This is a genomic window from Hyphomonas pacifica, from assembly GCF_000682675.1.
Classification (GTDB): domain Bacteria; phylum Pseudomonadota; class Alphaproteobacteria; order Caulobacterales; family Hyphomonadaceae; genus Hyphomonas; species Hyphomonas pacifica.
The window spans coordinates 57,169-100,310 of record NZ_AWFA01000002.1 but is presented as its reverse complement, the minus strand read 5'-3'; the positions used below and the strand labels follow the sequence as shown (position 1 = coordinate 100,310).

At 59.9% G+C, this 43,142-nt stretch carries 41 protein-coding genes; 19 read left to right on the top strand and 22 right to left on the bottom strand.

From position 1 onward, the window contains the following. Positions 1-110: 110 nt before the first annotated feature. The 4 genes from HY2_RS01490 to HY2_RS01475 all read right to left on the bottom strand — a co-directional run bounded on the left by HY2_RS01490 (position 111) and on the right by HY2_RS01475 (position 4,111). A complete protein-coding gene (locus HY2_RS01490; protein WP_034823975.1) occupies positions 111-548 on the bottom strand; it encodes an FKBP-type peptidyl-prolyl cis-trans isomerase in 438 nt (145 codons plus the stop codon). A gap of 199 nt (positions 549-747) precedes the next feature. After that, positions 748-2,124 carry an NAD-dependent succinate-semialdehyde dehydrogenase gene (locus tag HY2_RS01485; RefSeq protein ID WP_034823973.1) on the bottom strand — a complete coding sequence of 459 codons (1,377 nt, stop codon included), beginning with the start codon at positions 2,122-2,124 and terminating at the stop codon, positions 748-750. 119 nt (positions 2,125-2,243) lie between these two features. Continuing rightward, positions 2,244-3,224: a TIGR00341 family protein gene (locus HY2_RS01480; RefSeq protein ID WP_233346060.1), complete on the bottom strand. Its 981-nt coding sequence runs from the start codon at positions 3,222-3,224 to the stop codon at positions 2,244-2,246. Between the two features lie 26 nt (positions 3,225-3,250). Further along, on the bottom strand, positions 3,251-4,111 hold the full coding sequence (locus HY2_RS01475; protein WP_034823969.1) for an NAD(P)-dependent oxidoreductase: 861 nt from the start codon (positions 4,109-4,111) through the stop codon (positions 3,251-3,253). Positions 4,112-4,303: 192 nt separating this feature from the next. On the opposite strand from HY2_RS01475, the gene HY2_RS01470 reads away from it, so the two are divergent. The 8 genes from HY2_RS01470 (at position 4,304) to HY2_RS01435 (ending at position 12,868) form a co-directional block, all read left to right on the top strand. Then, positions 4,304-4,825 (top strand): hypothetical protein, encoded by a 522-nt coding sequence (locus HY2_RS01470; RefSeq protein WP_146617145.1) that lies wholly within the window; start codon positions 4,304-4,306, stop codon positions 4,823-4,825. Between the two features lie 189 nt (positions 4,826-5,014). Further along, positions 5,015-5,635 carry an OmpA family protein gene (locus HY2_RS01465; protein WP_162173272.1) on the top strand — a complete coding sequence of 207 codons (621 nt, stop codon included), beginning with the start codon at positions 5,015-5,017 and terminating at the stop codon, positions 5,633-5,635. 42 nt (positions 5,636-5,677) lie between these two features. Continuing rightward, positions 5,678-7,522, top strand: coding sequence for an SLC13 family permease (locus tag HY2_RS01460; protein ID WP_034823963.1), 1,845 nt, complete (start codon positions 5,678-5,680; stop codon positions 7,520-7,522). A 16-nt stretch (positions 7,523-7,538) separates the two neighbouring features. After that, complete coding sequence (locus tag HY2_RS01455; protein WP_051594598.1) at positions 7,539-8,300, top strand: arginyltransferase; 762 nt, start codon at positions 7,539-7,541, stop codon at positions 8,298-8,300. Between the two features lie 55 nt (positions 8,301-8,355). Further along, positions 8,356-9,465, top strand: a complete 1,110-nt coding sequence (locus HY2_RS01450) for a TRAP transporter substrate-binding protein (RefSeq protein ID WP_034823958.1) — start codon at positions 8,356-8,358, stop codon at positions 9,463-9,465. Between the two features lie 17 nt (positions 9,466-9,482). Continuing rightward, on the top strand, positions 9,483-10,148 hold the full coding sequence (locus tag HY2_RS01445; RefSeq protein WP_034823956.1) for a TRAP transporter small permease subunit: 666 nt from the start codon (positions 9,483-9,485) through the stop codon (positions 10,146-10,148). After that, the gene (locus tag HY2_RS01440; RefSeq protein WP_233346062.1) at positions 10,126-11,724 is read left to right on the top strand and encodes a TRAP transporter large permease; all 1,599 of its coding nucleotides are present in this window, start codon (positions 10,126-10,128) and stop codon (positions 11,722-11,724) included. The genes HY2_RS01445 and HY2_RS01440 overlap by 23 nt, the downstream gene beginning before the upstream one ends. Position 11,725: 1 nt before the next feature. Continuing rightward, positions 11,726-12,868, top strand: coding sequence for a pyridoxal phosphate-dependent aminotransferase (locus tag HY2_RS01435; RefSeq protein WP_034823954.1), 1,143 nt, complete (start codon positions 11,726-11,728; stop codon positions 12,866-12,868). Here the strand turns inward: HY2_RS01435 and HY2_RS01430 are convergent. Together HY2_RS01430 and HY2_RS01425 are read right to left on the bottom strand one after the other, a co-directional pair. Beyond that, positions 12,853-13,176, bottom strand: coding sequence for a hypothetical protein (locus tag HY2_RS01430; protein ID WP_034823952.1), 324 nt, complete (start codon positions 13,174-13,176; stop codon positions 12,853-12,855). The two genes, HY2_RS01435 and HY2_RS01430, sit on opposite strands and share 16 nt — an antisense overlap. Positions 13,177-13,212: 36 nt before the next feature. After that, positions 13,213-13,776, bottom strand: a complete 564-nt coding sequence (locus tag HY2_RS01425; RefSeq protein WP_034823950.1) for a LemA family protein — start codon at positions 13,774-13,776, stop codon at positions 13,213-13,215. 150 nt (positions 13,777-13,926) lie between these two features. On the opposite strand from HY2_RS01425, the gene HY2_RS01420 reads away from it, so the two are divergent. The 3 genes from HY2_RS01420 (at position 13,927) to HY2_RS01410 (ending at position 16,714) form a co-directional block, all read left to right on the top strand. Then, positions 13,927-14,628 carry a VIT1/CCC1 transporter family protein gene (locus tag HY2_RS01420; protein ID WP_034823948.1) on the top strand — a complete coding sequence of 234 codons (702 nt, stop codon included), beginning with the start codon at positions 13,927-13,929 and terminating at the stop codon, positions 14,626-14,628. Positions 14,629-14,731: 103 nt separating this feature from the next. Continuing rightward, complete coding sequence (locus HY2_RS01415) at positions 14,732-15,481, top strand: SIR2 family NAD-dependent protein deacylase (RefSeq protein WP_034823946.1); 750 nt, start codon at positions 14,732-14,734, stop codon at positions 15,479-15,481. A gap of 3 nt (positions 15,482-15,484) precedes the next feature. Continuing rightward, entirely contained in the window at positions 15,485-16,714 is a 1,230-nt protein-coding gene (locus tag HY2_RS01410; RefSeq protein WP_206740970.1) for an APC family permease, read from the top strand. Here HY2_RS01410 and HY2_RS01405 read toward each other — a convergent pair. Together HY2_RS01405 and parC are read right to left on the bottom strand one after the other, a co-directional pair. Beyond that, positions 16,711-17,571 (bottom strand): pirin family protein, encoded by an 861-nt coding sequence (locus HY2_RS01405; RefSeq protein ID WP_034823945.1) that lies wholly within the window; start codon positions 17,569-17,571, stop codon positions 16,711-16,713. The genes HY2_RS01410 and HY2_RS01405 overlap by 4 nt on opposite strands. Positions 17,572-17,656: 85 nt before the next feature. After that, complete coding sequence (parC, locus tag HY2_RS01400; protein ID WP_034823944.1) at positions 17,657-19,891, bottom strand: DNA topoisomerase IV subunit A; 2,235 nt, start codon at positions 19,889-19,891, stop codon at positions 17,657-17,659. 131 nt (positions 19,892-20,022) lie between these two features. Here parC and HY2_RS01395 point away from each other — a divergent pair, with 131 nt between their 5' ends. Further along, a complete protein-coding gene (locus HY2_RS01395) occupies positions 20,023-20,706 on the top strand; it encodes an extensin-like domain-containing protein (RefSeq protein WP_034823943.1) in 684 nt (227 codons plus the stop codon). A 4-nt stretch (positions 20,707-20,710) separates the two neighbouring features. Here the strand turns inward: HY2_RS01395 and HY2_RS01390 are convergent, their stop codons facing one another. Beyond that, positions 20,711-20,899, bottom strand: a complete 189-nt coding sequence (locus HY2_RS01390; RefSeq protein WP_034823942.1) for a hypothetical protein — start codon at positions 20,897-20,899, stop codon at positions 20,711-20,713. A gap of 148 nt (positions 20,900-21,047) precedes the next feature. Here HY2_RS01390 and HY2_RS01385 point away from each other — a divergent pair, with 148 nt between their 5' ends. Continuing rightward, positions 21,048-21,662: a glutathione S-transferase family protein gene (locus HY2_RS01385; RefSeq protein ID WP_034824005.1), complete on the top strand. Its 615-nt coding sequence runs from the start codon at positions 21,048-21,050 to the stop codon at positions 21,660-21,662. On the opposite strand, the gene recO is transcribed toward HY2_RS01385, so the two are convergent. Genes recO through rpoZ form a run of 8 tightly spaced genes read right to left on the bottom strand, consistent with a single transcriptional unit; the run spans position 21,659 to position 28,439 of the window. Next, complete coding sequence (gene recO / locus HY2_RS01380; RefSeq protein WP_034823941.1) at positions 21,659-22,390, bottom strand: DNA repair protein RecO; 732 nt, start codon at positions 22,388-22,390, stop codon at positions 21,659-21,661. The genes HY2_RS01385 and recO overlap by 4 nt on opposite strands. Beyond that, the gene (gene era, locus HY2_RS01375) at positions 22,387-23,334 is read right to left on the bottom strand and encodes a GTPase Era (protein ID WP_034823940.1); all 948 of its coding nucleotides are present in this window, start codon (positions 23,332-23,334) and stop codon (positions 22,387-22,389) included. Before era ends, recO begins: the two co-directional genes overlap by 4 nt. Beyond that, positions 23,331-24,086, bottom strand: coding sequence for a ribonuclease III (rnc, locus tag HY2_RS01370; protein ID WP_051594597.1), 756 nt, complete (start codon positions 24,084-24,086; stop codon positions 23,331-23,333). The genes era and rnc overlap by 4 nt, the downstream gene beginning before the upstream one ends. Continuing rightward, on the bottom strand, positions 24,083-24,493 hold the full coding sequence (gene acpS / locus HY2_RS01365) for a holo-ACP synthase (RefSeq protein ID WP_034823939.1): 411 nt from the start codon (positions 24,491-24,493) through the stop codon (positions 24,083-24,085). Before acpS ends, rnc begins: the two co-directional genes overlap by 4 nt. Continuing rightward, a complete protein-coding gene (locus HY2_RS01360; protein WP_034823938.1) occupies positions 24,490-25,245 on the bottom strand; it encodes a pyridoxine 5'-phosphate synthase in 756 nt (251 codons plus the stop codon). The genes acpS and HY2_RS01360 overlap by 4 nt, the downstream gene beginning before the upstream one ends. Then, a complete protein-coding gene (gene pyrE, locus HY2_RS01355; RefSeq protein WP_034823935.1) occupies positions 25,245-25,826 on the bottom strand; it encodes an orotate phosphoribosyltransferase in 582 nt (193 codons plus the stop codon). Before pyrE ends, HY2_RS01360 begins: the two co-directional genes overlap by 1 nt. Then, a complete protein-coding gene (locus HY2_RS01350) occupies positions 25,816-28,080 on the bottom strand; it encodes a RelA/SpoT family protein (RefSeq protein WP_034823932.1) in 2,265 nt (754 codons plus the stop codon). The genes pyrE and HY2_RS01350 overlap by 11 nt, the downstream gene beginning before the upstream one ends. 8 nt (positions 28,081-28,088) lie before the next feature. After that, entirely contained in the window at positions 28,089-28,439 is a 351-nt protein-coding gene (rpoZ, locus tag HY2_RS01345; RefSeq protein WP_034794718.1) for a DNA-directed RNA polymerase subunit omega, read from the bottom strand. A gap of 155 nt (positions 28,440-28,594) precedes the next feature. On the opposite strand from rpoZ, the gene HY2_RS01340 reads away from it, so the two are divergent. The 6 genes from HY2_RS01340 to HY2_RS01315 all read left to right on the top strand — a co-directional run bounded on the left by HY2_RS01340 (position 28,595) and on the right by HY2_RS01315 (position 35,143). After that, a complete protein-coding gene (locus HY2_RS01340; RefSeq protein WP_081814859.1) occupies positions 28,595-30,001 on the top strand; it encodes an amidohydrolase in 1,407 nt (468 codons plus the stop codon). A 206-nt stretch (positions 30,002-30,207) separates the two neighbouring features. Then, positions 30,208-31,350 (top strand): quinolinate synthase NadA, encoded by a 1,143-nt coding sequence (nadA, locus tag HY2_RS01335; protein WP_034823930.1) that lies wholly within the window; start codon positions 30,208-30,210, stop codon positions 31,348-31,350. 66 nt (positions 31,351-31,416) lie between these two features. Beyond that, a complete protein-coding gene (locus HY2_RS01330; RefSeq protein ID WP_034823928.1) occupies positions 31,417-31,884 on the top strand; it encodes a hypothetical protein in 468 nt (155 codons plus the stop codon). A gap of 3 nt (positions 31,885-31,887) precedes the next feature. Further along, positions 31,888-33,432 (top strand): L-aspartate oxidase, encoded by a 1,545-nt coding sequence (locus HY2_RS01325; protein ID WP_233346064.1) that lies wholly within the window; start codon positions 31,888-31,890, stop codon positions 33,430-33,432. Beyond that, positions 33,429-34,286: a carboxylating nicotinate-nucleotide diphosphorylase gene (gene nadC, locus HY2_RS01320; RefSeq protein WP_034823926.1), complete on the top strand. Its 858-nt coding sequence runs from the start codon at positions 33,429-33,431 to the stop codon at positions 34,284-34,286. Before HY2_RS01325 ends, nadC begins: the two co-directional genes overlap by 4 nt. Before the next feature lie 47 nt (positions 34,287-34,333). Continuing rightward, the gene (locus HY2_RS01315) at positions 34,334-35,143 is read left to right on the top strand and encodes an SDR family oxidoreductase (protein WP_034823924.1); all 810 of its coding nucleotides are present in this window, start codon (positions 34,334-34,336) and stop codon (positions 35,141-35,143) included. A gap of 84 nt (positions 35,144-35,227) precedes the next feature. Here HY2_RS01315 and HY2_RS01310 read toward each other — a convergent pair whose 3' ends face one another. From HY2_RS01310 to HY2_RS17250, 5 genes are all read right to left on the bottom strand, one after another. After that, positions 35,228-36,343, bottom strand: a complete 1,116-nt coding sequence (locus tag HY2_RS01310) for a cell wall hydrolase (RefSeq protein ID WP_233346065.1) — start codon at positions 36,341-36,343, stop codon at positions 35,228-35,230. 428 nt (positions 36,344-36,771) lie between these two features. Beyond that, entirely contained in the window at positions 36,772-39,486 is a 2,715-nt protein-coding gene (gene ppdK / locus HY2_RS01305) for a pyruvate, phosphate dikinase (RefSeq protein ID WP_233346683.1), read from the bottom strand. Positions 39,487-39,667: 181 nt separating this feature from the next. Next, complete coding sequence (gene glyS / locus HY2_RS01300) at positions 39,668-41,917, bottom strand: glycine--tRNA ligase subunit beta (protein ID WP_034823922.1); 2,250 nt, start codon at positions 41,915-41,917, stop codon at positions 39,668-39,670. A gap of 54 nt (positions 41,918-41,971) precedes the next feature. Further along, positions 41,972-42,874 (bottom strand): glycine--tRNA ligase subunit alpha, encoded by a 903-nt coding sequence (locus HY2_RS01295; protein WP_034823920.1) that lies wholly within the window; start codon positions 42,872-42,874, stop codon positions 41,972-41,974. Positions 42,875-42,947: 73 nt separating this feature from the next. Then, a complete protein-coding gene (locus HY2_RS17250; RefSeq protein WP_155836533.1) occupies positions 42,948-43,085 on the bottom strand; it encodes a hypothetical protein in 138 nt (45 codons plus the stop codon). Between the last annotated feature and the right edge of the window lie 57 nt (positions 43,086-43,142).

Below are 43,142 nucleotides of genomic sequence, written 5' to 3'. Positions count from 1 at the left end.
TCAATTTCGCTCAGGATGAGTGGGGTTCTTGGGGTCTTGTCATCTCCCAAAACAAAAACGGCGACTGCCCGGATGAGCCGTCGCCGTTCTGTCTGGTCCGATGCGCCTGATCAGGCGGCGGCGTCGATTTTCACCAGTTCGATGTCGAAGGTGAGATCCTTGCCGGCCAGCGGATGGTTCGCGTCCAGCGTGATCGCGTTGTCATCGACAGCCACCACGGTGACCGGAACAACCTGGCCTGTCTGGGTCTGCATTTGCAGGCGCGTGCCAATTTCGGTCGGGATGTCCGCAGGGATCTGGCCGCGCGGCACTTCCTGGCGCATGTCGGGATTGACCGGGCCATAGGCTTCGTCTGCCGGGACGTTCACGGTTTTCTTGTCGCCAATCGCCATGCCCGGAATGGCAGAGTCGAGGCCTGGAATGATCTGCCCGGACCCAACCTGAAAGGTCAAAGGCTCACGCCCTTCGGAGCTGTCAAACGTCGTGCCGTCATTCAGCGTGCCTTTGTAATGAATATGTACCGTATCGCCGGATTTCACTTGCGTCATAAATAATCCAATCTGTCTGGAGGTGAATTTCAAAGGCCGCGTCACGCTCGCGGGTGCTTTGTTGGGGTTCACCGCTCAAAGTAGGAAATCTGACGCAGATGTAAACCCGCCCACAGTCAACTTCCCCTTTGCGGCAGAGCTATGCTTCGCCGCAAGGATTTCAGGACTGTGGCGGGTTCACCTGTGACGGAAAGACCGATCAGTAGACGAACACGGCTTTCGTGTTGACGAATTCCTTCATTCCGTAGCCGCCATGTTCGCGACCGTAGCCGGAATCCTTCACGCCGCCAAAAGGCATGTTGGGCGTCGCAATGCCGTAGCCATTGATCATGACCATACCCGTGTCGAACTGCTTCTGGGCAAGCTCTATAGCGCGATCTTCATTCTTGGAGAAGATGCCGCCGCCGAGGCCATAGCGGCTGTCATTGGCGATGCGCATGGCGTCTTCATCGTCTTTGGCACGGATAACAGAGGCGACAGGGCCGAACAATTCGTCATCATAGGCAGGCTGCCCCGGCTTTACATCGGTAAGAACCGTAGACGGATAATAATATCCCTCGCGATCCGGCACCTCGCCGCCGCAGCTGATCGTGGCACCTTTCTCGACACTTTTCTTGACCTGGTCGGCCAGCGTGTCACGCAAATCTTCGCGCGCAATAGGGCCGAGCTGTGTGTCTTCGTCAAAGGGGTCGCCGAGCTTAATGTCGCTCATCGCCTTGATAAAATTCTCGGTAAAGGCGTCATACACCTTGTCCGTGACGATGAAGCGCTTGGCGTTCACACAGGTCTCGCCATTATTGAACAGGCGCCCCTGGACGCAGGTCTTCACGGCGAGTTCCACGTCCGCATCTTCGAGCACGAGATACGCATCATTGGAGCCGAGTTCGAGCACGGTTTTCTTCAGCGCCTTGCCGGCCTTTTCGGCGACGATACGGCCTGCGCCATCACTGCCGGTCAATGTAACGCCGCGCACCAGTTCGTGCTCAATCACAGCGTCAGACTGGTCATGCGAGATCAGCAAGACAGTGAAGAGATGTTTCGGCAGGCCAGCAGCCTCATAGATGTCGCGCAGTTTCAGGCCGCTACCGGTGCAGCTTTCGGCGTGCTTCAGAAGGATTCCATTGCCGGCCATCAAGTTTGATATGGAATAGCGGATCGCTTGATAAAGCGGGAAGTTCCAGGGCTGAATACCGTAGACGATGCCGATGGGGGAGTAGCTGACAATGCCTTTGCGACCGGTCTGGATTTCACGCTCTTCATCGGCGAGCTCCTTGGGGCCATACTCTGCGGTGTAGTCGCAGATCTGGGCGCAGAGTTCGACTTCCTGCTTGCCATCCTTGTAGAGCTTGCCGACCTCCTTCGTCATTAGTTCGGCATAGTCATCGACATGCTTGCGAAGCTCAACGCCGATGGCCTTGATGACTTTGGCCCGCTCTTCCAGGCTGCGCATGCGCCATTCGAGATAAGCCTCATGACATTTGGCTATGGCGGCGTTCATGTCTGCATCGCTCATCACCGGATAGGTGTTCAGCGTTTCGCCGGTGGCGGGGTTGATTGTGGTGAGATGGTCGCTCATTCAGGAATCTCCAATTTTGTATTCCCAGAAGCAACGGGTGCGCGCCGGCGGGGTTCCGATAACAAAACCGTTACCGAGGCGGGTTATTCCGACTACGTCATGATTTGCGGCAGGTCAGCCTATCCCACAGACACTTTCGCGCCGAGATCCAGCCAGAGGATCAGGGCCGTTGCCGCCGCCAGCATTAGAGCAGAGAGGACCGCATTGATCCAGACAGCGCGGCTGGCATTCTTCTGGTCGATCCACGAACGAGGCCGTATTTTGCGAAGGCGGAAAACGATCAAGGCGGCCAGAACCAAGGCCACAACGTTCAGCGTCAGCAAAAGGGCCGCTCGCAGGGCAAGGGTCCAGTGGCCCGCCCCGGCAAACAACCCAACCGCTGCACCGGGTGGCAGCAAGGCTGCGGCAACCATGACTCCTACCAGGGCCGAGGCCTGCCCGCGCGTCAGTGACAACGCCGCCGCACCGCCCGCCGCCATGGCAAGGGCCAGGCCATCAAGGCGCACTTCTGCGCGGGACATGAGCTGCTGACTTTCAAGGTCAATTACCAGGAAGAAAGACAAAATCCAGGAGCAGGTGAGCGCGATGCCAATGCCTGCTGCCAGCGTCATGGAGGCCCGCTTCAGCAGGACGAAATCCCCGAGTGCAGCGCCCATGGAGAAGCCAAGCACAGGGCCCAGCAAGGGCGCGATCACCATGGCGCCGATCACGGCGGCTACACCATCCGAATTCAGGCCGATAGCCGCCACCACAGTGGACAGCACGACCATGATGATGAAATCCCGGTCCAGCCGCGCGCCGGTGGAGACATCGGAATAAATCTCCTCCCGCGTTGCCTGGATCTTGCGTTCGGCCTTCTGGTCTGTCGCTTCCTTCAATTTAGGCGCGGTCGCCTCAACCGGCAGGATGGTAATGCGATAATCATTGCAGTCTTCCAGCACAGTCTGGATATTATCCATCAGGGCCTGACCCGTGCCTTCCCGCAAGAAGACAGAGATCAGGCGACGGTCAACCTGTTCAGTATTCTGAACATAGTAGTCGATCGGCTCTGCATTCTTGACGGCCCGCATGACGGTGTCGAACCGGTCATCGGCAGGCATATGAAGTTCCAGAAGGCGCATCGCCCCTAATTCCGCCTCAGGCGGGCGATGAGGCTGGACGTATCCCAGCGCTGGCCACCCATGGCCTGCACGTCAGCATAATACTGGTCGACTGTGGCGGTCAGCGGCAGGCTGGCACCATTTTCACGCGCGGCCTCCAACGTGATACGAAGATCCTTGCGCATCCAGTCGACGGCAAAGCCGTGCTCGAATTCCCCTGCGACCATGGTTTTCCAGCGGTTCTCCATCTGCCAGCTCTGCGCGGCGCCGCCGCTGATCGCCTCGATCACCTTGGCGGCGTCCAGCCCGGCCTGTTCGGCAAAGTGCAGGCCTTCCGACAAGCCCTGGACAATACCGGCAATGCAGATCTGGTTGACGGATTTGGCGAGCTGACCCGCGCCACTCTCGCCAATCAGCGTCATCTTCTTGCCAAAAGCTGCCATGACGGGCTCGGCCGTGGCGAAGGCTTTTTCGTCACCGCCGCACATGATGGTCAGCTGGCCATTGATGGCGCCGGCCTCACCGCCGCTGATCGGCGCATCCAGAAAGCGCGCGCCTTTTACCCGACAGCGCTCATCCAGCTCTCGCGCAAGGCCCGCTGAGGCGGTCGTGTGGTCCACCACGATCATACCCGCGCCGAGGCTCGGTTCCAGCTGGGCAAAGACGTCGCGCACATCTGGATCATCGCCGAGGCAGAGAAACACGAATTCCGCGCCAAAGGCCGCGTCGCCGGGGGTCTTGGCAATTTCGCCCTTGTGCTGGGCCGCCCAGTCTTTGCTCTTTGCTTCCGTACGGTTCCAAACGGCCACCTCATGGCCCTTGGCCGCCAGATGCCCCGCCATGTGAAAGCCCATCACTCCCAGGCCAAGAAAAGCCGTCCGCGCCATAAGGTATCTCTCCTAAATTGAATTCGTTTCCCATCACGCCGCTGGACGTCTGGTGTTCCTGACTTCATTACTAGAAGGGTGAGGGGGGAAAACAAGGATGCTGGAATTTATTACGCAGGGGCCGGGCGGTTTTTGCAGCTGGCTGTCAGGCCAGGGCGTGCAGTGCTCAACGCCAATATTCGCCCTGAGTATATGGAATCTTCTGTCCGGCTTCGTGCTGTTTCTGATGGGTTGGATGATGTGAACATCATCAAGATGCACCCCTATCGCATGCGGGATCTGCTGGAAGAAAAACGGCTGGCCAAGCTGGGGCCAAAAGAGCTGACCGCGAAACTGAACGAGAAGTACGAGAACCGCTACTTTGTGGTCATATTCCGCGAAAATAGCAAAACCGTCCTCAAGCGCGAACTCAAAATCCTGCCGGTCTGGGTGAAAACCAAGGAAAATGAGGTCCGAGCCGATGGGGAGACTGCGCGCCTTCTCAAAAAGGGTAGCGCCAGCCTGAGAGATGACGATACCGACGCCGCCCATGGTGTGGATGGGGTATTTGACCTGTTTGTCCGTCCCATTCGGTGGTGGGATGTTCGCCACTGGCTGTTCCATCCGAACCGTAAAGTCAAAGTGGGGGTTCGCGTCGCATTTTTCATTACTGCGCTGGAATACTCCTCAGATATCTGGAGGGTTATGAGGGCCGTTCTGACAGCGCCTTTCTGACCCCGCCCACCTGATACAGTTTCAGTTGAATTTCATCGAAATCAGCACGTTTGTTTCCAGCGAGGATTCACCAAGGCCTGCTACATCATCGGTTCCACTCAGAACGATTTGGAACGGATTATGGCGCATGCCACCACCACTACGCAGCACCATCGGGCAGGCAGAAGGCCTGCCTTGCCTGCGCGGCGCTTGGGCACGTGGAAGCTGGCCTATGCCGACTTCCTGACGGCCCTGATGGCGTTCTTCCTTCTGCTCTGGCTGGTCAGTGGCGTGTCGCCTGACGCGCGCGGTGACATCGCGGATTTCTTCAATAATGGACAGACTGCCAGCGCCAGCACGCTGGTCGACATTCGCCCGAATGAGACCCAGCGCCTCTACAATCTTCTGTCTTCAGATGCCGCCCTGCAAAGCACCGAAGACAATATAGTGCTGAGCCGTCAGACCAATGGCGTGCGAATCGATCTGATCGACTCAGAGGCCCGCCCGCTATTTGCGATGAATGAGTCCGGTTTTACCCCGGCGGGTGAACAACTGATGCAAAATGTCGGGCACAGCCTGTCGCCCCTGACCGTTCCGCTGACCATTGAAGGCCATACTGACGCCTTTCCGAGCCAGGATTCCGAGCGCAGCAACTGGGATATCTCTTCAGAGCGTGCAAATGCCGCCCGCCGCGCCCTGACTGCTGCAGGTATTACAGATAGCCGCATCCGTGCCGTCACGGGTCTGGCCGCAACACGCCCCCTTGATGCGGGCCAGCCCCACTTGCCAGCAAACCGTCGTATAAGCATACTGTTGCAAGTTGACGGCTAACCTGACTGGTAGGCCGGGGCGCGCTGATGAACCGGAGCCACAATGTTGAGTGAACTGGCCGCAACCTGGCCCCTGTGGGCGAGTCTCGCCGTCGTGTGCGCGGCGATTGCCTTTTACATGCTCGACAGATGGTCAATGGAGCTGGTCTCTGTCTGCGTGATGGCTGCGCTGCTGGTGCTTTTCACAATTCCGGGTGCTCATGGCGCGGATGGCGCTCCGATCAGCGCGGCGGACCTGCTATCCGGGTTTGGCAATCCGGCGCTGATCACGATCATGGCGCTGCTGGTGGTCGGTCAGGGCTTGTTCCAGACTGGCGCTCTGGAGGGGCCAACCAAGGCCCTGCTGGCAGGCTATGACAAGCGACCAACCACGACGCTGGTACTGGCCTTCCTGGCAGTCTTCGTGACCAGCGCGTTTGTGAACAATACGCCCATCGTGATCATGTTTTTGCCCGTGATGACGGCCATCGCGATGCGCATGAACACGCCGCAATCAAAGCTGATGATGCCACTCAGCTATGCCTCCATCTTTGCCGGAATGACGACACTGATCGGCACATCGACGAACCTGCTGGCGGCGGAATCCTATCTGCGGATTACCGGTCAGCAGCTTGGCTTCTTTGATCAGACACCGCTGGGCCTGATCCTGGCGGGGGCCGGATTTCTCTATCTCGTGATCTTCTCGCGCTTCCTGCTGCCGAACCGGCGCGGCCTGTCCGATGATATTGTGCAGCCTTCCGGCAAACAGTTCGTGGCGCAGATTGAAGTCACCAATGGCCATTTCCTGCAGGGCAAGAAACCCATTGCCGGCATGTTCACAGACTTGCCGGACATGACGGTGCGGATGATCCAGCGCGGAGAACGCGCCATCCTGCCACCCTATGAAGACATTTCGCTACAGGCCGGTGACCTTGTGATCATCGCCGCCACGCGCTCGGCGCTTCAGAACGTGCTGGCGCGCCAGCCGGACTTCCTGCAGCAGGTATGGCAGGCCTCCGGCGCAGATCTGGAAGAGAATGGCAAACCGAGCACGCTGGCGCTGACCGAAGCCGTGATCGCGCCGGGCTCTCGCATGGTGGGCCGAACGGTGGAGATGCTGGGCTTTCGCCGCCTGACGCGCGCGGTGACGCTGGGCATTCAGCGCCGGAGCCGGATGATTCGAACCAAGCTGGGCGAGATCCGGCTGGAATCCGGTGACACGCTGCTGCTGTGCGGGCCGGTCGAAGCATTCCGCGAGCTGCGCTCCAGCCGCGACCTGATCATGCTGGAATGGTCCCAGACCGAAATTCCGCTGACGACCAAGGCGCTGGCAGCGCGGGTGATCTCGGTCTGCCTGGTGGTTGCGGCGGCGACGGGCTTTGTCTCCATTCTGCACGCCTCCGTCCTGGCGGCCGTGGCGATGCTGATCGCGGGCTGCCTCAATACGCGGCAGGCGGCGCGCTCTCTGGATCTGCGCATCTTTCTGGTGATCGGCGCAGCGCTGGCCATGGGCATGGCGCTTGAGAAAACAGGCGCGGCCGCGATGATTGCGCATGCCGTGGTGAATTTAGCCTCTCCCTTCGGAACGCTGGCAGTTCTCTCTGCCATCTTCCTGGCCGTGGCCATCCTGACGAATTTGCTGTCGAATGCGGCAACGGCCATTCTGTTCTCGCCGATTGCCCTGTCGGCGGCGGCGGAACTGAACATCGAAAACCCGCTACCATTCCTGCTGGCGGTGATTTATGGCGCAAACTGCAGTTTTGCGACGCCAATCGCGTATCAGACGAACATGCTGGTGATGGGCCCCGGACACTATAAATTCAGGGACTTCATGACATTTGGCGCCCCTCTGGTATTCATATTATGGTTCGTCTTTACGCTATTCGCCCCTTGGCGGTTTGATCTGTAAGTGTATCGTCGCAATTATGAGGTTTACGGACTCCCAGATATTGCCCCCGGGGCTTGAACGGTCACTCCGCTTTTACGTGACCAGCCCGAGCCCGTGCCCGTATTTGCCGGGGCTGAAGGAACGCAAGGCCTTCACCAATCTGGCCATTGGCAGCGAAGCCGACAACATTCACAACTCACTGAGCCATGCTGGCTTTCGCCGCAGCCAGACGATTGCCTATCGCCCGGCCTGCCCGCGTTGCAATGCCTGCCGCAGCGTGCGTGTAAATTCGCGCGAGTTCGAACTCTCCCGTAATGACCGCCGCGCCCTGAAGCGTAACCAGTCTCTGGTACGCCGCCCCGTGGAGTCCACACCTACGCGCGAGCAATACCGCCTGCTGAAAGCCTATGTGAAACATCGCCACGACAAGGGCGGCATGTCTGACATGAGCTATCGGGACTATAGCGCCATGGTGGGCGGCAGTCCGGTGAAAAGCCTAATCTTCGAATATCGCGAGGGCCCGGAAGACGACGCGCCGCTGGTAGCTGCCTCGATTACGGATATCCTGCGTGACGGCTTTTCCATGGTCTACACCTTCTTTGACCCTGCCCATGAAGACCGGGGCCTCGGCCATTACATGATCCTGGACCATATCCTGCACGCCCACGATCTGGGCCTGCCACATGTGTATCTGGGCTATTGGGTCAAAGGCAGCCCGAAGATGGACTACAAGCGGCGCTACAAGCCGCTGGAAGTGCTGGACGGCGATACATGGCGGTTGCTGAAAGACGATGAGTAAGACGTTGCGCTCGCGACACGGCTAAACGCCGGCGCAGACGCAGGGGGGAGGAGTAATGATCCACAGACGTAACCTGCTGGGCGCAGGGGCGCTTGGCCTTGCTGGCGCGGCAGCCGCCTTTGCCAATCCGGAAAAGGCCGCCGATCTGGCCGCCCCGGCCATTGCGCGCAACCGGCGCCGGTTCAACATGGTCACCACCTGGCCGAAGGGCCTGCCGGGCCTCGGCGAAGCGGCTGAGCGCGTGGCGCAGCGCATTCAGACAATGTCCGACGGGCTGATGGAAGTGAAGGTTTACGCGGCGGGCGAACTGGTGCCGCCCTTTGAATGTTTCGATGCGGTCTCGAATGGCTCTGCCGACATGTATCATGGCGCAGAATATTACTGGACGGCGAAATCCACCGGCTTCCCATTCTTCACCGCCGTGCCGTTCGGAATGACAGCGCAGGAGATCATGGGCTGGATCGACTTTGGCGGCGGCCAGACATTGTGGGATGAATTGTCGGGACAGTTCGGTATCAAGGCCTTTCAGGCGGCCAATACCGGCCACCAAATGGGTGGTTGGTTCCGCAAGGAGATCAACGGCCTGGATGATCTGGTCGGCCTGAAGATGCGCATTCCTGGGCAGGGCGGCGATGTGCTGCGAGCGCTCGGCGGGTCTGCCATCGCGCTGCCGGGCGGCGAGATTTATCAATCCCTGCAGACCGGCGCGATCGACGCGACCGAATGGGTCGGCCCGTGGAATGACTACTATCTCGGCTTCTATCGGGAGGCGCCCTATTATTACGGACCCGGCTTCCATGAACCGGGCGCGAGCCTGGCCGTCGGCATGAACCGCCGCGTCTGGGATGATCTGACACAAGGCGAGCAGGCGATCATTCAGGCCGCCTGTGAAAGCGTGAACCACACATCGCTGGGCGAATTCACCTATCAGAACTCGGTTCATCTGGACCTGCTGGTCAATGAGCATGGCGTGCAGATGCGAAGCTTCCCCGATGATGTTGTCTCGCGCATGGCAGAGGCCGCTTGGGACATTCGCGCCGCCTCTGGCCGCGATGGCATCGAGAAGCGCATCTATGACAGCTTTGAAACATCCCTGAAGCTGATGCGGGGCTGGGGCGATGTGTCCGAAGGACCGTATTACGCCGCCCGCGCGGTCAACAAGTAGACGGGCGCGGGGTGGGCATGTCTGCGGATCTATTCCTGACACTGGGCGGATGGCTGAACTGGCTCGGCCTATTGCTCTCGCCGCTGCTTCTGCTGCCGCTGATCGTGGCAATCTGGCCGGAGCCGGTGGAAGGCCTCGCCAAATGGCTGAGCCGCAGGATTGATGCCGTCTCCGGCTGGGCGCTGGGCGGGGCGATTACCAGCGCGATCATACTGGTGATGGCGCAATTGCTGGTCGTAATGCTGCGCTATGCGTTCGGCATGTCATTCACCTGGCTGAACGAGATCGTGATCTATGCCTTTGCGGCGATGTTCATGCTGGGCGCAGCCTCAGCCCTACGGGATGATGCGCATGTCCGGGTGGACATTCTGCGCCCGCGCTTCGGGCCAAACGGACGCAACTGGATTGAACTTGCGGGCATCTATCTGTTCCTGTTTCCGATCTGCATCCGTCTGCTGGCGATGACGGAACAGGGCCTCGCGCGCAGCTGGGCGCTGTTTGAGGGCTCCCGCGAATCCGATGGCCTGCCGCTGCTGTTCCTGTTCAAGACACTGTTGCCGGTGTTTGCCGTGCTGATGCTGGTGCAGGGTCTGTCGGAAGCGCTGAAGGCCGCACTGCGCCTGACCGGCAAGCTGGAGGAAGCACCGGAAGAAGCGCCCCATGGAGGCATCCATGGAGCTTGAGGTGATCCTGGCGATTTCCATGTTTGCCTGCGCCGTGCTGGCCCTACTGGCAGGCTATCAGGTGGCGCTGACTTTGGGCGGTGTGGCGCTGCTGTTCGCGCTGGCCGGGATTGGCCTTGGCGTCTTCGATGAAGCCTTTCTGCGCAATTTGCCGAGCCGCATTCTTGGCGGATCAATCATGCAGAACACGACGCTGATCGCCGTGCCGTTGTTCGTGTTGATGGGCGTGATCCTGGAACGGTCTCGCGTGGCGGAAGACCTGTTGCACATTGCCAGCCGCCTGCTGGGCAAGGTGCGTGGCGGGCTTGGCTATGCCGTGGTGCTGGTGGGCGCGCTGCTGGCGGCTTCGACCGGGATTGTCGGCGCGACGGTGATCACCATGACGCTGATCGCCCTGCCGACCATGATGCGCCAGGGCTATGATCCGCGCCTTGCGACGGGGACGATCGCGGCCTCCGGTACGCTTGGGCAAATCATTCCGCCTTCCATTGTGCTCATCTTGCTGGCGGATGCGATTTCCAATGCGGCGAGCCAGGCCAGCCAGGCGACCGGCTCGGCGGGGTCTTTCGTGGTGTCGGTCGGTGACCTGTTCGCTGGCGCACTGATCCCCGGCCTGCTTCTGGTCGGGCTGTACCTCGGCTGGATCGCCACCACCGCCATCTGGAAGCCCGAACGCTGCCCGCCAGTTCAGCAGGATGACAGCCCGCCGCTGGCAACCAAGGAGATTGCCTTTGGGCTGGGCGCACCTCTGCTGCTGATCTTTGCCGTGCTTGGCGCGATCCTGGGCGGCATTGCCCCGCCGACAGAAGCCGCCGCGATTGGCGTCGCTGGCGCGATCCTCCTGGCTGGGCTGCGACTGGCGGATGATGATCATGAGCGGCGCGTAAGCTGGCTATTGATGGCCGGGCTGGCCAGTGTTGTGGCCATCCTGTTCCTGCGCAATCTGTTCGACCTGCGCACGGGCGTCGCCTCGATTGGCCGCGCCAATGAGATTGGCATCGTGCTGACCGGCCTCGCTTGTCTTGTTTTCTTCGCCAGCGTAGCGGCGGGCCTTGTTGTGCTGCGCCGGATGCGGCAGCTGCTGCCTGCGCTGAAGAGTGCGACGCAGATTACCAGCATGGTGTTCCTGATCCTGATTGGCGCGTCTCTGTTCAGCCTGGTCTTCCGCGGCTATGGCGGCGACGACATCATCGCAGATGTGCTGCACTCCATGCCGGGTGGCAAATGGGGCGCGCTGATCATGACGATGATTGTGATGTTCGTGCTGGGCTTCTTCCTGGACTTTATCGAAATCGTATTCGTCGTGGTGCCGCTGGTGGCGCCGCCGTTGATCATTCTTGGGTTCGACCCGGTCTGGCTGGCCATTTTGATGGCGCTGAACCTGCAGACCAGTTTCCTGACGCCCCCATTTGGCTTTGCCTTGTTCTATCTGCGCGGCGCAGCCCCGGCGAGCGTCAAGACGATGGATATCTGGCGCGGTGCCATGCCGTTCATTATGTTGCAGGTATTGCTGATTGCTCTGGTTGCGGCAATTCCGGCCTTGGCAACTTGGCTGCCGGGCGTTACGGCCCGGTAGTATGGGACAAGACATCGATCCATTCCGCGCGATCTCCGTCAGCAAACGGGCGCATGACCTGAAAGCCGAAGGCCGGCGTATCCTGCATATGGAATTTGGCCAGCCTTCCACACCCGCGCCGAAAGCCGCCATTGCCAAGGCGCATGACGTGCTGGACACAGACCCGATGGGCTATTGGGAAAGCCGCCCCCTGAAGGCGCGGATCGCCCAATACTACAAGGACCATTATGGCGTGGATTTGCGCCCGGGCCGCATCACACTGACCTGCGGAGCGTCTCCTGCCCTTGTGCTGGCGCTGTCGACGACGTTCAATCCGGGAGACCGCGTGGCGCTGGCCCGGCCTGGCTATGTCGCCTATCGCAACACGCTGCGCGCGCTGAACCTTGAGCCGGTCGAAATCGCCTGTGGAGAAGAGACGCGCTATCAGCTGTCCGCCGCAGCGTTGGACGCGATCGACCCTGCCCCAGCTGGCGTGATCATTGCGAGCCCCGCCAACCCGACCGGTACGATTATCCCTGCAGACGATCTGGCCGCGCTGGCCGAGGTGGCCAAGCGAAAGAGCATCCGCGTCATCTCTGACGAGATCTATCACGGGCTCAGCTATGGCCCCGAGATCCACTCCATGCTGGAGTTTGATCCGGATGCGTACATTGTGAACAGCTTTTCAAAATATTTCTCAATGCCGGCCTGGCGGCTCGGCTGGCTGGTCTCTCCGGAAGATGGTGCAGAGCGCACGAGCGCCTATGTCGGGAATTTATTCCTGACGCCGCCTTCCCTGTCACAGCATGCCGGACTTGCTGCGATGGATTCCACTGCGGAACTGGACCGGCATGTCGACGTGTATCGGCGCAATCGCGAGCTAATGCTGGAGGCCATGCCCCGTCTGGGCCTCGAAAAGATCGCCCCGCCTGATGGCGCGTTCTATATATATGCCGATATTTCAAAATATACGGACGATAGCCTGGCCTTCTGCCTGAAGCTGCTGGAAGAGACTGGTATTGCCACCGCTCCGGGCGTGGATTTTGACCCTGCCCTGGGCCATAAATTCATGCGCTTCTCCTTCGCGCTTTCAACGCCGCAGATCGAAGAAGCCATCAGCCTGCTGGAACCGTGGTTCGCTAGGCAGCCTCAATCACAATCATAATCTGCGACTGCACCGCCATCGGGGGTGCGTTCAAACGCCAGAAGGCTGCAGCCTTCTGGCGCGGCGGCCCTGGCGGCTTCCAGCAGCGCGTCTTCGTTCGGCGCGCTGGCGACGCCGAAGCTGCCATCGGTCTTGACCGAGAATTTCAACTTGAAGCCCTGCCCTTCGACCGGCGCGGCGAAGAAGCTGTAGCCGCCGCCCGCAACAGTTCGGTCCGGCAGACCGTTCCATGTGGATGCACTCCACCTGGGTGAAGAGGCGGCGCAAGCCGAAAGAGCAAGCGCCGCGCTGAGAACAAAATATTTCATGGGTCCCACCTCCTGATCGTCAGAAGGCAGTTTACCCTAGAATTTCACTTCCGGCACCTGTGAGAGCGCCTCACGGCCCTCGACTCCGACATCGAAGAATTCCCGTTCTTCGAAATTGAACATGCCGGCAATGATGGAGCCGGGGAACTGTTCGCGGGAGGTGTTGTAGTCCTGAACCGCAGAGTTGTAGAAGCGCCGCGCGGCGGCGAGCTTGTCTTCAATCGTGGACAGCTCTGACTGCAGCTGCAGGAAGTTTGTATTGGCTTTCAGGTCCGGATACGCCTCTGCCAGCGCAAACAGCTTGCCGAGGGAGGCCGTCAGCATGCCTTCGGCCTGGGACATTTCTGCCGGTGTGCTGGCGCTTTGCGCCGCGCTGCGGGCGGCGATCACGGCGTTCAGGGTTTCCTTCTCGTGAGACGCATAGCCTTTTACCGTCTCGACCAGGTTAGGGATCAGGTTCTGGCGCTGTTTCAGCTGGACATCGACATCGGCAAAGGCCTGATTGACCCGCTGCCGCTTCATGACAAGGCCGTTATAGATCAGGATTACAAAGCCGATGATCGCAACGATGGCGGCCAGGATGATGAGAATGGAGCTCATAAGGCGTCCCTCCAAAAGAACAGGAATGTCAAAGGGGTATCCGGGCGCGCCGTGCAACGCAAGAGCGGGGCGCGATAATCTGCGGCAACGGAAAGACTTGACCAGACGCGATGAATGCCGCCTCCTTTCCTGTCAGACAGGAGGTCACCAATGTCGTCTACCTATCCCTTGGGCGAGCATCATTATATCCACCGGATTGGCTGGTTACGCGCCACTGTGCTTGGCGCGAATGATGGCATTCTCTCCACAGCCAGTCTGATGATCGGGGTCGCCTCTGCCGATGCAGGCACCGGCGCAATCTTGACGGCAGGCCTGGCGGGCCTTGTGGCCGGTGCAATGTCCATGGCGGCGGGGGAGTATGTCTCCGTCTCATCTCAGGCCGACACGGAAAAGGCCGATATCGAGATCGAAAAGGCCGCCCTGAGAGACAATCCCGAGGCAGAACTGGTGGAGCTGGCGCACATATATATGAACCGGGGCGTGCACAAGGACACTGCCTATGAGGTCGCCCGCCAACTGATGGACAAGGACGCGCTGGACGCCCACGCTCGCGATGAGCTGGGCATGTCAGAATTTGGCGCGGCGCGGCCTGTGCAGGCCGCGGTCAGCTCGGCGGTTAGTTTCTCTGCGGGTGCGCTGCTGCCACTGCTGGCGGCGGTATTTTCCCCGGATGCCTTCGTGACACCCGTCGTGGGAGGCGTCTCCATGTTGGCCCTCGTGATCCTGGGGTTCCTTTCCGCCAAGGCTGGCGGGGCAAAACGGTTTAGGGCAGTTGCGCGGATCGTGTTCTGGGGCGCGGCCGCCATGATCGTCACCGGGGTGATTGGTGCCGCCTTCGGCACAGTTGTCTGAGAATTTTCCGCTGCTTCAGACCAAGGCATCGCTTTACAAATCCTCTCAATTCTTTAGCTCCTTGGATGAGAACGAAGCACACAGGATTTTGTAGACAACGCTCATGACGGATGCAGGCCGCCTTGCGAGATATATCTCAGATGCCCGCCGGGTGATGGTATTCACCGGCGCAGGCATCTCAACAGAGAGTGGCATCCCGGACTTCCGGAGCCCCGGCGGCGTGTGGAGCAAGATGTCTCCCATCTACTTCCAGGACTTTGTCGCCTCCCGCGATGCGCGCCGGGAATCCTGGCGACGCGTGTTCAACCGCACCGAAGGCTGGACCGGCGCAGAGCCGAATGTCGGCCATTATGCGGTGGCCGATCTGGTCAAGCGCGGAAAGATATCATCCGTAGTCACACAAAATGTGGATAATCTTCATCAGACCTCCGGCGTGCCGGATGACAAGGTGATCGAGATCCATGGCAATGCCAGCTATGCCAAATGTCTGCAGTGCGGAAAGCGCTATGAGTTTGAACCCCTACGCAAGCGCTGGGAAAATGACGAAGACCTGACCTGCATCTTCTGCACCGGCTTGCTGAAGAATGCGACCGTATCCTTTGGACAGGCGATGCCGGAGCAGGAAATGCTGCGCGCCAGCGAAGAGGCCCTCCTGTGCGATCTGTGTATCGTGCTCGGCTCATCACTTGTCGTGTATCCGGCGGCAGCCATACCAATTGAGGCGAAACGGAATGGCGCGCGCCTGATTATCGTTAACCGAGAGCCGACCGATCAGGACCCGTTTGCTGATCTTGTCCTGCACAAGGAAATCGGTTCACTGATGACCGATACGATGGCCATTCTGGACAAGTAACGGGTGAATATCAGCCTGACTGATCCCTCAACACTTCTGGTGCTGCTCGCGACAGTCGGTGGGTTGGGCGTGCTGTTCCTGCCACAGCTCAGAAAGTGGAGAGCCTGGCAGGCAACAGTGACACCGCTTGCCTCCATCATTGGGAGCGGCTTTCTCGTACTAGGCCCGATCCTGGACGATTCCTATGGCAAGTATGCACCCCTGGTAATGGCCGGGCTCTGCCTGCTGGCCTTTGCCTTTGGTTACGCCATCCGGTTCAACATTGCGCGCATGGCCATGGTGGACGAGCGTAGCCGGGCCGAGGACTGGCTGGAACAGGCCTCCTCTTGGGCATTGGCCTTCGCCTATTGCATCTCTGTCGCCTATTATCTGAACCTGTTCGGGGCATTCGGATTGTCGCTGTTTCATCTGGACAATCCCGCCTATCCGAAACTGCTGACCAGCGCAGTGCTGTTCTTCGTTGTCGCGGCGGGCCTGGTAGGCGGCTTTTCGACGATGGAGAAGATGGAGCAGTTCGCCGTCAGCCTGAAGCTGGCGATCATTGCGGGCCTGCTGGTGGGGTTGGCGCTTTATTTCAGCGGCAAGGCGAGCCATCACGAATTGGTCTTCAACGATCTGCAGCTGAGTGGTTGGCCCGCCATTACGCTGGCCTTCGGCCTGATCGTGACGGTGCAGGGCTTTGAGACCTCGCGTTACCTGTCTGACGAATACACGGCGCAAATGCGCATCCGCTCCATGCGGTGGGCACAGATCATCTCGGCGGCCATCTACATGGTCTATGTCAGCCTGTTATCCTATCTGTTCAAACCCAGTGATCTGGTGCTGGAGGAGACGGCCATTGTGGACATGATGCAGATCGTGGCACCGGTTCTGCCGCCGCTTCTCGTGGCCGCAGCCCTCAGCGCGCAGTTCAGCGCAGCCGTGGCAGATGCGAGCGGGGCCGGCGGGCTGGCCGAGGAAGTCTCGCGCGGAAAGATCACGCCGAAGCGCGCTTATCTGATCCTCGGCATCTTTGGGGCGCTTTTGACCTGGGGCGCGGATGTGTTCGACATCATCGCCTATGCGTCGAAGGCTTTCGCCCTCTACTATGCCATCCAGTCTGCCATTGCGATGGTGGGAGATTGGAAGACAGCAGGCGGCTTTAATTGGCGCACACCAGTCTATGCCGGTCTAAGTATGATCGGCATACTGATCGTTGTGTTTGGGGTAGCAGCAGAGGGCTCAGCGGCCTAGCCCACACTCACCGGCGTGATGAACTTGCCCGCGCGATAGTCTGCATAGGCGTCATAGATTTCCTGCTCGGTATTCATCACGAACGGACCATGGGAAACAATTGGCTCATTGATCGGTTCGGCATGACCGTAGAGGATCACGGCGTCCGTGCTGGCGGCAATCTCGATACCGTCGCCTGGCCCGAGTTCAGCCAAGTTGAAACCGGACACTTTGGCACCATTGATCGTGACCTCACCCTTGACGACATAGAGAAACACATCGCGCCCAGTCAGGCCGTCAAATGCGATGCGGCTGCCGGAGGTCATGTCCAGCCAACTCATGAACACGCCGGTCAGGGAGTCGAAGGCGCCCGCCTGCCCGTCATGCTCACCGGCCACGAGGTGAAGCGTCACGCCGTCTTTCTGGATGGCGGGGATCTTGTCAGCCTGAAGGCCGGTATAGCGTGGCTGGGTCATCTTCAGGCGCGAAGGCAGATTGACCCACAATTGCAGCAGCTCCATCGGGCCGCCTTCCTTCTTGAAGGCTTCCGGGGAGACTTCCTCATGGACGAGGCCGCTGCCGGCCGTCATCCACTGGACGCCGCCTTCGCGGATGATGCTTTCATGGCCCGCGCTGTCACGGTGGGCGAGCTCGCCTTCCAGAATGAAGGTGACCGTCTCAAAGCCGCGATGCGGGTGCGGGCCGAAGGGCAGGCCGCGATTGTGCGGCGGATAGATCTGCGGCCCGTGATGGTTCAGGAAGAGGAACGCGCCGATGTGGCTAACCCCGCGCCCCGGGACAGGGCGGCGGGTGACGAGATCGCCAATATCGTCCCGCATGGCGGGGTGGATGGCGATGACGGGTTTGAGCTGTGGCATGCCGCGCTCCTCATGATCTGTTCTATACTCATGTAGGAACGCGGCAGGCCCAGAAAAGTGTCAGCTGCAGTGCAGGCTTGCTGTGCTAGCCGTTAAATGTGCCGCTGCGGGGGAAGCCCTTCGGCACGGCCTTGCCGGCCTGGGCGCGTTTGCCGATCCATTCTTCCCATTCCGGGAAGGCGCGGTGACGGCCACCCGTCATGACGATCAGGCCGTCTTCGGCATCGAATGTCATCAGGTCCGCCAGCATGTGCTTGCCGCTATAGGATTGCAGCTTGTTGCCCTTGCCGCGCGCCATTTCGGGCAGTTCTTCCAGCGGGAAGATCAGCAGCTTGCGGTTTGTTCCGACCACGGCCAGCATATCGCCTTCGACTTCCGGACAGACGAGCAAAGTACCCTTGCCGGTATTGACGGCCTGCTTGCCAGCCTTGCGGTTGGACTCCAGTTCCTTTTCCTCGACCACGAAGCCATAGCCTTCGCTGGAGGCGACGACGCGTTTGCGGTCCGGCTCAAACCGGAACATGGCAATGATGTCCACGCTGTCTTCCAGGTCGATGGACAGGCGGATCGGCTCACCATGGCCGCGCCCGCCGGGCAGCTTGTCCGCCAGCAGCGTAAAGGCGCGCCCGTCCGACGCCATGAGGATAACCTTGTCCGTACTCATCACTTCTTCGGTGAGGTACAGCTCATCCCCTTCCTTGAACTTCGCGGATTCCGGATCGAGGCCATGGCCCTTCATGCCGCGGATCCAGCCCTGTTTGGACAGGACGACCGTAACCGGCTCTTTCGGGCGGGTCGCTTCCAGCGCGGCGGCGAGATCGACCTCGGCCACTTCTCCAAAGGTCGCGCGGCGGCGACCAAGATCAGAGTCCGGATCAAAGGCCTCGCGGGCCTCTTTCAGTTCCTTGGAGACCTTGCTCCACTGGCGGCGCTCCGAGCCGATCAGCTTCTGCAGCTGTTCACGCTCCTCGGTGAGCTTCTGGTGCTCACCGCGAATTTCCATCTCTTCCAGCTTGCGCAATGCACGCAGGCGGAGGTTGAGGATGGCTTCCGCCTGAATATCCGTCAGGCCAAATGTCTCCATCAGGACAGGCTTTGGCTCATCCTCATACCGGATGATGCGGATGACCTCATCAATATTGAGATAGGCAATCAGGTAGCCATCGAGCAGGTGCAGACGCTTCTCGATCTTGTCGAGGCGGAACTCTGCCCGGCGCACAACCACTTCGCGGCGATGGTCCAGATAGGCCTTAAGCACATCCTTCAGGCCCATGACCTGTGGCGCACCCTTGTGCAGCACGTTCATGTTCAGGCTGAAGCGCGTTTCAAGATCGCAAACCTTGTAGAGGCTCTCCATCAGCACTTCCGGCTCAACCGTCTTGGAGCGCGGCACCAGGACCAGGCGGACATCTTCTGCGCTCTCATCGCGTACATCGTCCAGCAGCGGCAGCTTCTTCGCCTCGATCAGCTCGCCCAGCTTCTCAAGCAGTTTGGACTTCTGGACCTGATATGGAATTTCGGTGACGACGATCTGATAGGTGCCGCGGCCCGTATCCTCAGTTTCCCAGCGCGCCCGCATGCGGAAGCTGCCCCGGCCTGTCTCATAGGCGTCCAGCATGGACTCACGGGTTTCGACAATGATGCCCCCGGTCGGGAAATCCGGACCTTTGACAAAATCCATCAGCTCTTCAGTCGTCGCCTTCGGTTTTTCGATCAGAAGGCGGGCCGCATCAATCAGCTCGGCGGCATTGTGCGGCGGAATGGAGGTCGCCATGCCGACGGCAATGCCCGTGGCACCATTGGCCAGCAGGTTCGGGAAGCCTGCCGGCAGCACAACCGGCTCTTCGTCATTCTCGGCATAGTTTGCGCGGAAATCGACGGCATTCTCATTCAGACCGTCCAGCAGCAGCTCGGCCGCAACCGTCATCCGCGCTTCGGTGTAACGATAGGCAGCGGCGCTGTCGCCGTCGATATTGCCAAAATTGCCCTGGCCATCGACCAGCGGATAGCGAACCGTGAAATCCTGCGCGAGGCGCACCAGCGTGTCATAGATCGAGCTGTCGCCATGCGGGTGGAAGTTACCCATCACGTCGCCGACGATCTTGGCGCATTTGCGATAACCGCCTTCCGGATCCAGCTTCAGCACGCGCATTCCGTAGAGGATGCGCCGCTGAACCGGCTTCAAGCCGTCGCGGACATCCGGCAAGGCGCGCGCGGTGATCGTCGAAAGGGCGTAAGCGAGATAGCGCTTGGACAGCGCCTCGCTCATCGGCTCATTGATGATCCGGTCTTCCGGCGTGCCATCAATCGTATCGGACATTCTGGCCTCTTTGCAGTTTCGTGCCACATTCTGGTGCAGGCCCCGGCGTAGAATCATCGACTCATACAGGGCTACGTGACGTTAACACAAACGCGCTTTTGGTTAAGGAAAGGAAAAGGGCACAACTGCCAATGCACGCACTCAAAGCATGGATCCTGTTGATAAGCGTGCCGATTCTGGTCGTTGCAGCCCTGATCTGGCTGGCGCCGCCCCGCCACAACCCGTTCGCGCCGATTGACCTGACCGAGAGGCCGGGCCTTGGCACACACCACAAACTGACCCGCGCCCGGGACAGCCGAGAGCTGTGCTTTACCGCGCTGGATGAGGCGGGCGTACTTTATACGCCGCTGGAAGACGATAAGATGGAAGGCCGCTGCGGCCTGTATGACGCTCTGACGCTGGACCGCACGATGACGCCCTATTCCGCCACGCTGCGGATGACCTGCGCTGAGGCCGCCGCGCTATATACCTGGGAGCGCCACGTCGCGCGCCCAGCCGCAGTGGATATTCTCGGCTCTCCGATTGCGCGGATCGAGACCTATGGCAGCTTTTCCTGCCGCAACATCGCCGGGACACAGCGCATGTCTCAACACGGGCTTGGCAATGCGGTGGATATTTCAGGCTTCCGTCTGGAAGATGGCCGGCTGATCGACGTCAAAAAGCACTGGGATGCAGGTGGCAAGGAAGCCAAATTCCTGCGCGCCGTGCACAAGGGCGCGTGCGAGGTATTCTCTGTGACGCTGGGGCCGGACTATAATGCCGCCCATGCCGATCATTTTCATCTCGACATGGGCGGCGGAAGAGTGTGTCGCTGAAGGATCAGTCTGTGATGCAGCTATAGCCGTCTTCACTAACTTCCTTGACGCGGCCTTCACCGCCGCAGACGCGCAGCGCAGCTTCGGTGTTTTCATAAATCGCATCACGGCCGTTTTCATCGGCATCGACGTGAATGCAGCCCGCCAGTGACAGCGTGGCAATGGCGGTTACGGCAAAAACAATTTTCTTCATGGCATCAGCCCTTACATTTGCACGGAACGCCCCAGTCCTCACAATCAAGTTATCACCGCCGGATCTGAATGTCTTCTGAATGTATCAGGCCTTGCTGCAGATTCCACAGCACGTAAGACTGCGCGCAACACAAACAGGAGGAAGCGCTTTGAAACTGTACAATTCGGTCGGGCCAAATCCGCAGGTCGTGCGCATGTTCATGGCAGAACGCGGCATCGAAATCCCGATGGAAGACATCGACATCATGGCCGGTGAAAACCGCACAGGCGCGTATCTGCAAAAGAACCCGGCCGGTCAGCTGCCTGCGCTGGAGCTGGATGACGGCACGCTGGTGACCGAGATCACTGCGATCTGCGAATATCTGGACGAGACCCAGCCCGGCGACCGCCTGATGGGCGATACGGCTGTCGCCCGTGCGCAGAACCGCCGCTGGGCTCGCTGGGTGGACCTGCAGATCATCGAGCCGCTGACGACAGGCTTTCGCGCAGCGGAGGGCCTGCCCATGTTCAAGGACCGTATGCGCTGCCTGCCGGAGGCGGCCGATGGCCTGAAGGCCTGCGCGCAGGACGGCCTGGCGTTTCTGGACCAGCAGATGGTAGATGGCCGGCAGTATATTGCGGGCGACACGTTCGGCCTGGCGGATATCATGCTGTTCTGTTTTGTCGCCTTCGGCAATCAGGTGGGCCAACCACTGAACCCGGATCTGAAGCATATCGGCGCCTGGTATGCCCGCATCAGCGAGCGTCCGAGCGTCAGCGCCTAAACCCGTTTAAGGATGCGGCCGACTAGCCGCATCCGTTCCGGCGGCATGCCTCGGTTCAGGCCACCAAACAGACGCTCTTCCATGAAATAACCGGTCAATTTCAGACCATCAGCAATGTCACCGGGCCCCAGCGGCGCGGTGCTGGACACCAGGAATTGCGGCAGACGCAACAGGCGGTCGATATAGTCTTCCGCCTCTGACCCCCGCACGGCCCGGCCTGTCTTGGGCGACACATGGCTGAGGCCGTCATTCGCGCCCGAAAGCGCGCACTCCTCCAAATCGAGCCCGAAGCCAAGCGCTGAGAGAAGACCAAGTTCCCACCGCACATAAAGCGCGGGCCAGATTGCCTGCGCCTCAATCTGGTCCAGCAACAGCTCTGTCGCTTCAAACAGGGCCGAGCCTGCGGCGTCGCCTTCATCCAGACTGCCTCGCAGGATGGCCGTAATGGAGGAAATGGCGGCAAGGGCGGCGGCATCGTCCAGCACACGGGCAGCACGTTCACGGCTGGCCTCTGCCACATCAAAGCGGCCTAGCGCGTCTTCCAGGCGGCCACTCCAGCTGAGGTGCACGGAATTGCCTGCCTCATATTGCGCGCGGCGCTTGCGGGAGGAACCGCCATAGACAAAACCGGAGCGGCGGCCCCGGTTGCGGGTCAGAACATCCAGGATGAGGCCACCTTCTCCAAAGCGGCGACCGCCAAGGATTATGCCGTCATCGGACCAGTTCAAACATCAAACTCCAGACCCAGCCCCTGATAGCTTTCGCGGCGCTCCTGCCACTTTTCATCCACCTTCACGAACAGGAAAAGGTGAACCTTGCGGCCCAGCATTTCAGACAGCTCCTCACGGGCCTTGCGGCCAATATCCTTGATCGCAGAGCCGCCTTTGCCCAGCACCATGGATTTGTGATTGTCGCGACCGACGATCACAACCTGCTGTACACGGACAGACCCGTCCTTGCGCTCTTCCCAGCTCTCAGTTTCGACCATCAGCTGGTAAGGCAGTTCCTGGTGCAGGCGCAGCATAAGCTTCTCGCGCGTCACCTCAGCGGCCAGCAGACGCATCGGCAGATCGGCCACCTGGTCCGGCGGATAGAGCGCATGGCCTTCCGGCATCTTCTCAGCGATGGCCTTTTCCAGCGCATCGACCCCATCGCCATTTTCGGCAGAGATCATGAAGATCTCCTCATAAGCGCCCGTGTCGTTCAGCTCTGCGATGAGGGGCAGGATCTGGTCGTGAGGAAAAAGATCAATTTTGTTCAGGGCAAGGAAAGCCTTGCGCCCGGATTGCTTCAGCTGTTCGATGACGCGGCGGTCATCCTCAATGGAATTCTTCTGCGCACCGGTCAGCCTGTTCTCGCGCTCAGCGACCCAGGCAGAGGCATCGATCAGGTGCACGATGGCATCGGCATCCTCAGCGCCGCTCCAGGCAGCCTTGACCATAGCGCGGTCCAGACGGCGCTTTGCGGCGAAGATACCTGGTGTATCCACCAGCACGATTTGTGTGCCCTCGCGCTGCGCCACGCCGCGCACAGGAAAGCGCGTCGTCTGCACCTTGTGGGTCACGATGGCCACCTTGGCGCCAACCAGGCGGTTCGTCAGCGTCGACTTGCCGGCATTCGGCGCGCCGATGATGGCGGCAAATCCTGCATGGGTGATGGGCTTATCTGTCATGTGTCTCCGGTCAGGCTTTTTAGTAGAAGCGCGGCAGCATTACGCTCAGCATCGCGCTTTGACGAGCCCGCGGCAACAGCCGAGCCTCGGTCCATCACGCTGGCTTTGACTTCATAAGTGGGTTGATGATCTGGTCCGGAGCGGCTGAGAACGTTGTAATCCGGCAGGGGAAGGCCCTGCCCTTGCGCCCATTCCTGTAACAGTGTCTTGGGATCCTTGGTTTCTGCCGGGGCCGCGCTGAATTGCGGGGCCCAGCCCTTTTCGATGAATTTGCGGGCCTGGCTAAGGCCGGCATCCTGATAGATCGCGCCGATAATTGCTTCGCAGGCATCGCCCAGAGTGGACTCCCGCTCGCGTCCGCCGGAGGAAATCTCGCTATCCGACAGAATGATGAAGCGCTGCAATTCGAGGTGCCGCATCGCCATGGCGCAGGCGCCTTTCTTGACCAGGCTGTTGAGTCGCGGGGCCAAATCGCCCTCGCTTTCCATCTTGCGCCGGTCAATCAGGCGTTCGGCAATGACAAGGTTCAGCACCCTGTCACCCAGGAATTCCAGCCGCTGATTGGACAGACGCACAGAGTCTGCAGAGGACACGGCGCTGGGGTGTGTCACAGCGCGGACCAACAGGTCTGGCGACTTGAAGCGATGGCCGACAATCTCCTGCAGCGCCTTCAGCTCAATCACAGTGAGCGATGGCGTGTCGAGCTTTCCCTTGCTGCGCAGGCGGGTACGTTTTGGGCGGGCCGGCTTCATTTGGTGACCACCGGCAGGGCTTCGATGATGACTTGAGCCTCCGCCCACGGATGATCATCCGTGATGGTGAGATGCACAACAGCCTCATACCCTTCCGGCACCATCTTTGCCAGACGCTCTGCGGCGCCGCCCGTCAGCTCTACCGTCGGCTTTCCAGTCGGCAGGTTCACAACGCCCATATGTTTCCAGTGCACGCCCCGGCGCGGAACGCCGGTGCCGAGCGCCTTGGCACAGGCCTCCTTGGCGGCGAACCGTTTGGCATAGGTTTCTGCCGTGCGGCGACGACGGCGCGCCAGCGCAATCTCGGTCTTCGTGAAAACACGGTTTTCAAAGCGTTCGCCAAAGCGCTCCAGCGTCTTTTCCACACGCTCTATATTGCACAAATCATTCCCGATACCAATGATCATGCGCCCGCCCCGTCTCTGGCCTCATCCATCAGACGCCGCATTTCCTTGATCGCAGCATCAAGACCAATGAAGATTGCCTCGCCAATCAGGAAGTGGCCGATATTGAGTTCGGCAATTTCAGGGATAGCGGCGACGGGTCCGACATTCTCAAATGTAAGGCCATGACCGGCATGCGGCTCGATCCCGCGATTGCGGGCGTCCCGGGCGGCACGTTTCAGGCGTTCCAGCTCATCAGCCGCAGCTTCCTGCCCACCTTCGATCCACAGTTCGGCATAACGACCTGTATGCAGTTCCACGACCGGCGCCTGCAACACTTCCGCAACGGCGATTTGCACAGGGTCCGGCTCAATAAACAGGGAGACACGCGCGCCAACCTCGCTCAGGCGGCGCACTACGGGCGCGATCTGATTGTGCAGGCCCGCCACATCAAGGCCGCCCTCGGTGGTGCGCTCTTCACGTTTTTCCGGCACAATACAGGCCGCATGCGGACGGAATCGACTGGCGATCACGGTCATCTCTTCAGTGGCCGCCATTTCCAGATTGATTGGCAGGCTGGAAGCCCCGCGGATCGCATCGAGATCCCCGTCACGAATATGGCGGCGGTCTTCGCGCAGGTGAATGGTAATACCGTCTGCCCCAGCCAACGCCGCAATCGCCGTCGCGCGCATGGGATCGGGATGATCCCCGCCCCGGGCATTACGGATCGTGGCGACGTGATCAATATTCACGCCAAGGCGCAGACGCTCAGTCATCAGGCGAGGCCTCGTGAGCCCGGTTTTATGGCTTCCATCGCGGCAAGCTCCGGAGGCAGATCATTTGCGTCATAGTCCGGGAAGTCCACAGCCGCGAGAGAGACAAGCTCACAGCCGACATCGGCGCGGCCATTCGAACGGTCAATAATGCAGGCACCGCCAACCACTTCACCGGGCAAATTCAGCAGCGCCTCTACGGTCTCCCGGAAAGACAGGCCCGTAGTCACGATGTCTTCGGCGATAAGAACGCGCTCGCCCTCGGCAATGGAAAAGCCGCGTCGGAACTGCAGTTGGCCATCCACGCGCTCAGCAAAAATGGACCGCGCGCCCAGTTGCCGCGCCAGTTCGTACCCCGGAATGATGCCGCCCACAGCCGGCCCGGCGACCACATCGATCTTGCCAAATTTCGCTTTCAGCTTGTCCGCCAGCGCCTTGCACAATTTTTCCGACAGGTCCGGCTGGGAGAAGACCAGCGCCTTCTGCAGGAAGACCGGGCTGCGGCGGCCGGATGACAGGATGAAGTGGCCCTCCAGCAAAGCCCCGGCTTCGCGGAACACATTCAACACATCATCATTCGTCATTTTCACTCTCCTGGTCACGCACGGCCCGGTCGACCACAGCGAGCGACCGGAGTGCGGCCAGTATCTGCGTCAAGCGCTTCAGGTCTTCAACCTCAATATCCATCAGGATTTCGGTAAAATCCTCGTGCCGGTCCACGGTGTGGATGCTGGTGATGTTGCCATTGGCCTGCGCCACAGCTGCGCACAGTTTCGCCAGCACGCCGCGCTCATTGGAAGCATTGATGCGGATGCGACCGATGGCGACGGCGCCCGTGCGGGCCAGCTCCGTCCAGCGCAGATCCACCCACAGCTCTGGCCGGTCATCAAATTCGGCCAGCTTCGCGCAGCTGGCGACGTGCACCACAATGCCCTTGCCTGGCTCGTGCACCCCCATGATGCGATCACCGGGCAGCGGGCGGCAACACTCGCCAAGGTGCAATGTTACACCTGGCGAGAGATCCGTGCCAGACACCATCAACGGGGCATGTTCTCCATCGACGCGTATCTTGGAGGGATCACCCGCCCTGTCGGGGCGATAGCCCGGAAAGGCAGCCTGGATGACATCATTGGAACTGATCTTGCCGCGCCCCAAGGCCTCGTCCATCTCTTCGCGGTCCGCAAAGCCTGCCAAGCGCGCCGTATGGTTCATCTTCACATCGACCGGATCAATGCCAGCTCGGCGCAGCGCCATGTTGATGAGCCCTTCACCGAGGCGGCGGAACTCCGTCGTCTCGCGGTCGCGTACCAGCTTGCGCATGGCAGAGCGTGCCCGTCCAGTAATCGCCAACGCTTCCCAGCCATGGATCGCCTGAGGCACCTTGCCCCGGATGATTTCGACAACGTCGCCATTCTTCAGCGGGCGGCGCAGCGGCTTGACCTCGCCATTGATTTTAGCCCCAACGCAGGTATCGCCTACGGCAGAGTGGACGGCATAGGCAAAGTCCAGCGGCATCGCTCCTGCCGGCAGAATGATCAGCTTGCCTTTAGGCGTGAACGCGAAGACGTGCTCGCGATACATTTCCAGCTTTGCGTGTTCCATAAACTCGCTAGGGTCTGCACCATCCTGCAACAGCTCGGCAAAAGCTTCGAGGTTCGCTGCCGGGTCGAGGCCTGCTGCCCGGGCAGACTCGACGTCAAAGCCATAAGAGCGGTTCTTGTATTTCCAGTGCGCCGCCACACCGAACTCAGCGGTACGGTCCATCTCCTCGGTACGGATCTGAAGCTCCACGCGGCGATTGCCGCTGGCGCGCACCGTGGTGTGCAGGCTGGCATAGCCATTCGGCTTGGGAACAGAGATATAGTCCCGAAACCGGTCAGGAATGCAGGCCCACAATGTATGCACTTCACCCAGGACGCGGTAGCAGTCTTCCACAGACTGCACGATGATGCGGAACGCAAATAGATCCGCCACGTCACGGAAGGAAATCGATTTCTTTTCCAGCTTGCGCCAGACCGAATAGGGCTGCTTGCGGCGGCCCTTGATGCGGTGATCTATATTAGACATTTCAAGCAGTTGGATGATGTCGCCGCGAATGCGTTCCAGGTCGTCCGCATTCTCCTTGGCCAGTTCTTCCTGGCGATAGAGTATCGCGCGGCGAGCCTCCGGATTCAGCTCCTGGAAGGCCAGATCCTCCATCTCGGCCGCAATCTGATAGAGGCCAACCCGGCGGGCGAGCGGGCCATAGATGTCCATCGTTTCGCGGGCGGTGCGCTCACGGCTAGCGGCTTTCTTGCGGAAGTGCAGCGTGCGCATATTGTGCAGACGATCCGCCAGTTTCACAAGCAGGACGCGAATGTCGCTCGTTGTCGCAAGGATGAATTTCTGGAAGTTCTCCGCCTGCGCCTCTTCCTTGGAGCTGTACTCGATCTTGTCGAGCTTGGTAACACCATCGACCAGCTCGGCAACATCCGCGCCGAAGCGGACTTCGATCTCGCCAATGTCGATATCGGTATCTTCCACCACATCATGCAGCAGGCCCGCTACGATGGTGATCTCGTCGAGATGCACATCGGCGAGCAAGCTCGCAACCTCTACAGGGTGGGAATAATACGCATCGCCGGAATCGCGCTTCTGCTCGCCATGATGCGTCTTGGCAAAATCATAGGCAGAGCCGAGCAGCTCTGACTTTACCCGCGGGTGATAGGCGCGAACTTTGGATATGAGCTGCTCACGCGTGATGACAGCGCGTTCAGATGACGTGTCGTCAGCCGGAAGCGGCGTGCCAGCCTCGTCGCCAGCCCCTTTGTCCTTGGCGGAAAGGGCGCTGCCGTCCATCAGGCCTCCTACAGCCGGTCGTCCCGTCCGGACTCCAGCTCAGCCTGATAAGCACGCATAACGTCTTCTTCCGTAGCAGTCGGGGCCGCTTCCAGAGCCTGACGGTCAGCTTCGCGCTCATTCTCTTCACCGGGACGGATGTCCTGCAGGTTGGAGATCAGGGCTTCCTTGACCACTTTGAGATCAACCGACTCATCAGCAATCTCGCGCAGAGAGACGACCGGGTCCTTGTCATTGTCACGATCCACGGTGATCGGCGAACCTTCGCGAATCATGCGGGAACGGTGAGCAGCAAGCAGGACGAGCTCGAAACGGTTCGGGACCTTTTCGATGCAGTCTTCAACGGTAACGCGGGCCATGGGCAGCAAATCTCCTTTGAACCGCCCCTTATATGCAGCGCAGCACTCGGGCGCAACCCAGCGATTACCGCTGATTGCAGGTGATTTGTATCCCCCTTGGCATAAGGCAAAAGCCGGTTACGGTACAGACATACCAAGATCTGGAGGCTGACCCAATGCTACGTACCGCTGCCCTGACTTCGCTCGCCCTTGTTCTTGCCACCTATGGCGCGGGACAGATGCAACCAGCATCCGCAGAGGTCGCACCGTCTGAAAGCGCGAGTTCCCGCGAAAGCCTGCCCCATGCAGACCCTGCACTAATCGAGATCTACAAGCAGTTGCACGCCAATCCAGAACTGTCCTTTAAGGAAGCCAGATCCTCCGCGCTGATGGCCTCGGAACTGAAGAAGCTGGGCTTTGAAGTGACCACGCGGATGGGTCAGGACTGGGTGGTCGACAAAGCAAAAAAGGATGTTGGCGAAGTCAAAGAAGGGGTCGGCGGCTATGGCGTGGTCGGCGTTTTACGCAATGGCGACGGCCCGACAGTCCTGATTCGCGCCGACATGGACGCCCTGCCTGTGCCGGACAATACCGGCTTCCCGTTTGCCTCGAAGATCGAGTCCACCACTTGGACCGGCGTGGAAAGCCCGGTCATGCATGCCTGCGGGCATGACATCCACATGACGAGCTGGATCGGCACGGCCCGCGAACTGGTGGCCAACAAGGATAAATGGCGTGGTACGCTGGTCATGATCGCGCAGCCTGCTGAGGAGATCGGTTTGGGCGCGCAGGCCATGCTGGCCGACGGGCTATTCAGCCGCTTCCCGAAACCTGACTACAATCTGGCCCTTCACGTTTCCGCTTCGGCCCCGGCCGGCACGGTCGTCTACACAAAGGGCTATGCCATGGCGAATGTGGACAGTGTTGACATCAAGGTGAAAGGCGTTGGTGGCCATGGCGCCTATCCGCACACCACGCGGGACCCGATCCTGATCGGCTCTCAGATCGTTGTCGCGCTGCAAAGCCTTGTCTCGCGCAATACCAATCCGCAGGATTCTGCCGTCGTGACGGTCGGCTCGTTTAAGGCTGGCGCCAAGCACAACATCATTTCCGACGAGGCCACATTGCTGCTGACCGTGCGCTCCTATGATGATGCGACGCGCAAAATGCTGCTGGACGGCATCGAGCGGATCGTGAAGGCCGAGGCCATGGCGTTCGATGCGCCGGAACCGGAAATCACGGTGGAAAAAGACTATACACCGTCCCTGTTCAATGATGCGAATCTGACCGACAAGGCCGCCGCAGCGATTGCCAAGGCGATCGGGCCCGACAATGTTAAGGAAGTGCCCGCCGTGATGGGCGGCGAGGATTTCAGCCAGTATGGCCGCACCGGGGAGAAAATTCCCGGCCTGCTGTTCTGGATCGGCGCAGTCGAGCCTACGAAATACGAAGCCTCGCAAGACGGCAAGCTGCCCCTGCCCTCTCTACACTCGCCTTACTTCGCGCCGGATTACAGCCCGACAATTGCGACAGGCGTTGAGGCCATGACAGCCGCCGCCATTGGACTGTTTAACGAAGGTTAAGTCTGAATTTACGGGTTTTGACTTGCCCGAAGCTTCTGCTGGCGCTAAATTCGTTTTGCTCAGAGTGCGCAAAAGTATAAAATTTTTGTCGCAACTCTCCCCTGCTTCCGGACGTTTGAAGGCCAATCCCCTTGAAACGCGAGGTTTCAGGACCACATTATACTCAGATCGAGCAAAAGTGCGGTCTGATACGACGGAGGACGACAATGGCACGTCTTATTGATTCTGGCCCTGGCTGCCCCACTCCAACCCCGCTCCGCGGTGCCTCTGCCGCAGAAGCGCGCGGCTTGGCCTATGACGAAGCCGTCAAGGCAGAGACGGATGATCTTTACCCGCTGGTGCAGGATTTCATCACGCCAATGGAATGGCCCGCCATTGCGCCGTTTGTGGCGGCGATCAACCGCCTTAAGGCGCAGAAAAACGCCGTCATCCTGGCGCACAACTATATGACGCCGGACATTTTCCGCCTGGTCGGCGATTTCCGCGGTGACAGCCTGCAGCTGGCCCGCGAAGCCTCCAAGGTGGATGCCGACATAATCGTGCAGGCCGGCGTGCACTTCATGGCCGAGACCTCCAAAATCCTTGCGCCTGAGAAAACCGTCCTGATCCCGGATACACGGGCTGGCTGTTCACTGGCTTCCTCCATCACAGGCGCAGATGTGCGCCTGATCAAGGAGAAGTATCCGGACTATCCGGTCGTCACCTATGTGAACACGACGGCTGACGTGAAAGCCGAGTGCGACATTACCTGCACCAGCTCCAATGCAGCTCAGGTCGTCGAGGCAATTGCCAAGGAATGGAACACCGATACCGTAATCATGGTACCGGACCAGTATTTGGCGAAAAACGTCGCTGCGCAGACCGATATCCGCATCATGACCTGGCCAGGCGCCTGTGAGGTGCATGAAATGTTCAGCGCCGATGATGTGAATCAGCTGCGCGAGGCCCATCCGGGCGTCGTGATCCTGGCCCACCCAGAATGCCCCCCGGACGTTCTGGAAGCGGCTGACTATGCCGGCTCCACCGCTGCACTGGCCAATTATGTCTCCGAGAAGAGCCCGAACAAGGTGGTTCTACTGACCGAATGCTCCATGAGCGACAATGTCGCCGCAGAGAACCCCGGCGTGAACTTCATCCGTCCGTGCAATCTGTGCCCGCACATGAAGCGCATCACACTGGAGAACATCTATGACTGCCTCGTCAATGGCGAGTACGAAGTCACCATCCCGGAAGATGTGCGCATACGCGCCAAGAAGGCCCTGGATGCCATGATGGCTCTACCGAAAATGGACAAGCCGCTGGACTTTGTGACCGGTCTTGAACCTCTCGAACTCGAAATGGTCGGCTAGCAGCCAAACAGTTGTACAGACTATGGGGACGGGCTTAATGTATCTTCGGGCGCAAGGAGAGGTAGGATGTTCCGAGGCATTACCCGTCTCGCCGCATTGGCAGTGGCTGTCCTTATGGTCAGCACACCTGCCTATGCCGGGACCAATGAAGATGGAGACCCCATAGATGTGCTGGGCACATGGAGCTTCCAGACAAAGCCCTATCGCAATGGGCAATGCATGATGTCTGGCACAATGTATCTGTCTCCTCACCCCAATGAGGGGGAGTATGAGTGCGAGCTGACCGCTGTGGAAGTTTGTTCCATGTGGGGCCGTTCTGTTGTGCGCCAATCCTGCAAGGCCCGCCGTTTTGGCAACCAGATTTCCATCCGCTCCCAAGTCGAGGAAATGCTGGAAGCCAAGGTCGAGGGCCTGATCTATGTGCCGGACAATTTTACCCTGACTGTTCAGTCTGCGGATCGCATGTTTGGCGCTCTGGTCTCGGCAGTGACGGCACCGGCGGAATTCCGCCGGGCCAATGAAGGCATTTCCTGACCCGTGACCGCCCCCATACCCCAGACACTGACAGCCCGCGGGCCAGTCCAGGATGATGTATTGATCGTTGGCGCAGGCCTCGCCGGTCTGTTCCTGGCGCTGCAGCTGGCGCCGCGCCCATGCACGGTCATATCACCTGCCCCGTTGGGACAGGCCGCCTCGTCTGCCTGGGCGCAAGGCGGACTGGCCGCCGCGCTTCATCCCAAGGACAGCCCGGCACAGCATGCCGCAGATACGGTGGCCGCTGGCGCAGGCCTGGTTGACCCGATCATTGCCCGCCTGATTGCCGAGGAAGGCCCGGCCCGTGTACGCGATCTCATCGCGCTGGGCGTACCTTTTGATCGCACACCCGATGGCGCGCTGGCCCTGTCGCTGGAAGCGGCGCACTCTCACCCACGCGTCGCGCGTGTGGCCGGTGATCTGGCCGGCAAAGCCATCATGGACGCGCTGGTCGCTGCCGTGCATGCCGCCTCGCACATCCAGATCATCGAAGGTGTACGCGCCACGGGCCTGCTGCAGGACGAGACCCGCCGTGTGGCCGGTGTGATCCTGCGCGACCGAGACGGCACGCTCAGCACACACACAGCCCGCGAAACTGTTCTGTGCACAGGCGGCTCTGGCGGCCTATTCCAGGTTACGACGAATCCGCCCGAAGCCCGCGGCGATGCCGTTGCCATGGCCTGGGAAGCGGGTGCCCTGATTGCGGACCTGGAATTCGTCCAGTTTCACCCGACTGCCATCGACATTGGCCGCGACCCGGCACCTCTGGCTACCGAAGCGCTGCGCGGTGAAGGCGCAACCCTGCACAATCGCGACGGCACGGCCTTCATGGCACGTTATCATGAGCTGGCCGAACTGGCACCACGGGATGAAGTGGCCCGGGCGGTCCACACAGAACGCATGTCGGGCCGCGGCGCATTTCTGGATTGCCGCAAGGCCGTCGGCGCGCACTTCCCTGAACACTTCCCGACCGTCTTTGCCGCGTGCAAATCCGCAGGTATAGATCCGCGAACGGACATGATCCCGATTGCCCCCGCTGCGCACTACCATATGGGCGGAATTGTTCCGGATTTTTGGGGCCTTTCGACGCTTGACGGCCTATCCGTCTGCGGAGAATGCACGTCCACCGGCGTTCATGGCGCCAACCGACTGGCTTCCAACTCCCTTCTGGAGGCGGTTGTTTTCTCTCACAGAATCGCCGAAAGGCTGCGTGAGACGAACCTCTCCGATCCGGGCAGCGCCGAAGGTCATGTGCCAGCCGCCCTGCCCCATGCGGCCCTACAGACATTGCGCAAGGCCATGTCGGAAAAGTGTGGTGTAGTACGCGATGAGACCGGCATGAACGAGGCGCTGAACCTGATCCTTGATCTGCGCGATCAGTATGGGCCCGCCCGCGCCATTACAACATCACGCCTGATTGTCACCTCTGCGTTGAAACGCAAGGAAAGCCGTGGCGGTCACTACCGGTCAGATTATCCTGATACGGGCGAACCTCATCGGCAGTTCATTTTGAAAGATACCCATACTGAGGAACCCATACCTGCATGAGCCCTGTTCCCCCGCCTCTCCCAAGCATCATTCTGGACCCGATCGTGCGCCTGGCACTGGCCGAAGACCTTGGCCGCGCCGGAGACCTGACAACCGATGCCACGATTGCGCCAAATACACAGCTAAGCGTTGTCATCGCTGCGCGTAAGCCAGGTGTAATTGCCGGGCTGGATGCTGCTGCGCATGCACTGACCCTGGTAGACCCGTCTGTCTCGCTTAAGATTGTCCTACAGGATGGCTCCTCCATCACGCCCGGTGATGTCGTGGCCAAACTCTCCGGCAGCGCACGCTCTATCCTCACGGCGGAGCGTACCATGCTGAACTTCATCGGACGACTGTCGGCCGTTGCCACCCTGACTCGTACCTATGTCGAGAAAATCTCTCATACCCGCGCCCGGATTGTCTGCACACGCAAAACCACACCCGGCCACCGCGCGCTGGAAAAGCGCGCCGTGCGATGCGGCGGCGGCACGGCTCACCGCTATGGCCTGGATGACGCGATCCTGATCAAGGACAATCATATCGCGGCATGCGATGGCTCCGTCGAGGTCGCGATGCAGCGCGCCAAAGCCTATGCAGGCCATCTGCGCATGATCGAGATCGAGGTGGACACACTGGAACAATTCCAGGAGGCGTTGAAGCATGCACCTCACGCGATCCTTCTGGACAATATGGATACAGCAACGCTTCGGCGTGCCGTTGATATGAATGAAGGCCGTGTCACGCTGGAAGCCTCCGGCGGCGTAACTCTGGAGACTGTTGCCGCAATTGCCGAGACAGGAGTCGATTTTATCTCTGTCGGCGCACTGACCCATTCCGCACCTAATCTTGACGTGGGCATGGATGTCGTCTGACACTGACTGAAAGGGCATGAGTCCCTGACAGCAGGAAGGAATTGCCCATGTCACACGCAAGCGGCCGAAAGAGTATTTTCATTACAGGTGCCGCCTCCGGCATTGGCGCAGAAACGGCCCGGCTCTTCGCCAAGCGCGGCTGGTTCTGCGGCCTCTATGATGTCAACATGGATGGAGTGAGCGCCGTTCAGGAAGAGATTGGCGAAAAGAACTGCATCACGGCCCAGCTGAATGTCTGCTCCCGCGATGACTGGCGCGCCGCCGTGAAGGCGTTTGGCGAAGCCACCGAAGGCGCGATGAACGTGCTATTCAACAATGCCGGCATTGGCCGTCATGGCTGGTTCGAGGATGTTTCCGGCGAAGACAATGATTCCATAATCGACGTGAATGTGAAGGGCGTGATCAATGGCGTTCAGGCCTGCCTGCCTCTGTTGAAGGCCACTTCCGGCGCTCGCATCGTCAACACGGCCTCCACTGCCGGCATAGTCGGATCGCCCCAGCTGGCAGTGTATTCAGCGTCGAAATTCGCCGTGCGAGGCCTGACGGAGGCCCTGGATGCCGAATTCCGCGACCTGGATATCCGCGTCACCAGCCTGATGCCCTGGTTCATCGAGACTCCCATTCTGGAAATGGGCGACCGGGACGGCTCCAATCATAAAATGTCTGACCAGCTCCGCGAAGCCGGCATGAATGTTTACCCGGTCTCCATGGCCGCCGAGCGCGCTTGGGATGCTGCGCATGGCAAGGACGTGCACTATATGGTCGGCAAGGATGCAGAGCGCGCTAAATTCATGAGTCGCTGGCTGCCCGGTGCCATCCGAAAACGTGTACGCGAAGGCGTGCCGCCGCGCGACTAGACCGCCACCTTTCCTATGCAAAAACGAAAAAAGCCACCGATGGATGTCGGTGGCTTTTTTGATGTTGGTTGATACGCCGCGAAACTAGTTCATGCCGCCGTAAGCGGTCGAACTGGAGGACATCGCAGCTTTCTCGGCCTGAGCAGCCGTGTAAGCCGCAACAGAATCCTTCGGCGGGAGCTTTTCAGACACCGGCACATCGGATTTAGAACTTGCCGCCGTGCGCACCGTGGTCAGGCGCGGGGCACCATTGGTGATTGTGCGGGTTGAGGTCGTGACCGTTGCCGGGGCAATTGTCGGCGCATCCACGCCAGCAATTCTTGTATCCTGGCCGTCTGCAGAGACAGTGCGAATGATAGACGTAGCCGCCGCATTCTTGTCTTCTGCTGCCATGATGACCTGCTCGCGCTTGTTATTGTAGTCGCGTCGGACTTTCGCCCACTCAGACCCGCGCGGGAAACGATAGAAGACATGCAGACCAATCTTGTCGGTCTTGATCAGGCCAGCGCTCCAGATCGGGTCTACATAAGTGGCATGATAGTGCGTGGCACCGCCGGTCCGTTCCTCATTCAAATTCATCAGAACATGGGCAGCAACCTTCTGGGCGCTTTCCCAGTTGCGGCCACGTGGCTGGCGGTTCAGCGCGCCATCGCAGGTAAAAGTGAACTGACATCCTGTTGTGCGCGTTGCACCTTGGAACACAACATCACAGATACTGTCCGGATAACGGTGGTCGCGGACACGATTCTTGATGACTTCGGCAACAGCGAGCTGGCCTTCGAGAGATTCTGTCCCGGCTTCGTAATAAACAGCCTTGGCCAGGCAGTCGGCCTCGGTGTTGATCTTTTCGGCGCGCTTGATGTGCTCCGGACGGAAAGAAACGAGAGAAGACAGCGCGGCACCATCGCGGTCGCGCATGGCGTAACGGCTCATGGAGGAGTCCGTATCGCGCTTGAGCGTATATTCCACCGTGCGGATCCACGGGGAATCCAGCAAGCGCGGCGTATGCGGGTCCGTACGGACCGTAACACCGCCATCTTCAATAGAGGCAAGACGTACTGCTTCGGCCCGGAAATCAGCTTCAGCCCGCTTTTCGAGCTGAACGTCGCCCAAGACCGGCAAGGTTACAGTCGCAGCGACGGCGCAGACCGCAATGGTAGCCCCTCGCACGATTATATCTCGCTGCTCTTCGTTCGTCATAGCCATCCACCAACGCTTGAGCTGCCCTTGGAGCCCACGCATTGACGACAGCGTCGCCCTTCGTGGTTGAAGAACCCTTAACATCACCGCTCCCCAATCCCCCGGCAGACGATATCTTCCGTCACTATGACCCGGGTGTTTTTGGTTTGACTTGTTAACTTTCGAGGTGGTTTTCACCCCATCTGCACTGGGGATATGCATCCCACGCGCTAACTAGCAAGAAGCTCGCCAGTTCGGGGAGTGACATTTCTGTCAGAATGCAATTACGCGAATTTCATAAATAAAGGCGTCACCTCACAAGGTGACGCCCAGTATATTGTATTTTCGAGGAATATTTCCTCAATTTTTACGAATTTTGACGCACTGCAAAAACACTCGTGTGGTCAAAATACAACACTCAAATACTGCCGATTCGAGCGCCTGGATGCCTATTTGTGCGATTCCTTAAGGGCCGCATGTGCCGCTGCGAGACGCGCAATCGGCACCCGGTAGGGCGAGCAGGACACATAATCGAGGCCCGTGCGGTGGCAGAAATTAATGGATGCCGGATCACCGCCATGCTCTCCGCAAATCCCGAGCTTGATGCCCGGACGGGTGCTGCGGCCACGTTCCGCAGCCATACGAACCAACTCACCAACACCCACCTGATCGAGGGTCACAAAGGGGTCTTTTTCGTAAATTCCCTTGTCCTCATAGACTTTCAGGAAGCGCCCGGCATCATCGCGCGAGATGCCCAGCGTGGTTTGCGTCAGATCATTCGTCCCGAAGGAGAAGAAGGCCGCTGACTGGGCGATCTCACCGGCCTGCAGCGCAGCGCGCGGCAGCTCGATCATCGTGCCGACCATATAGTCCAGGGTCACACCGGTCTCTTCGAAGACAGACTTGGCCACATCATCCACCACCGCTTTCAGAATGGCGAGTTCCTTATGGGTCGCGACAAGCGGGATCATGACTTCCGGGATCGGCTTACGGCCTGTTTCGCCAGCCACTTTCACAGCAGCTTCGAAGATGGCGCGGGCCTGCATCTCATAGATTTCAGGATAGGTGATGCCCAAGCGGCAGCCACGGTGGCCCAGCATCGGGTTGCTCTCGTGCAGTTCCCCGGCGCGCTGGCGTAGAACGTCAACGCTGACCCCAGAAGCCTTGGCGACATCTTCCATGTCCTCATCGGTGTGAGGCAGGAATTCATGAAGCGGCGGGTCCAGCAGGCGGATCGTGGCCGGGCGGTCTTCCAGAATGCGGAAGATCTCCTCGAAATCGCTCCGTTGCATCGGCAGCAATTTGTCCAGCGCGGCACGGCGGCCGGATTCATTCTCCGCCAGGATCATGGCGCGCACTTCCGGGATACGCTCTGCTTCAAAGAACATGTGCTCTGTGCGGCAAAGGCCGACGCCTTCTGCGCCGAATTCAACAGCTGTGCGCGTATCGAGCGGTGTTTCCGCATTCGCCCGCACTTTCAGTTTACGGGCCTTGTCGGCCCATTCCATCAGCAGGCCGAAATCGCCGGAGAGGTCTGGCTGCACCATCTCAACAGCGCCCAGCATCACCTGACCGGTCGCGCCATCCACGGTGATAATGTCACCCTTTTTCACTTCACGGCCCATGACGCGGAATACGCCATTCTTGCTGTCGATCTGCAGGCCACCGGCACCGCAGACGCAAGGACGGCCCATGCCGCGCGCCACAACGGCGGCGTGGCTGGTCATGCCGCCGCGCGCTGTCACGATGGCGCGGGAAGCGTGCATGCCCTTGATGTCTTCCGGGCTGGTCTCGATCCGCACGAGAATAACGTCTTCGCCTTTCTCGGCCATATCCCAGGCCTCATCGGATTCGAACACGACCTTACCAACGGCTGCACCGGGGCTGGCCGGCAGGCCGGTGATGATCACATCGCGCGCGGCCTCTTCGGAAATGGTCGGGTGCAGCAGCTGGTCAAGCTGTGACGGCTCCAGGCGCAGCACGGCTTCTTCTTCCGTCACCAGGCCTTCGCGGGCCATGTCGACCGCGATCTTGAGGGCGGCAGCGGCTGTACGTTTGCCGTTCCGGGTCTGCAGCATGTAGAGGCGGCCATCTTCGACCGTGAACTCCAGATCCTGCATGTCCTTATAATGTTGCTCCAGCGTGTTCGCGACATCGCGCAACTGGGTGTAGACTTCCGGCATGGCCTCTTCGAGGGGCGCATCTTCGGAGCCGAGCTTGTCGGCACGTTCGCGGGAGATCGGCGCCGGCGTGCGGATACCGGCCACAACGTCTTCGCCCTGCGCATTGATCAGATATTCGCCATAGAAAACCGGATCACCATTGGATGGGTCACGCGTAAAGGCCACGCCGGTGGCGGAGGTTTCGCCCAGATTGCCGAACACCATGGCCTGAACGTTCACAGCTGTGCCCCATTCTTCCGGAATGTCGTTCAGCTTGCGATATGTGATCGCGCGGTCGTTCATCCAGGAGCCGAACACGGCGGTGATGGCGCCCCAGAGCTGTTCCTTCGGATCATCCGGGAACGGGCGTCCGAGATTGTGCTGAACCGCAGACTTGTAGAGCGTGATGATCTTCTTCCAGTCATCGGCCGTCATCTCGGTGTCGAGATCATAGCCCTGACGGTCTTTGTAATCGTCCAGGATGTGCTCGAACTCGTCATGGCTGATGCTCAGCACGACATTGGAATACATCTGGATGAAGCGGCGATAGGAATCATAGGCGAACCGCTCACCAGCCTTTTTGGCGAGGCCCGCAGCCGCCGCCTCATTGAGGCCGAGGTTCAGAACCGTATCCATCATGCCGGGCATGGAGGCACGCGCGCCGGAGCGCACGGAAACGAGCAGCGGGTTTTTCGGATCGCCAAAGCCCTTGCCGGTTTCCTTCTCGACCGCTTCCAGCGCGGCATCGACCTGCGCTTCCAGCGTGTCTGGATATTTCCGGTCCAGCTCGTAATACGCCGTGCACACGGCGGTGGTGATCGTGAAGCCAGGAGGCACCGGCAGGCCAAGCTTCGCCATTTCCGCGAGGTTTGCGCCCTTGCCGCCCAGCAAGTTCTTCATTGAAGCGTCGCCATCTGCGCTGCCGCCACCAAAAGCATACACCCAGGTTTCATCTGCGGTCTTAAGTGCTGCTTCACCCATGAATTCTGCCTTCCGATACATGTCTGTGTCCCCTGAGCTTACCCCGGGGCGATTTGCAATTCCTATGCTGCATTGCAGCGCCATTGGCCAGTGTCCGATAGGGCACTGGAGGTGTGACAACGTTGTTTGTGACACATTGGCGCTATTGCAGGCAAAAGCGCCGTTCCACACTGGGACAGCACCGCTGCGGGCTTAACCGAGATCAGCCGTCTATCCGTGAGAAATCCGCCACGCGGTGCAGCGTGTCGCGGATTTGTGTGAGCAAAGCGAGGCGATTCGCGCGTACGGCGGCATCGTCATCATTCACCATCACGCCCTCAAAGAACGCATCGACCGGCCCGCGCAGTTTGGCCAGCTCGGCCATGGCACCGGTGAAGTCTTCCTTCTCAAGCGGCGTTTCGATGGCGGCCTGGACCTCGGTCAGCGCCTTGGCGAGGGCCTGCTCCTCTGCCGGGCCCTTGGCGATGAGGTCAGCATTGACGGAGAGGTTTTCAGGCAGTTCGCCCTTCTTCTCTTCGGCGCGCAGGATGTTCGCCGCGCGCTTGTAGCCTGCGAGCAGGTTTGCGCCGTCTTCAGTATCCAGGAACGCCCCCAGCGCTTCAACGCGGCGCGTGATGAGTACCAGATCGTCCTCACCGAGCGCGAACACGGCGTCGATCAGATCATGGCGCTGGCCTTGGTCGCGCAGGTATTGCTTCAGGCGGTCTGCGAAGAAAGAGAGGAGGTCATTGTGCCAGCCTTCAGTCGACCGAAGCAGCTCGTTAATTTCTTTGTCTTTGCGCGACTGTGATGGCTGAGACTCTTGCACTTTGATTTCTTTAAGAGTCTTCTCCGCGCGATCAAACGCACCTGATTTTACAAGTTCTCTGAGCTCGCGAACTTTGACATCGCCGTTCTCAAGTTCTGCAGCCGCATTTTGAAGAATCGTCAAAATGACGTGGATAGAGTGACTCGCAGATTCACTGCGAAGTCTTAGTCGAATCCCATTGTCCAATACAATCCGAACCACGCCCAGCGCCGCCCTGCGAAGAGCAAACGGGTCTTTTGAGCCAGTCGGTTTCTCATCAATCGCCCAGAAGCCGACCAGCGTGTCGAGCTTGTCGGCGAGGGCGACGGCGATGCCTACCGGGTCGGTTGGCACAGTGTCGCTCGGGCCCTGCGGCTTGTAGTGATCGCGGATCGCATCGGCCACGGCTTCCGGCTCACCCGCTTCCAGCGCATAATAGCGGCCCATCACGCCCTGCAGTTCCGGGAATTCGCCGACCATTTCCGACACGAGGTCTGCCTTGGCGAGACGTGCGGCGCGCTCGGCCAGGTCCGGATCGGCGCCCACTTTCGGGGCGAGTTCGCGGGCCAGCGCCGCCACGCGCTCAACCTTGTCGCCCAGCGAGCCCAGCTCTGCCTTGAAGGCAATCGTGGACAGTTTCTCCGCCATCTCTTCCAGCGGCTTCGCCTTGTCGAGATCCCAGAAGAAGCGCGCATCATCAAGACGCGCAGACAGGACGCGGGAATTGCCCTCGGCCAGCTTCTTGCCGCCATCAGCCGCGTCAATGTTCGCCACGACAATGAAGTTCGGCGCGAGCTTGCCCGTCTTCTTGTCGTTCACCGCGAAGTATTTCTGGTGCGTGCGCATGGACAGCTGGATCACTTCCGGCGGCAGGGTCAGGAAGTCCGGGTCCATATTGCCGAGCACGACGACCGGCCATTCGGCGAGGCCTACAACCTCTTCCAGAAGGCCCTTGTCTTCAATCCATTCGAGGCTCGCTTCGGCGCAGACTTTCTCAATGCCGTCCAGGATCACCTGACGGCGCTCATCGCGCGTCAGTTTCACATGACCTGCGCCGCTCAGCTGGGCTTCATAATCCTTGCGTCCGGTGACGGTGTAGGGCCCGCGGCCATGCACGCGGTGGCCTTCTGTCTCGTTGCCGCTGGCCAGGCCATCAACATCGAAGGGCACGACCTGCCCGTCCAGCACGCAGGTGATGCGCTGCAGCGGACGCACCCAGCGCAGCTCTCCCGCGCCCCAGCGCATGGATTTCGGCCAGTGGAAGCCGCGAATGATAGCCGGAACGGCTTCTGCAATAATATCTTTCGCATCACGACCCGGCGTCTCGATCACGGCGACATAGAAGTCGCCCTTCTTCGGGTCGGAACGGACTTCGGCCTGGCTGATGTCGCTGAGGCCAGCGCCGCGCAGGAAGCCTTCGACGGCCTTCTCCGGCGCGCCGACTTTCGGGCCCTTGCGCTCTTCCTTCACATCGGCGGAGCGATCCGTCAGGCCGTCCACGAACACGGTCAGGCGGCGCGGCCCGGAGGCCGTCTCCAGCGCAGACCAGCTGAGGCCCGCTTCGCCCAGCGCCTTTTCCAGCGCCGCGCCGAGATCGCTCTCGGCCTTCGCCTGCATGCGCGCGGGGATTTCCTCGGAGAAGATTTCAAGAAGCAGCTCAGCCATTATGGGGTCCAGCCTGAGAATTCGGTGTTCGGTTCATGGGGTGAAATATGGGGATCAAGCGCCCGCCCGGGCCTCTTCCTGTTCGGCCCACTGGGCCGCAGCGCCGCGGGCGAGGTCTCGGACGCGGGCGATATAGGCCTGACGCTCGGTCGGGCTGATGGCGCCGCGCGCGTCGATCAGGTTGAAGGTGTGGGACGCTTTGAGGGCGTAGTCATAGGCCGGTAGCGGCTTTCCCGCTTCGCGCAGCGCATTGGACTGGTTCTCGCAATCGGCAAACCAGCGCTTCAGCATTTCGACATCGGAATGCTCGAAATTGAAGGCCGATTGCTGTTTCTCGTTTTCGAGGAACACGTCGCCATAGGTTAGTGGCACATCGCTTTCCGGATCGTTGAATGGCAGATCGTAGACATTATCGACGCCGAACACATACATGGCGAGGCGTTCGAGGCCATAGGTCAGCTCGCCGGAGACCGGGAACACATCCAGCCCGCCAACCTGCTGGAAATAGGTGTACTGGCTGACTTCCATGCCGTCGCACCAGACTTCCCAGCCGAGGCCCCAGGCCCCGACGGTCGGGTTCTCCCAATCGTCTTCCACGAAACGGATGTCGTGCACCGTCGGCTCGATGCCGATCTCGTAGAGGCTTTCGAGGTAAAGATCTTGCAGATTCGCCGGGTTCGGCTTCAGGATCACCTGATACTGATAATAGTGGCCAAGACGGTTCGGGTTTTCACCATAGCGCGCATCCTTCGGGCGGCGGGAGGGCTGCACATAGGCGGCGCGCCATTCCTTGGGCCCCAGCGCACGCAGCACAGTTGCCGGGTGAAGCGTACCGGCGCCGACTTCCATGTCATAGGGCTGCAGGATCGCGCAGCCCTGTGCGGCCCAGTAATTCTGCAGCCTCAGAATAATGTCCTGAAAGGATTTCGGTTTGGATTTCGCTTCGGGTGCAGTCATGGCTCTGATCCGGAAATATGGTTCCGTGCGGGGTTACAGCTGGCCGCGGAGTGACGCAAGCGCGGCAATGCGATCAGAACATGCCGCGGGATTCCTCGTTATCATTCGATCCGCTGCCCCGCCCCGTCACCGCCCGATAAAAACCGGCATGGCCAAGGGCGGCGACAATGACGCCGAAGATCAGAAAGGCCCAGAACAAGAGGCCGAACATGGCCACCTCCTTTACAAGCGCCCTACGCTCACATGCCGCACGATACGCCCGGATCGC

Bases quoted from the DNA above. Each gene is read 5' to 3' on its own strand.
- HY2_RS01490 (WP_034823975.1), bottom strand. From the start codon at position 548: ATGACGCAAGTGAAATCCGGCGATACGGTACATATTCATTACAAAGGC.
- HY2_RS01485 (WP_034823973.1), bottom strand. From the start codon at position 2,124: ATGAGCGACCATCTCACCACAATCAACCCCGCCACCGGCGAAACGCTG.
- HY2_RS01480 (WP_233346060.1), bottom strand. From the start codon at position 3,224: ATGCCTGCCGATGACCGGTTCGACACCGTCATGCGGGCCGTCAAGAAT.
- HY2_RS01475 (WP_034823969.1), bottom strand. From the start codon at position 4,111: ATGGCGCGGACGGCTTTTCTTGGCCTGGGAGTGATGGGCTTTCACATG.
- HY2_RS01470 (WP_146617145.1), top strand. From the start codon at position 4,304: ATGGAATCTTCTGTCCGGCTTCGTGCTGTTTCTGATGGGTTGGATGAT.
- HY2_RS01460 (WP_034823963.1), top strand. From the start codon at position 5,678: ATGTTGAGTGAACTGGCCGCAACCTGGCCCCTGTGGGCGAGTCTCGCC.
- HY2_RS01455 (WP_051594598.1), top strand. From the start codon at position 7,539: ATGAGGTTTACGGACTCCCAGATATTGCCCCCGGGGCTTGAACGGTCA.
- HY2_RS01450 (WP_034823958.1), top strand. From the start codon at position 8,356: ATGATCCACAGACGTAACCTGCTGGGCGCAGGGGCGCTTGGCCTTGCT.
- HY2_RS01445 (WP_034823956.1), top strand. From the start codon at position 9,483: ATGTCTGCGGATCTATTCCTGACACTGGGCGGATGGCTGAACTGGCTC.
- HY2_RS01440 (WP_233346062.1), top strand. From the start codon at position 10,126: ATGGAGGCATCCATGGAGCTTGAGGTGATCCTGGCGATTTCCATGTTT.
- HY2_RS01435 (WP_034823954.1), top strand. From the start codon at position 11,726: ATGGGACAAGACATCGATCCATTCCGCGCGATCTCCGTCAGCAAACGG.
- HY2_RS01430 (WP_034823952.1), bottom strand. From the start codon at position 13,176: ATGAAATATTTTGTTCTCAGCGCGGCGCTTGCTCTTTCGGCTTGCGCC.
- HY2_RS01425 (WP_034823950.1), bottom strand. From the start codon at position 13,776: ATGAGCTCCATTCTCATCATCCTGGCCGCCATCGTTGCGATCATCGGC.
- HY2_RS01420 (WP_034823948.1), top strand. From the start codon at position 13,927: ATGTCGTCTACCTATCCCTTGGGCGAGCATCATTATATCCACCGGATT.
- HY2_RS01415 (WP_034823946.1), top strand. From the start codon at position 14,732: ATGACGGATGCAGGCCGCCTTGCGAGATATATCTCAGATGCCCGCCGG.
- HY2_RS01405 (WP_034823945.1), bottom strand. From the start codon at position 17,571: ATGCCACAGCTCAAACCCGTCATCGCCATCCACCCCGCCATGCGGGAC.
- parC (WP_034823944.1), bottom strand. From the start codon at position 19,891: ATGTCCGATACGATTGATGGCACGCCGGAAGACCGGATCATCAATGAG.
- HY2_RS01395 (WP_034823943.1), top strand. From the start codon at position 20,023: ATGCACGCACTCAAAGCATGGATCCTGTTGATAAGCGTGCCGATTCTG.
- HY2_RS01390 (WP_034823942.1), bottom strand. From the start codon at position 20,899: ATGAAGAAAATTGTTTTTGCCGTAACCGCCATTGCCACGCTGTCACTG.
- era (WP_034823940.1), bottom strand. From the start codon at position 23,334: ATGACAGATAAGCCCATCACCCATGCAGGATTTGCCGCCATCATCGGC.
- rnc (WP_051594597.1), bottom strand. From the start codon at position 24,086: ATGAAGCCGGCCCGCCCAAAACGTACCCGCCTGCGCAGCAAGGGAAAG.
- acpS (WP_034823939.1), bottom strand. From the start codon at position 24,493: ATGATCATTGGTATCGGGAATGATTTGTGCAATATAGAGCGTGTGGAA.
- HY2_RS01360 (WP_034823938.1), bottom strand. From the start codon at position 25,245: ATGACTGAGCGTCTGCGCCTTGGCGTGAATATTGATCACGTCGCCACG.
- pyrE (WP_034823935.1), bottom strand. From the start codon at position 25,826: ATGACGAATGATGATGTGTTGAATGTGTTCCGCGAAGCCGGGGCTTTG.
- HY2_RS01350 (WP_034823932.1), bottom strand. From the start codon at position 28,080: ATGGACGGCAGCGCCCTTTCCGCCAAGGACAAAGGGGCTGGCGACGAG.
- rpoZ (WP_034794718.1), bottom strand. From the start codon at position 28,439: ATGGCCCGCGTTACCGTTGAAGACTGCATCGAAAAGGTCCCGAACCGT.
- HY2_RS01340 (WP_081814859.1), top strand. From the start codon at position 28,595: ATGCTACGTACCGCTGCCCTGACTTCGCTCGCCCTTGTTCTTGCCACC.
- nadA (WP_034823930.1), top strand. From the start codon at position 30,208: ATGGCACGTCTTATTGATTCTGGCCCTGGCTGCCCCACTCCAACCCCG.
- HY2_RS01330 (WP_034823928.1), top strand. From the start codon at position 31,417: ATGTTCCGAGGCATTACCCGTCTCGCCGCATTGGCAGTGGCTGTCCTT.
- nadC (WP_034823926.1), top strand. From the start codon at position 33,429: ATGAGCCCTGTTCCCCCGCCTCTCCCAAGCATCATTCTGGACCCGATC.
- HY2_RS01315 (WP_034823924.1), top strand. From the start codon at position 34,334: ATGTCACACGCAAGCGGCCGAAAGAGTATTTTCATTACAGGTGCCGCC.
- HY2_RS01310 (WP_233346065.1), bottom strand. From the start codon at position 36,343: ATGACGAACGAAGAGCAGCGAGATATAATCGTGCGAGGGGCTACCATT.
- ppdK (WP_233346683.1), bottom strand. From the start codon at position 39,486: ATGTATCGGAAGGCAGAATTCATGGGTGAAGCAGCACTTAAGACCGCA.
- glyS (WP_034823922.1), bottom strand. From the start codon at position 41,917: ATGGCTGAGCTGCTTCTTGAAATCTTCTCCGAGGAAATCCCCGCGCGC.
- HY2_RS01295 (WP_034823920.1), bottom strand. From the start codon at position 42,874: ATGACTGCACCCGAAGCGAAATCCAAACCGAAATCCTTTCAGGACATT.
- HY2_RS17250 (WP_155836533.1), bottom strand. From the start codon at position 43,085: ATGTTCGGCCTCTTGTTCTGGGCCTTTCTGATCTTCGGCGTCATTGTC.